This window comes from Brevibacillus centrosporus, from assembly GCF_003710815.1.
GTDB lineage: Bacteria > Bacillota > Bacilli > Brevibacillales > Brevibacillaceae > Brevibacillus > Brevibacillus centrosporus.
The window spans coordinates 1-57290 of sequence record NZ_RHHP01000011.1 but is presented as its reverse complement, the minus strand read 5'-3'; the positions used below and the strand labels follow the sequence as shown (position 1 = coordinate 57290).

Annotated in this window: 54 protein-coding genes, 24 tRNA genes and 1 pseudogene (1 of these 79 running past the window's edge); 38 read left to right on the top strand and 41 right to left on the bottom strand. The window is 48.4% G+C overall.

Features of this window, described 5'->3' with window-relative positions:
- Positions 1–610: the 3' portion of a DUF5677 domain-containing protein gene (locus EDM55_RS12060; RefSeq protein WP_122960447.1), read on the top strand. Its footprint begins 359 nt before the window's first position; 610 of the gene's 969 nt are visible here — the last part of the coding sequence; its start codon lies off the left edge, out of view; its stop codon occupies positions 608–610.
- Between the two features lie 373 nt (positions 611–983).
- Here EDM55_RS12060 and EDM55_RS12055 read toward each other — a convergent pair whose 3' ends face one another.
- A complete protein-coding gene (locus EDM55_RS12055) occupies positions 984–1943 on the bottom strand; it encodes a Fic family protein (RefSeq protein ID WP_218033716.1) in 960 nt (319 codons plus the stop codon).
- Positions 1944–2147: 204 nt separating this feature from the next.
- Here EDM55_RS12055 and EDM55_RS12050 point away from each other — a divergent pair, with 204 nt between their 5' ends.
- Positions 2148–3512, top strand: a complete 1365-nt coding sequence (locus tag EDM55_RS12050) for an SEC-C metal-binding domain-containing protein (RefSeq protein WP_122960446.1) — start codon at positions 2148–2150, stop codon at positions 3510–3512.
- Between the two features lie 148 nt (positions 3513–3660).
- On the opposite strand, the gene rlmH is transcribed toward EDM55_RS12050, so the two are convergent.
- The 3 genes from rlmH to EDM55_RS12035 all read right to left on the bottom strand — a co-directional run bounded on the left by rlmH (position 3661) and on the right by EDM55_RS12035 (position 5918).
- Positions 3661–4140 carry a 23S rRNA (pseudouridine(1915)-N(3))-methyltransferase RlmH gene (gene rlmH, locus EDM55_RS12045; RefSeq protein ID WP_122960445.1) on the bottom strand — a complete coding sequence of 160 codons (480 nt, stop codon included), beginning with the start codon at positions 4138–4140 and terminating at the stop codon, positions 3661–3663.
- A gap of 4 nt (positions 4141–4144) precedes the next feature.
- Positions 4145–4387 carry a CxxH/CxxC protein gene (locus EDM55_RS12040; RefSeq protein ID WP_122926408.1) on the bottom strand — a complete coding sequence of 81 codons (243 nt, stop codon included), beginning with the start codon at positions 4385–4387 and terminating at the stop codon, positions 4145–4147.
- A 304-nt stretch (positions 4388–4691) separates the two neighbouring features.
- On the bottom strand, positions 4692–5918 hold the full coding sequence (locus tag EDM55_RS12035) for a S1C family serine protease (protein ID WP_092271213.1): 1227 nt from the start codon (positions 5916–5918) through the stop codon (positions 4692–4694).
- A 256-nt stretch (positions 5919–6174) separates the two neighbouring features.
- On the opposite strand from EDM55_RS12035, the gene EDM55_RS12030 reads away from it, so the two are divergent.
- Positions 6175–6411: a hypothetical protein gene (locus tag EDM55_RS12030; protein ID WP_092271210.1), complete on the top strand. Its 237-nt coding sequence runs from the start codon at positions 6175–6177 to the stop codon at positions 6409–6411.
- Here EDM55_RS12030 and EDM55_RS12025 read toward each other — a convergent pair.
- From EDM55_RS12025 to EDM55_RS12000, 6 genes are all read right to left on the bottom strand, one after another.
- Entirely contained in the window at positions 6406–7194 is a 789-nt protein-coding gene (locus EDM55_RS12025) for an MBL fold metallo-hydrolase (RefSeq protein WP_122960444.1), read from the bottom strand. The two genes, EDM55_RS12030 and EDM55_RS12025, sit on opposite strands and share 6 nt — an antisense overlap.
- Before the next feature lie 62 nt (positions 7195–7256).
- Positions 7257–8033, bottom strand: a complete 777-nt coding sequence (locus tag EDM55_RS12020) for a two-component system regulatory protein YycI (RefSeq protein WP_092271204.1) — start codon at positions 8031–8033, stop codon at positions 7257–7259.
- Entirely contained in the window at positions 8020–9411 is a 1392-nt protein-coding gene (locus EDM55_RS12015) for a YycH family regulatory protein (RefSeq protein WP_246071108.1), read from the bottom strand. Before EDM55_RS12015 ends, EDM55_RS12020 begins: the two co-directional genes overlap by 14 nt.
- Complete coding sequence (walK, locus tag EDM55_RS12010) at positions 9408–11231, bottom strand: cell wall metabolism sensor histidine kinase WalK (protein ID WP_092271201.1); 1824 nt, start codon at positions 11229–11231, stop codon at positions 9408–9410. The genes EDM55_RS12015 and walK overlap by 4 nt, the downstream gene beginning before the upstream one ends.
- Complete coding sequence (gene yycF, locus EDM55_RS12005) at positions 11228–11938, bottom strand: response regulator YycF (protein WP_092271198.1); 711 nt, start codon at positions 11936–11938, stop codon at positions 11228–11230. Before yycF ends, walK begins: the two co-directional genes overlap by 4 nt.
- A gap of 187 nt (positions 11939–12125) precedes the next feature.
- Positions 12126–13625: a LysM peptidoglycan-binding domain-containing M23 family metallopeptidase gene (locus EDM55_RS12000; RefSeq protein WP_122960443.1), complete on the bottom strand. Its 1500-nt coding sequence runs from the start codon at positions 13623–13625 to the stop codon at positions 12126–12128.
- 262 nt (positions 13626–13887) lie between these two features.
- Here EDM55_RS12000 and EDM55_RS11995 point away from each other — a divergent pair, with 262 nt between their 5' ends.
- The gene (locus tag EDM55_RS11995) at positions 13888–14259 is read left to right on the top strand and encodes a hypothetical protein (RefSeq protein WP_122960442.1); all 372 of its coding nucleotides are present in this window, start codon (positions 13888–13890) and stop codon (positions 14257–14259) included.
- 81 nt (positions 14260–14340) lie between these two features.
- Here the strand turns inward: EDM55_RS11995 and EDM55_RS11990 are convergent, their stop codons facing one another.
- The 10 genes from EDM55_RS11990 to ychF form a co-directional block, all read right to left on the bottom strand.
- Complete coding sequence (locus EDM55_RS11990; protein ID WP_174769322.1) at positions 14341–14544, bottom strand: hypothetical protein; 204 nt, start codon at positions 14542–14544, stop codon at positions 14341–14343.
- Positions 14545–14800: 256 nt separating this feature from the next.
- Positions 14801–16087: an adenylosuccinate synthase gene (locus EDM55_RS11985; RefSeq protein WP_122960441.1), complete on the bottom strand. Its 1287-nt coding sequence runs from the start codon at positions 16085–16087 to the stop codon at positions 14801–14803.
- 235 nt (positions 16088–16322) lie between these two features.
- Entirely contained in the window at positions 16323–17672 is a 1350-nt protein-coding gene (gene dnaB, locus EDM55_RS11980; RefSeq protein ID WP_092271186.1) for a replicative DNA helicase, read from the bottom strand.
- 24 nt (positions 17673–17696) lie between these two features.
- Positions 17697–18140 carry a 50S ribosomal protein L9 gene (gene rplI, locus EDM55_RS11975; RefSeq protein ID WP_122960440.1) on the bottom strand — a complete coding sequence of 148 codons (444 nt, stop codon included), beginning with the start codon at positions 18138–18140 and terminating at the stop codon, positions 17697–17699.
- A 26-nt stretch (positions 18141–18166) separates the two neighbouring features.
- Entirely contained in the window at positions 18167–20104 is a 1938-nt protein-coding gene (locus EDM55_RS11970; protein ID WP_092271180.1) for a DHH family phosphoesterase, read from the bottom strand.
- 4 nt (positions 20105–20108) lie between these two features.
- The gene (locus EDM55_RS11965; RefSeq protein WP_092271177.1) at positions 20109–21017 is read right to left on the bottom strand and encodes a DUF2232 domain-containing protein; all 909 of its coding nucleotides are present in this window, start codon (positions 21015–21017) and stop codon (positions 20109–20111) included.
- A gap of 84 nt (positions 21018–21101) precedes the next feature.
- Positions 21102–21332: a 30S ribosomal protein S18 gene (gene rpsR, locus EDM55_RS11960; protein WP_005831740.1), complete on the bottom strand. Its 231-nt coding sequence runs from the start codon at positions 21330–21332 to the stop codon at positions 21102–21104.
- Positions 21333–21376: 44 nt separating this feature from the next.
- Positions 21377–21856, bottom strand: coding sequence for a single-stranded DNA-binding protein (locus EDM55_RS11955; protein WP_092271174.1), 480 nt, complete (start codon positions 21854–21856; stop codon positions 21377–21379).
- A 29-nt stretch (positions 21857–21885) separates the two neighbouring features.
- Positions 21886–22173, bottom strand: a complete 288-nt coding sequence (gene rpsF / locus EDM55_RS11950) for a 30S ribosomal protein S6 (RefSeq protein WP_092271171.1) — start codon at positions 22171–22173, stop codon at positions 21886–21888.
- A gap of 142 nt (positions 22174–22315) precedes the next feature.
- Positions 22316–23416, bottom strand: coding sequence for a redox-regulated ATPase YchF (gene ychF, locus EDM55_RS11945; protein ID WP_092271168.1), 1101 nt, complete (start codon positions 23414–23416; stop codon positions 22316–22318).
- Positions 23417–23604: 188 nt separating this feature from the next.
- On the opposite strand from ychF, the gene EDM55_RS11940 reads away from it, so the two are divergent.
- Positions 23605–24234, top strand: a complete 630-nt coding sequence (locus EDM55_RS11940; RefSeq protein WP_122960439.1) for an NAD(P)-dependent oxidoreductase — start codon at positions 23605–23607, stop codon at positions 24232–24234.
- Between the two features lie 68 nt (positions 24235–24302).
- Here EDM55_RS11940 and pepF read toward each other — a convergent pair whose 3' ends face one another.
- Complete coding sequence (gene pepF / locus EDM55_RS11935; RefSeq protein ID WP_122960438.1) at positions 24303–26216, bottom strand: oligoendopeptidase F; 1914 nt, start codon at positions 26214–26216, stop codon at positions 24303–24305.
- Positions 26217–26575: 359 nt separating this feature from the next.
- On the opposite strand from pepF, the gene EDM55_RS31305 reads away from it, so the two are divergent.
- The gene (locus tag EDM55_RS31305) at positions 26576–26662 is read left to right on the top strand and encodes a YjcZ family sporulation protein (protein WP_092271160.1); all 87 of its coding nucleotides are present in this window, start codon (positions 26576–26578) and stop codon (positions 26660–26662) included.
- A gap of 214 nt (positions 26663–26876) precedes the next feature.
- Here EDM55_RS31305 and EDM55_RS11925 read toward each other — a convergent pair whose 3' ends face one another.
- From EDM55_RS11925 to EDM55_RS11910, 4 genes are all read right to left on the bottom strand, one after another.
- Entirely contained in the window at positions 26877–27656 is a 780-nt protein-coding gene (locus EDM55_RS11925) for an Ig-like domain-containing domain (protein ID WP_122960437.1), read from the bottom strand.
- 121 nt (positions 27657–27777) lie between these two features.
- The gene (locus tag EDM55_RS11920; protein WP_092271153.1) at positions 27778–27987 is read right to left on the bottom strand and encodes a DUF951 domain-containing protein; all 210 of its coding nucleotides are present in this window, start codon (positions 27985–27987) and stop codon (positions 27778–27780) included.
- 24 nt (positions 27988–28011) lie between these two features.
- The gene (locus tag EDM55_RS11915; RefSeq protein ID WP_122960436.1) at positions 28012–28899 is read right to left on the bottom strand and encodes a mechanosensitive ion channel family protein; all 888 of its coding nucleotides are present in this window, start codon (positions 28897–28899) and stop codon (positions 28012–28014) included.
- The gene (locus EDM55_RS11910) at positions 28899–29177 is read right to left on the bottom strand and encodes a putative Se/S carrier protein (RefSeq protein ID WP_092271148.1); all 279 of its coding nucleotides are present in this window, start codon (positions 29175–29177) and stop codon (positions 28899–28901) included. Before EDM55_RS11910 ends, EDM55_RS11915 begins: the two co-directional genes overlap by 1 nt.
- 219 nt (positions 29178–29396) lie before the next feature.
- Between EDM55_RS11910 and yyaC the strand changes: the two genes are divergently transcribed.
- Together yyaC and EDM55_RS11900 are read left to right on the top strand one after the other, a co-directional pair.
- Complete coding sequence (yyaC, locus tag EDM55_RS11905; protein ID WP_092271145.1) at positions 29397–30002, top strand: spore protease YyaC; 606 nt, start codon at positions 29397–29399, stop codon at positions 30000–30002.
- 197 nt (positions 30003–30199) lie between these two features.
- A pseudogene (locus EDM55_RS11900) lies at positions 30200–31159 on the top strand (IS30 family transposase).
- A 131-nt stretch (positions 31160–31290) separates the two neighbouring features.
- On the opposite strand, the gene EDM55_RS11895 reads toward EDM55_RS11900, so the two are convergent.
- The 15 genes from EDM55_RS11895 to rpmH form a co-directional block, all read right to left on the bottom strand.
- Positions 31291–32190, bottom strand: a complete 900-nt coding sequence (locus EDM55_RS11895) for a diacylglycerol/lipid kinase family protein (RefSeq protein WP_092271142.1) — start codon at positions 32188–32190, stop codon at positions 31291–31293.
- Between the two features lie 401 nt (positions 32191–32591).
- A complete protein-coding gene (locus EDM55_RS11890; RefSeq protein ID WP_092271139.1) occupies positions 32592–33305 on the bottom strand; it encodes a DUF554 domain-containing protein in 714 nt (237 codons plus the stop codon).
- A 24-nt stretch (positions 33306–33329) separates the two neighbouring features.
- On the bottom strand, positions 33330–34484 hold the full coding sequence (locus EDM55_RS11885; protein ID WP_092271136.1) for an aminotransferase class V-fold PLP-dependent enzyme: 1155 nt from the start codon (positions 34482–34484) through the stop codon (positions 33330–33332).
- A gap of 15 nt (positions 34485–34499) precedes the next feature.
- Complete coding sequence (locus EDM55_RS11880) at positions 34500–35345, bottom strand: ParB/RepB/Spo0J family partition protein (protein WP_092271133.1); 846 nt, start codon at positions 35343–35345, stop codon at positions 34500–34502.
- Complete coding sequence (locus EDM55_RS11875) at positions 35342–36100, bottom strand: ParA family protein (RefSeq protein WP_092271130.1); 759 nt, start codon at positions 36098–36100, stop codon at positions 35342–35344. The genes EDM55_RS11880 and EDM55_RS11875 overlap by 4 nt, the downstream gene beginning before the upstream one ends.
- Positions 36101–37164: 1064 nt before the next feature.
- Positions 37165–38019 (bottom strand): nucleoid occlusion protein, encoded by an 855-nt coding sequence (gene noc / locus EDM55_RS11865; protein ID WP_092271124.1) that lies wholly within the window; start codon positions 38017–38019, stop codon positions 37165–37167.
- 604 nt (positions 38020–38623) lie between these two features.
- Positions 38624–39184 carry an MgtC/SapB family protein gene (locus EDM55_RS11860; RefSeq protein WP_092271121.1) on the bottom strand — a complete coding sequence of 187 codons (561 nt, stop codon included), beginning with the start codon at positions 39182–39184 and terminating at the stop codon, positions 38624–38626.
- 177 nt (positions 39185–39361) lie between these two features.
- Positions 39362–40078, bottom strand: a complete 717-nt coding sequence (rsmG, locus tag EDM55_RS11855; protein WP_092271118.1) for a 16S rRNA (guanine(527)-N(7))-methyltransferase RsmG — start codon at positions 40076–40078, stop codon at positions 39362–39364.
- Between the two features lie 13 nt (positions 40079–40091).
- The gene (gene mnmG / locus EDM55_RS11850; protein WP_092271115.1) at positions 40092–41993 is read right to left on the bottom strand and encodes a tRNA uridine-5-carboxymethylaminomethyl(34) synthesis enzyme MnmG; all 1902 of its coding nucleotides are present in this window, start codon (positions 41991–41993) and stop codon (positions 40092–40094) included.
- Positions 41994–42018: 25 nt separating this feature from the next.
- A complete protein-coding gene (gene mnmE / locus EDM55_RS11845; protein ID WP_092271112.1) occupies positions 42019–43395 on the bottom strand; it encodes a tRNA uridine-5-carboxymethylaminomethyl(34) synthesis GTPase MnmE in 1377 nt (458 codons plus the stop codon).
- A gap of 312 nt (positions 43396–43707) precedes the next feature.
- A complete protein-coding gene (gene jag, locus EDM55_RS11840) occupies positions 43708–44337 on the bottom strand; it encodes an RNA-binding cell elongation regulator Jag/EloR (protein ID WP_092271109.1) in 630 nt (209 codons plus the stop codon).
- Positions 44334–45092 (bottom strand): membrane protein insertase YidC, encoded by a 759-nt coding sequence (gene yidC / locus EDM55_RS11835; protein ID WP_092271106.1) that lies wholly within the window; start codon positions 45090–45092, stop codon positions 44334–44336. Before yidC ends, jag begins: the two co-directional genes overlap by 4 nt.
- A 41-nt stretch (positions 45093–45133) precedes the next feature.
- Entirely contained in the window at positions 45134–45358 is a 225-nt protein-coding gene (gene yidD / locus EDM55_RS11830; protein ID WP_092271940.1) for a membrane protein insertion efficiency factor YidD, read from the bottom strand.
- Positions 45359–45362: 4 nt separating this feature from the next.
- Complete coding sequence (rnpA, locus tag EDM55_RS11825; RefSeq protein ID WP_092271103.1) at positions 45363–45731, bottom strand: ribonuclease P protein component; 369 nt, start codon at positions 45729–45731, stop codon at positions 45363–45365.
- 385 nt (positions 45732–46116) lie between these two features.
- Positions 46117–46251, bottom strand: a complete 135-nt coding sequence (gene rpmH, locus EDM55_RS11820) for a 50S ribosomal protein L34 (protein ID WP_092271100.1) — start codon at positions 46249–46251, stop codon at positions 46117–46119.
- 592 nt (positions 46252–46843) lie between these two features.
- On the opposite strand from rpmH, the gene dnaA reads away from it, so the two are divergent.
- From dnaA to gyrB, 6 genes are all read left to right on the top strand, one after another.
- Positions 46844–48205: a chromosomal replication initiator protein DnaA gene (gene dnaA / locus EDM55_RS11815; RefSeq protein WP_122960434.1), complete on the top strand. Its 1362-nt coding sequence runs from the start codon at positions 46844–46846 to the stop codon at positions 48203–48205.
- Between the two features lie 203 nt (positions 48206–48408).
- Complete coding sequence (gene dnaN, locus EDM55_RS11810; RefSeq protein ID WP_092271094.1) at positions 48409–49548, top strand: DNA polymerase III subunit beta; 1140 nt, start codon at positions 48409–48411, stop codon at positions 49546–49548.
- Between the two features lie 49 nt (positions 49549–49597).
- Complete coding sequence (rlbA, locus tag EDM55_RS11805) at positions 49598–49813, top strand: ribosome maturation protein RlbA (protein ID WP_092271091.1); 216 nt, start codon at positions 49598–49600, stop codon at positions 49811–49813.
- Between the two features lie 16 nt (positions 49814–49829).
- The gene (gene recF, locus EDM55_RS11800; RefSeq protein ID WP_092271088.1) at positions 49830–50948 is read left to right on the top strand and encodes a DNA replication/repair protein RecF; all 1119 of its coding nucleotides are present in this window, start codon (positions 49830–49832) and stop codon (positions 50946–50948) included.
- A gap of 10 nt (positions 50949–50958) precedes the next feature.
- A complete protein-coding gene (gene remB, locus EDM55_RS11795; protein WP_092271085.1) occupies positions 50959–51243 on the top strand; it encodes an extracellular matrix regulator RemB in 285 nt (94 codons plus the stop codon).
- A 3-nt stretch (positions 51244–51246) separates the two neighbouring features.
- Positions 51247–53169 (top strand): DNA topoisomerase (ATP-hydrolyzing) subunit B, encoded by a 1923-nt coding sequence (gene gyrB / locus EDM55_RS11790; RefSeq protein WP_092271082.1) that lies wholly within the window; start codon positions 51247–51249, stop codon positions 53167–53169.
- Positions 53170–53221: 52 nt separating this feature from the next.
- On the opposite strand, the gene EDM55_RS11785 is transcribed toward gyrB, so the two are convergent.
- Positions 53222–54100 (bottom strand): hypothetical protein, encoded by an 879-nt coding sequence (locus EDM55_RS11785; protein ID WP_122960433.1) that lies wholly within the window; start codon positions 54098–54100, stop codon positions 53222–53224.
- 610 nt (positions 54101–54710) lie between these two features.
- On the opposite strand from EDM55_RS11785, the gene EDM55_RS11780 reads away from it, so the two are divergent.
- The 24 genes from EDM55_RS11780 to EDM55_RS11665 all read left to right on the top strand — a co-directional run bounded on the left by EDM55_RS11780 (position 54711) and on the right by EDM55_RS11665 (position 57094).
- Positions 54711–54787 (top strand) — tRNA-Ile (locus tag EDM55_RS11780).
- A 14-nt stretch (positions 54788–54801) separates the two neighbouring features.
- Positions 54802–54877 (top strand) — tRNA-Ala (locus EDM55_RS11775).
- A 37-nt stretch (positions 54878–54914) separates the two neighbouring features.
- Positions 54915–54990, top strand: a tRNA-Asn gene (locus EDM55_RS11770).
- A gap of 5 nt (positions 54991–54995) precedes the next feature.
- Positions 54996–55071: transfer RNA gene (locus EDM55_RS11765), tRNA-Thr, on the top strand.
- 14 nt (positions 55072–55085) lie between these two features.
- Positions 55086–55159 (top strand) — tRNA-Glu (locus EDM55_RS11760).
- A 77-nt stretch (positions 55160–55236) separates the two neighbouring features.
- Positions 55237–55312, top strand: a tRNA-Val gene (locus EDM55_RS11755).
- Positions 55313–55339: 27 nt separating this feature from the next.
- Positions 55340–55416, top strand: a tRNA-Asp gene (locus EDM55_RS11750).
- A 51-nt stretch (positions 55417–55467) separates the two neighbouring features.
- Positions 55468–55543, top strand: a tRNA-Phe gene (locus tag EDM55_RS11745).
- A gap of 17 nt (positions 55544–55560) precedes the next feature.
- Positions 55561–55636 (top strand) — tRNA-Thr (locus EDM55_RS11740).
- Positions 55637–55704: 68 nt separating this feature from the next.
- Positions 55705–55789: transfer RNA gene (locus EDM55_RS11735), tRNA-Tyr, on the top strand.
- A 17-nt stretch (positions 55790–55806) separates the two neighbouring features.
- Positions 55807–55881: transfer RNA gene (locus EDM55_RS11730), tRNA-Gln, on the top strand.
- Positions 55882–55888: 7 nt separating this feature from the next.
- Positions 55889–55964: transfer RNA gene (locus EDM55_RS11725), tRNA-Lys, on the top strand.
- Positions 55965–55982: 18 nt separating this feature from the next.
- A tRNA-Leu gene (locus EDM55_RS11720) sits at positions 55983–56069 on the top strand.
- 27 nt (positions 56070–56096) lie between these two features.
- Positions 56097–56172, top strand: a tRNA-Gly gene (locus EDM55_RS11715).
- A gap of 3 nt (positions 56173–56175) precedes the next feature.
- Positions 56176–56252, top strand: a tRNA-Arg gene (locus EDM55_RS11710).
- A gap of 29 nt (positions 56253–56281) precedes the next feature.
- Positions 56282–56358: transfer RNA gene (locus tag EDM55_RS11705), tRNA-Pro, on the top strand.
- Positions 56359–56376: 18 nt separating this feature from the next.
- A tRNA-Leu gene (locus EDM55_RS11700) sits at positions 56377–56458 on the top strand.
- 7 nt (positions 56459–56465) lie between these two features.
- Positions 56466–56539, top strand: a tRNA-Gly gene (locus EDM55_RS11695).
- An 11-nt stretch (positions 56540–56550) separates the two neighbouring features.
- A tRNA-Ser gene (locus tag EDM55_RS11690) sits at positions 56551–56639 on the top strand.
- 18 nt (positions 56640–56657) lie between these two features.
- Positions 56658–56734, top strand: a tRNA-Met gene (locus EDM55_RS11685).
- Position 56735: 1 nt separating this feature from the next.
- Positions 56736–56809: transfer RNA gene (locus EDM55_RS11680), tRNA-Trp, on the top strand.
- A 22-nt stretch (positions 56810–56831) separates the two neighbouring features.
- Positions 56832–56907 (top strand) — tRNA-His (locus EDM55_RS11675).
- Positions 56908–56926: 19 nt separating this feature from the next.
- Positions 56927–57000, top strand: a tRNA-Arg gene (locus EDM55_RS11670).
- A gap of 9 nt (positions 57001–57009) precedes the next feature.
- Positions 57010–57094, top strand: a tRNA-Leu gene (locus EDM55_RS11665).
- Positions 57095–57290 lie beyond the last annotated feature (196 nt).

Genomic DNA, 57290 nt, shown 5'->3' with positions numbered 1-57290 from the left:
TTCAGTTATTACTTTAGTTGAAAATGGATTAGATTCTGCCGCTAGGTTAATTCTAAGGCCTCTTTTTGAACTAATTTCAATAGCATTAATTATTTCAGAAAGTAACGAGCAAATGATTAAGTATAGAGAAGGAATCAATGAAAAAACATCTACTTCAGTTTGGCGTGACAACTTTCGAATTAAACATCTCAATGAACGATTATGCCAATTGGAATCTAAACTTGGCCTTCCAAGTCATCTCGTTCAATATTTTTGTAAATTTAGATCTGAATCTTATCGTTTCTATTCTAGTATTTCACATGGTGCATACTATAGTTGCCAATTAGGCTCTTATGCATTTCCGTTTGAGAAAGATAAGGACTATAAACTAGGTTTATTCGGTATGGGTTCTTTTGCTTCATATGGTACACTAAATCATCTCAATGAGCTCAACTATTATTTTTTACTTATGATTGTTTCTGTATTTAATAAAATACACAACTTTAAAGCAAAGACAGATAATGAATTATGGAGAATGGTAATTTCTTTAAGAGAATGTGTAATAAAGACAAATATCCTTATTAAGGAGATACAAGAGAACGGAAACGACTTCACAAGAAACATCACATAGGCACCTGTACTATTTCAATTTAATCAGCTACTACTAATTCTAGTCTTATTAGGTGTTGTAATGTTGTTTTGCTTGCTCTGTTGCTAGGAATCATTTATGAAACAGCTATCCTTCATAGTACTTCAATTTTGAAGGAAGATATGTATTATGAGGAATTGACCGTTTAAGACATTCATTGATGGTATTTTTCTCCGTAACGTGTCTGACGGTCAATTTTTCATGAAAAAAAGTGGCCGAAGGATTCTCTAACCACTTTTCCATTTATTAGTTCTTTATTCGTTCACTATGTTTTCGTTATTGGCTCCTTATTCATTCGCTATTCATTCCTTATTCATTCGCTATTTACTCGTCATCTGTTCGCTATTGTAAGCTTTTATTGATGATCTGTATCTGCATAACCTAGATCGCTCAATGTGAGATCACTGAACTGTCTACCTAGCTTGTATGCTCGTATCCGTTCGGTTCCACTAGCTGGCTCGATAATACCTTTTTCCATCCATTCTTTAGCCCATTCAGTAACTGTTCTTGGTACAACTTTAAATTCCTCCGCAATTTCTTTAGGAGTGATATCTCCACCTTTTCCAAACAAAAGTTTAATTACGACAAGCTCTCGGGGCTCTAACCTCTTTACCCTCGGATCAATTTGCTGTTTGTACTTACTCTCAGCAATTCGTGCTACTTTACGGAAAGCCCTCTCCATCGTCAAGATAAAGTACTCAAGCCAAGGTGCCAAGTCAGAAGGATTATTCCTGCCATCATAATAAAGTACCGGCAGATCCATTTGTAATTTAGAATAATATCCCTGCAAGTCTGACACATAATACTCTTCCATCGAGTTAAAACCTTTCAGATCATAACCATCGATGCTAAGAATATAGGTTGCAAGGGCCCGAGCCGTTCTTCCATTTCCATCATAAAATGGATGTATGGTTAACAGTTGATATGCAGCAATACCTGCTCTTACTGGTGTGGGTAATTCTCTTGCGTATTCACTATTGATCCAATTAACAAACTCTTTCATCAACTGAGGTACATCTTTTGCTTCTGGTGGAATATACTCAGGCCGACCTGTAATACTGTCATACACAGCAAATAATACTCCAGGTCTCGTTGCTTCTCTATATTCACTTTCTTCATTTCTTCTCCCAGAGCCCCTAACCTCAATAATGGAATGTAGCCTCTTGATAAAGTTTTCGCTGATTTGAATCTTTAATCTTTTGGATGTGCTTAAAAAGGAAAGAGCGTTCCAATAATTTCTCACCTCTTGTTCCGCCTTCAGACCATGCCTATCTCGATGCTTGATTATCGCCTGGGAAACCTCTTCCAAATCCAAAGGGTTCCCTTCTATTCTGATCCCGTGTAGTTGTCGATAAAGTGAACAGTTTCATCGATGTCAGGATATTTTGAGAGCTGCTTCTCCATTTGCTACTTATCTTTTTTCATGACCTTACTCCATGGAGATGGAAACACGGAGGAATATCATCGGACTATGATATACTATTAGCAACTAATATGTAGCACGAGGGAAGTGGCCATCTTGAATATTGGTAGAAACGCTCCCTGCCCATGCGGAAGTGGGAAAAAGTACAAAAAATGTTGTCTATCCCAAAACGAACTCAGAGGTTTTTCACCATCAGCTCCACAAGATACCAAAGCCCTTCTTTTTTCTTATATCGAACAGGAATTGGATTGGGATCATCATTTATATGAGTTGTTAGCTAGAAACATTGTCAATTCCATGTACTCCCATTATGAACCTAACACTATTGCTTCTGCCATTCGATTATGGAACCTGTACGCAAATGCGGTTCAGCCAATCGTTAGAAAAGCTGGAGTAATGGAGGCAGTTATTGAATACTGTGTTGCCAAAATGCTGGATCTTCCTGTGAAGCAATCCGAGTTAGCGGTAAAATACGGTATCTCTGTAGGAAGCATCTCCAAGCGTGCTCAGGAAATCCTCAGTGAGGAATGGTTGTTTGATACCATTATTCAAGAAAATAACGGCCATCCGACACATACCGATACATCTCGACTGAATGTCGAAAGAGCTCTGTACGAGATGACAAGCCAGGTAAAGGGAAAAGAGTTTGAATCAATGGAACAACTCAATGAGTTTATTAACTCGCACCTCTCGAACCAAACTCGTTTGACTAAAAACGCTTCCCTCGATCCAAAAGAGATGGCACAGGAGATCCTGTATAATGCTTGGGAAGAGCCTTCTGTTACAAAACGAATTCAATTGGCTAAACAAGCTCTTCAATTGTATCCGGATAGTCCGGATGCCTATAACATCCTGGCTGATTCAAGTGATGATCTGGAGGAGTTAATACGACTTTACAAACAAGGAAAGGAAGCAGGAGAGCGCGATCTTGGCTTGAGATGTTTTCATGAAGATCGAGGTCATTTTTGGGGATTAATCCATACCCGACCGTATATGCGATCAAAGGAGGGCTATGCCAACTGCCTTTTGATGGAAGGGCAAATTGAACAAGCTGAAAAAGAATTTGTAGAAATGCTCGATCTTAATCCTAACGATAACCAAGGGGTTCGCTACTCTTTGCTGTCGATCTACTTGGAGTCGAGCCAGTTTGAAAAAGCATCGCGACTGTTGAAAACCTACGACGAAGATTGTGCCTACATGAATTACAGTCGTGTGCTGCTGGAGTATAGGAAAAGTGGACTTTCTTCAAAACTGGATCGCTTACTTGATAAGGCAATTCAGCAAAATCCTCACGTCATTGATTTTCTCTTAGGTCGAAAGAAACTGCCTCGCCAGGCGCCAAATTATTACGGTTACGGCGATACAAACGAGGCCATCATGTATGTAAATGCTAACTATCATATTTGGCAGCGCGAGGGTAAATTAATTCAATGGTTAATGAAATATAAAACTGTCAGTTAGTAGATTTTTACCTACCTATTCAGTTCCCAATCACCCGACTTTGGAAAATGAATTTATTAGCATCACAAGTTACCAAAACAAGGGCAGCCTTGAGACCTGCCCTTGTTTTACATTTTATTGGGTTTTTAGAACTATGACCGTTGCAATATCATTTATGGTATTTTTCCCCCCGACTAATCCGAAACGCCCGATAAACCTGCTCCAGCAGCACCAATCGCACCAGCTGATGCGGAAACGTCATCTTGGAAAACGACAGATGCGCATCGGCCCGCTTCAGCACCGCATCCGCCAGCCCCAAAGAACCGCCAATCACAAACGCCACCTGACTGCGGCCGTGCAGCGCCAGCTTGTCCAGCTCCGCCGACAGCTTTTCGGACGACCACATTTGGCCTTCGATCGCCAAAGCGATGACGTACTGGTCCTGCTTGATTTGCCCGAGGATGCGCTCGCCTTCCTTGCGTTTGACCTGCTCCATCTCCGCTGCGCTCATCTCTTCCGGCGCTTTTTCGTCGCTGACCTCGACGACCTGCAGCTTGCAGTAAGCGGAGAGGCGCTTGCTGTACTCGTCGATGCCCTCTCTCAAATATTTTTCCTTCAGCTTCCCTACAGTAATGATCGAAATCTGCACGTGTCTACAATCCTTTCTCTTTCAAAAGCGCGATCTGCGCGGGTGCTCCGCATACCCGGCAGCGCTTGTCCATCGTTTCGTCCTCGATCAGCTCTGCCCGATGTGTATCTGGCGCTGCCTCGAAATCGTTGACGTAGTCATCCAGCTCCTCGTCAAAATGCTCCATGCAGGCAAACCGCACAGGAAAATCGGCAAGCAGCGCGACCTCTTTTCCCTCTATCTTTACGCTTTCCAGCTTTCTCTCCATCTTCTTTCCCCTTTTCCGTCCAGTAAATGCTATCGTCCTATATTCTACCCCAGTTCGGGGAGAAAACAAATTGCCACTCTCCCCTCGATCAAACGAATGGACAGGAGCCACGGGTACAAACGCGGTCGGCAAACGCAAAAAAAAGAGCACCGACATTCATCGGCGCTTTCAATGAAGGGATCTATTGTAAAAATAGATAGAGGGGAACTAGGAACTACCTATATGCAAACGGGACAAACTGCATCCCGGAATTGCCTGTTAGAAGGTTCAAGTGTTGCTTTTCAAAGGTTGCCAGAGTGCATGTTTACTCTGGCGTTTTCGTCAGTTTCACAGTCGCTGTTTTCTTGAAGCCATCACGGTAGTACGTCACTTGTACCGAATCGCCTGGCTTTTTGTTCAAAGTCAGGAATTTGCGCAGCTGGGCACCCGTATTGATGTCCTTATCGTCCAGTTTGACGATGACGTCGTATTGCTTCAAACCTGCCTCACCGGCTGGCGAGAATTTGCCCACCTCGTTCTGGATCACAACACCCGCCTGGACTTCATTCGGCAGATTCAGCGTTTCTTTCCAGTTGTAACGAGGCACATTCGTCAAGTCGAACGGTTGAACACCTAGATAGGCGCGCTCCAAATTACCTTTTTCCATCAACTCGCTGACGATGGCTTTGACATCGTTAATGGGGAGGGCAAAGCCCAGTCCTTCGACACCTTCTTTAGAGATTTTGAGCGTATTGATCCCGATGACCTGACCTTGGATATTGACCAGTGCGCCACCGCTGTTACCAGGGTTGATGGCTGCGTCTGTCTGCAGAACATCCAGCTCCCAGTCATCTTGACCGTCTTCGTTAAAGTCCATTGGCATCGAGCGTTCCAACGAACTGATAATCCCTTGTGTCACGGTACGGGAGAATTTCATACCCAGTGGGTTCCCGATCGCGATCGCCGGCTCACCGACTTGCAGGGTAGAAGAGTCACCCAGTTCAGCAACAGCCGTTACCTTGGAGCCGTCAATCTCGAGAACGGCCAGGTCCGCATACATATCGGCACCGAGGATCTTCGCTTCTACTTTCTCCCCTGTCGGCAGCGCGATCTCAAGCTTTTGCGCCTGGTCGATTACGTGGTAGTTGGTGATGATATGGGCTTTTCCACCCTTTTTCTCAAAGATGACGCCGGAACCTTCGCCCTGTTCGACATCCTGCGTGCTGCTATTCATCCAGTTTGTTCTGGTGCGACCGATGTTGATGACACCGACGACTGCGTTTTCCACTTTCTTCACGGCGTCTACGGTTCCGGTTTCTACCTTTACAGAAACAGGGGTCGCAAACAGATTGGCTGTCGGGTTGCTCATTACATTCGATGCACCTGGCTTTACCATGTTGATGTAACCTGCATTGGAGAGAGTCGGCAACGCGAGCAGAACGACCATTCCCCCAATCACCGCAGAGGTTACCGACGTCATGATCAGACGTCCCACACCCGGCCCACGTCGATTTTTCCGCTCCACGTGAGTCAAATCATCATAAAATCCCATGATTCACACTCTCCTTCACTCTATTGTTACTAGGGTGGCAGATTTTTTGCACTCCTATACTTGGTTGGACAATTTGGAATGTTTACTGTCACTCATTCTTGCTTGGTTTCCTTTTGACATCCTCAGTATACGTTTCGTTTTCGGCAAAATCGCGTGAGAAATAAGGAAAGGTTGTGGAAACTGCAAAGGCCTTCGGAATATTTCACCGAAGGCCCGGATATGATAGATTAAAAGCTTTTGAAAGGGTTGATAGAACGTGAAAGAAGTGAATCTCATCGCGAAACTGGCTGATTTGCAAGAAGTAGACTACCACAACACGCTTGTCCTGCACGCCGTCATCGAGGTATTAGTCGCCAAGGGTCTGCTGACCAAAGACGAAATCGCCCACAAAATGAGCGAGCTGGACACGCAGCTCACCTTTCACGTCGATACGTACGCCAAGCTGACAGATGCGGTAAATAGTCGACAAATGCAAATCAAACCGCTCCTATAGGACCTCGAGCTTCGTCGGGCGATCCGGATAGGTGTCGCGCAGCTGGACATCGTCTCCTACCACCAAGCCCTTTTCTTCTAATATGTTCTTCACAGTCAGTCTCGCCAGATCGATCATGTTGTTCTCTTTGCTCAAATGCGCCAGGTACACGCGTTCTGCATTCCCGCCCAGACAATCAAGCAGGGCGTCTCCAGCAGATTCGTTGGACAAGTGTCCCACGTCGCTCAAAATACGCCGCTTGATACTCCACGGGTACTGCGACATCCGCAGCAGCTCCACGTCGTGATTCGATTCAAACACATACGCGTCTGCCCCACGAATCGTCTCCTTGATCTTGTCGCTGACATAGCCCAAATCGGTAGCGACACTGAGCTTTTTCGCCCCGTGGTAAAAGCAAAAGCCCATCGGCTCTGCTGCGTCATGCGAAATGCCAAAGGATTCAATCCCTAAATCTTCCAATTCCTGCTTTTCCCCAACAGCAAACAAACGCCGCTGCTCTTCCTTGATGGTTCCGATCTGTCCGTCCAGCTCGCCCCAAGTCTTGGCGTTGGCGTAGATCGGCAGGCCATAGCGCCGTGCCATGACGCCGACCCCTTTAATATGGTCGACGTGTTCATGAGTCACGAGTATCGCACTTAGATCAGCCGGATTGACCCCGATGGTCTGCAGCGCCGCTTCGGCTTGTTTGCCTGTAATCCCTACATCGATTAGCACGGAGACACGGTCAGTCGCCACATAGATGGCGTTGCCCGTGCTTCCGCTTGCCAGTACACTGAATCTCACCCAACATCCCTCTTCCCGTAGCTTCCCTCGCTGTCTGTCTCTCGCTTTCCATTCCGTTCATTCTACCGTTGTGTAACCATGGGTCTTTCCAAAGCTCCTGTAAACGCATTGACGAAATGCTGCTTGCCATCGTGAATGACCCGCCAAACAGGTGCCAATGCCTGAATATCCGCGTCATAGGATCCGTAATAGCCCAAACTCACACTCTCGATCCGCTCTCCTGGCAAAATGATCTGCTTGTCCACCAGCGAACGCAATGCCGTGTAGCCTGAGATGACTTGCCGGCCGCCGCCTTCCTGTTTTCGTATGTGGAAAAACGTCTGTCTATAGCCCAGGATCGAGCCGTTCTCCAAATACACCTCCAAAGGCGCAACGAAAACCGGCATCTTCTGATAGACCTGCCAGTAAAGCAGTCGTCCCTGATTGGACTGATACATATCAGCCGTATATTGCTCGCTGTACATCAAGCGAGGACCAATTTGCCGCAGCAGCTCGGTTGGCGTGATTTGTCCGCGTATTTGCAGCGGTGGGTTCAGCTTGGCAGCGAGCGACATTTTCTCCATCGTCGCTGTCAGACCAGGCATGTCTTGCAGGGACAGCGGATTGATCCCGATGTACTCCGCATTCAAATAGGACATCTCCGGCGTATCCTGAGGCACTTCTGTCATGAGAGCGATGTTCTGCTGCTTCAGGTACAGCTCCATATCCCATTTGTCCCCTTGCGCTACATCCTGGTTATTCCAAAAACTGATTCTCGTCACATACACTTGATAGCCAAGAAACAAATCGAGGAGAAGAAAGGCCCAGATCAGAATGGTCTTGGTTCTACTCCAATCCATGCACCTTTCCTCCTCCCTGATTGGCTTCTGCGGAAATGTACAGGTTTGCCTGATTCGCCATCTCCACGACCCAAACCGGCATCAGGTCTACATACCCTTCTCCAAATATGGTCTGGTAGGCCAGATACGCATTCGAAATCTGGTCGGTATCCGCGAGCTTCCTGTCACGAATCATTTGATAGAGCTCTGGACCCGACATCACTTTCCACTCTTTGTTGGAAATGTACTTATCCAGGTTGATTAGAGAACGACTGAGTGTCACCACTTGCCCCGCCTCTGAGGTAATCTGGATCGTATCAATCGGTTTTTCATTGTTGCTAATCAGCGGATAGGATCCTACGTATTGGCGGAACGTGATCAGATCCTTCTCGTTGTAGCTCTTTTTCATCCGTTCAAAATGGTATTCATCCAGCCACCCAAGATGCTTGTTGATGAAGGTCACGGCACCCTGTACCTTCTCTTCGTCAGACAGCTCTTGGGCTCTCTGCTGATAGGCAGGGTCGGTAAAGGTAAACGCCTGCTGCTCGGAACGCAGCTGTACCGATCGGCTCCCGTCGGTAAAAATGACGGTCTTGTCCCGCTCCATGATCTGTCTCACCAGCGAAGGATCGAGGAAATACGCTTCGATCAATCTTTCGTCGCTGATCGTCTCATAGCTGTAGCGGAATTGCTGCATGCGCACCTGATTTTTCGGGAGATAGTACATGTTCCATACCGGAAGCGCCCCTTCCAGTGAAGAATAGGTTCTCTCCGGCTTTACAATCTTCATGATCTGCTCGGGCATCTGATTGCCTGTCGCCAAATAAGAATCACGCAAATCCTTCGGGCTGATCGAAGTCCGCGCACGCATCATTTTTCCCTCTTCAGAAGACAGGAACAAAGCGTAGACGAGATCCTCGTCCTTCTCGTAGTACAGCCACAAACGATCGACGCCTTTAATCTGGCTATCGTACTCGTCCCGGAAAGTAACCAGGCGACCGACAATCGATAAAGGGATCGTACTTCTAAACCGTACCTCAATCCCAATCTTTTCCCGGGCAATTTCCCCCCATTTGTCATTGGAAAACATATACGGCGTGAAATCGAGGAATATCCACTTGGACATTTCCCTTACGATCATGCTGTACGGCCCATCCGTGGCGACCGCTTTGGTATGTCTGTCTTCCCCATAGTGAAATACGACGGACTCCGGTGTCACGAGCTGCATCAGCTGCTTTTCCTGTACTGGCTTTGATTCCGTGTATTGGGCAGGCTCGATAAACTGAAATTTTGGCTGGTTGCTCCACAACAACCCGGTCAGGCAAAAGCTCAACAGCACCAGCACATTGAGTAATACGGTCTTGGTAGGCTCCAGCCACCGTCTCAGCCACCTTTTCATACCGCCTTACCCCCTTGGGCAAATGGAACCCAGAACGTTACCGTCGTCCCCACATTCCATTCACTGGTGATCTCGATGTCCGCTCCATGCGCTTGCACCAATTCACGCGCAATAGCCAGTCCCAGACCCGTGCCGCCCTGTCCGCGTGAGCGCGCTTTATCAACCCGGTAAAACCTTTCGAAAATGCGTTTCAAATCGCGGCTCGGGATCCCGATCCCCGTATCTTCAATGGAGATAAGCACCCGCTTCTGATGATTGTTTACTTTTGCATGCAAGACCACTTTGCCCCCTTGGGGAGTGTACTTGATCGCATTGGATAGCAAATTGTCCAGTACCTGGTTGATCGCATCGGTATCAATGTATACCGCAGGCAGCTTGTCTGGCACGTCCAGATGAAGCTCTACCTCCTGCTGCTCGCCAAACATGGAAAAGCGATCCGCTGCATAGTGAAGCAACCGGTTGAGATCGGCTTCCTTGCAATGCAAACGCACCCCTTGGGAGTCAAAACGGGACAGCTGCAGCAAATCGTTGACCAGACGGATCATTCGCTCCGTTTCCGACATGGTCACTCGTAAAAAGCGATTGGACAAATCAGGCTCGTCCATCGCGCCATCCAGCAAGGCCTCCACATAGCTTTTGATCGTCGTTAGCGGCGTTCGCAGCTCATGGGATACATTCGCAACGAATTCCCTGCGCTGATGCTCCAAGCGTTGCTGCTCCGTCACGTCAGCGACCACGGCAATGATGCCGCCCTTTTTCCCACTGTCATGCTGCAGCGGTGTAAACGTCACACGCAAGATGACCTCATCCCGATTGGGCAGCATCATCTCGATAAACAAAGGCTCTTCCTGCTCATGAAGCGGCATTTCGTCCTCAGGAGGCAGCCCCAACAAGTCGTACAGGGTCCTTCCTTTGATCAACACCTCAGTCATGGTCACCTGCAGCATCTCTTCGGCAGCACGGTTGAACAAAATGATTCTGCCCTTCCGATCGGCAGCGATCACTCCGTCTGTCATGTTGCTCAAAATACCGGCGAGCTTTTCCCGCTCTTCCTCCTGCTGCAGGATCGCCTCCTGAAGACGTATGGTCATATGGTTAAAGGCCATACCTAGCTGACCGATCTCATCTCCACTATATACCCTCACATTGCGGTTGAAGTCTCCGTCCGCGACAGCTCGCGCCTGGCGAGTCATTTCCTTCACCGGTTTGGTAATGGTCCGCGCCAGCACGACTCCCAGACCAGCCGTGATGATCAGGGCAAACATCGTACCCGTCGCCAAAATCCCGTTCATTTTACGAATCGTGGTATACGTGCCTTCCATCGAAGCGACCATATAAACCGCCCCGTACACGATCTGATCGCCTTTGACAGGGAGAACCAGCACTTTTACGCGCGCACCTGTACGCGGATCGATCCGCATAGACTCACTGCGAGTCCCCAGCAGTGCGACGGTGACTTCCGGCTGTGACGTCCGTTGGCCAATCGTGCTCTTGTCCTCTGTCGTACTGACGACGGTACCCGTTTGGTCGATCACCTGTACGTTGGCACCGTTGATCTTTACCAGGTTGTTAATCAGGTTGTCGATATCCTGTCGATATTGCTCCGGATTTTGTTCCTTTCCTTCTGTCGGCCGCAGATCCGCTTCCAACAGGCTCGCCAGCAGACTTGCCTGGCCGTTTAGCGACTCGGAAAACGTGTTGATGTAGTAGCTCTCGACTTCCCTGGCAAAGTAAGCTCCAATGAATTGCATCGCCAACAAAATGAGCAGCATGTAAATGACGACCATTTTCCATTGAACCGTTTTAAACAGCCGCCTCATCCAGGCGTTCCTCCCATGCCAGGGTTACGCAGTGTATAGCCCAAGCCCCGACGGGTGATGATGTATTTCGGCTGACTCGGATCATCCTCGATTTTTTCCCGTAAACGACGAATGGTCACATCGACAGTCCGCACATCGCCAAAATAATCAAATCCCCATACAGACTGAAGCAAATGCTCTCGTGTCAGTACCTGCCCCTGATGCTTTGCCAAATAGACCAGAAGCTCGAACTCCCGATGGGTCAAATCCAACTGCTCACCCGTTTTATCAACGGTGTATGAATGCAGGTCGATCTCCAGCTCGTGCACACGCAGCAGGTGCTGCTGGTCCTTTTCCTCATTCTTGGGCTGATGTCTGCGCAAATGAGCTTTGACCCGTGCCACCAGCTCGCGCGTGCTAAATGGCTTCGTGACGTAATCGTCCGCTCCCAATTCCAGGCCTAGCACTTTATCCAGCTCCGAGTCCTTTGCTGTCAGCATGATGATCGGTACATCATGAGACTGACGAACAGCTCGGCAGACGTCCATACCATCCCTGCCTGGCAGCATCACATCCAGCAAAATCAGATCGGGCCTTTCATTTTGAACGACAACCAGTGCTTCATCACCATCATAGGCGCAAACCACCTGATAGCCTTCCTTTTCAAACGTAAACTTCAAAATATCTGCAATCGGTTTTTCATCGTCTACAACCAGGAGTTTTGCCATCTTGCTCCCTCCTTTTCTTCATAAAAAGATTCCACTCGAGGAGCATCTATTCCTCTACAATACACCATGTCCCGCGCGTAAAGAAGTCCTCTGGAAAGCACTCCCTGCCTATAGCTGTTTCACGTGCACAAAAAAAGGGTAATCTCGCGTGGAGACCCCCTTTTCTCTATTTCCATATATTACTTGTCTATTTCAAGTAACGCATAGGGTTCTGGATTCGTCCATTCTGATGAACCTCAAAATGCAAGTGAACACCCGTAGAATCCCCAGTCGATCCTTTTACTCCGATTTTTTTGCCTTGCGCAACCACGTCGCCTACCTTGACGCTGATTGTGCTCATGTGGCCATAAAGAGTTTCCATGCCATTGCCGTGATCGATGATGACCGCTTTACCGTAGTCGCCATCCCATCCAGCAAATTTGACACGACCATTATCGGCAGCCAAAACAGAACCAGATCCAGCGATGTCGATCCCTTTATGCATACGGCCCCAGCGCGTACCAAATCCGCTGCTGATATAACCGCTCGCTGGCCAGCTCAGACGGCCTGTCCCACGAGATGGAATCACCTTTGTTCCCCGCTCCACGATTTTCGCAACAGGCTGTGCGATCACGTCCTGCTTGACGATATTTTTCGCAACTACTTGCCCATTTTCTTTCACGATCTCATACTGAACCATCTTGCTGCCGTCCCGACCTTCCTGGACGACTTTTGTTTCTCCCTTTGGCAGCTTATCGTTGTTGTTGATTTGCGTGGAGAACGCAATCGTTTCTTTTTGGGAGAGATCCTCTTTCACCTGTACCGTCACAAACGGACGAATAGCGGTCACGTTGATTTGCTGCCCCAGCTGGAGCAACGTATTTTCCGTGATGCCAGGGTTGTTTGCATAGATATCATTTGACGTAATGCCGTACTTTTTAGCGATACAACCGATGCAATCTCCTTCAACGACTGTATGCGTCATCTGCTTGAAGGTACCTTTAACGAGCAGCTCCTCCAGCTTGTCCGCCGGCAAAACCTGCGCGGCCGTGACTGAGTCGCTCTCTGTCTCTACCTGCTCCTTAAACGTAACTTCCTTGATGGGACTGCTCTTTGCAGGTGCGCTTAACGATGCAGCCGCTACGGCCACTTTCTTGTCTGCCTGTGCTGGGATGCCCGAAAACTTCTCTTTCACATGAGCAAGCACTTGATCAGCTGTATTCTGATCCGCCGCATAACCGACAACCTTCCCGTCTACAATCAGCTTAACCGCCTCAACTTTGATGTCGGCGATGTCGGATAGTGCGCGTACAGTCGACTCGTTATCAAACGGCGCCTTGTACTTACGCTCTTCCTGGAACGTGATGTAATCAGCAAGCGTCATAGAGAGGCCGTTCTTTGCCTGCTCTTCCTCCAGCTTGGCTGCCGTCCAGTTCTTTACCACTGCGGGGTTGTCCACCACGCCAATCTCTTGACCATTTACGAGAACGTGATACACCGAAATGATGTTGCTGGTGTAGTAGTACTGTGCGGAAGCTCCCGCTGCCACGGTCAGTACCAGCCCTGCCGCGACAGAAATGGTTTGTTTCTTATGTGTTTGAATGTATGAGCTTGTTTGATCTATCGTGCGCTTCGCCAATTGTCTGCAATTCTGAACGATTTGCTCTGACCGTTCCTGCAGCTTGGCCTTCCATTCCGACCATTGCATAACTTGTCCCTCCTGAAAACATTAGCAGCTCGCCTTGCATTCGGTATTCCCTGAATTATTTAAATATACCGACTAGGACATATAGCCCAAAATTTTGTTTCCAGTAATCTGCCAAATTGCCTAAAGAAACCAACTATGTCGACTTTACCACATATTTAACGACAACATCAAGTGTAAATTGCTGTCGAATAAAAAACTTGACCAAGAGTCATGATATGTACATGAAACTGGAATATTTTAGACAGTCAGGAGAGTGATTTACGTGAAAGAAAGAAACATTCTGGCAGGTTTTCATACGGAGGAGGATGCAGGAAAAGCGGCCGATGCTCTTCGACAAGCTGGTTTTTCCACCATGCAAATCGACAGAGTCGGACAATTTCCAGGCGATGGGAACGAATCGATCATGAATCCGATCTCTGGCGAAATACCGAGCCTGGGCAACATGACACTGGCTGGTGATTTTCCCAGCGGCCGGGATGCCAGCGTACTTGCCGCAGTAGATCCAGATGCTAGCGGGATGGCTGAACGGGGAGATGACGATCTAAATCGAAGTGTCCTCCTGACCGCAGTCGTTCCAGAAGAAAGAGGCGACGAAGCTACCCAAATCATTACTTCCTGCGGCGGCATGATATGACTTTGTAACCAGCCTAGGTCAATAGAAAGCCACCTGCTCCGCTATGAGTAGGTGGCTCAGTGCTTTTTGCTCATTCGATTATCACACCTCGAGCATGGAAGTTACTTCTTTGATTGCCAGCCTGCGAATCGTCGTTTTTTCGGTATCCTGCTGCTTGTAAGTGGTGATGAAGCACAGGTATCCGTTATCGAAATGAGTCATGGTTCCCTTGATGACGACGCCATTGAACATCTTCACCTGTACGTTCTTCCCCAGCAGCTTCATGGCTTTTTGATCAAAACCCATCATCACGATCACCTCTCCATTTCCTTGCTATGCTCTACTTTATGCCCAGAAGGTGTCGTTTCGTGTCTGTCCTCTCGAAATAAATTTTCTCGTAACATAAAAACCCGTATCGGGACTTTTGTCCAACTCGAAAACTGCCCCCGGCAAGAGGGCACAGGTCTCTCCTCTGCTGCCCGCATACGGGATCCATTCTTGGTTGTACAAAAAAAAGCTGTCGAATAATCGACAGCTTTCGCTATGTCTATGGGACTAAGGCTTATCCGTAAATGCCGCGAACGACTACGGTTTGCTCACGGTCTGGTCCTACAGAGAAGATCGACATCGGAATGCCAGTAAGCTGCGTGATACGCTCAATGTAGTGACGTGCGTTTTCTGGCAAATCGTTGAGGTTGCGAACACCTGTGATGTCCTCTGTCCAGCCTGGCAGCTCCTCGTAAACTGGTTCGCATTTTGCGAGCAGGTTCAGGTTCGCCGGGAACGATTCGATAATCTCACCGTTGTATTTGTACGCGGTGCAAATACGCAGGGTCTCGATGCCAGTCAAAGTATCCAGCTTCGTGATAGCCAGACCGGTGATGCCACTGACACGACGAGCGTGACGAACAACTACACTGTCAAACCAGCCTACACGGCGTGCGCGGCCAGTTGTCGTACCGTACTCGGCACCCACTTCACGGATTTGATCACCAATCGCATCAGTCAACTCAGTCAGGAACGGACCGTCCCCTACACGAGTCGTGTACGCTTTCGCTACCCCGATGACTTGATTGATTTTGGTTGGTCCCACACCGGAACCGATCGTCACTCCACCCGCGATTGGATTGGAAGACGTTACGTACGGATAAGTACCTTGGTCAATATCGAGCAGCACGCCTTGGGCACCCTCAAACAGCACGCGGTTGCCGCGGTCGATTGCATCGTTCAAAACTACAGATGTATCGGTTACATAAGGACGGATAACCTCAGCTACAGCCAGGTATTCGTCCAGAATTTCATTCAATTCAAACCCTGTGGTGTTGTAGACTTTCTCCAACAGGTTGTTCTTTTCAGCCAGGTTGCGCTCCAGCTTGCGTTTGAACTCTTCTGGATCCAGCAGGTCTGCAATACGGATACCGATACGAGCCGCTTTATCCATGTAGGCAGGACCGATCCCTTTACGAGTCGTACCAATTTTGTTTGCACCACGGCTATCTTCTTCTACCCCATCCAGTTTGATGTGGTAAGGCAAGATTACGTGGGCACGATCACTGATTTTCAAATTGTTTGTAGTAAAACCAAAGCTGTGGATGTACTCCAGCTCTTTAATCAGCGCTCTTGGGTCTACTACCATACCATTACCGATCACGCAGGTCTTATCTGTATAAAAAATTCCAGATGGAATCAAGTGCAGTTTGTATTTGTTGCCATCAAAAATAATGGTATGGCCTGCATTGTTACCGCCTTGGTAACGAGCCACTACTTCTGCGCTTTCAGCCAAATAGTCAGTAATTTTACCTTTACCTTCATCGCCCCACTGGGTTCCGACGACAACGACAGTTGACATCGAAAAACACCTCCTGATATAATCATGTCCTTTTGGGCCTGAAACAATCTAAGTGTACTAAACCATTTCCCGCATGTCAACGAAAATACGAACATTTGAATAGTAAGAACATTATACGTTCGGTAATTATGATACGCTATGCAAACCCTTGTTGTCCTTCTCTTTTTTGAAATCGGGCAGTACGGAATTCCCAAAGAAAAAAGCCGGAATTCCCTCCGGCTTTTCTGTTTCTATTTTATCCTGCCTGATTTCGGAACCGATTATCCAGACTGACGAATTTGTTGTATTCCTTTAAAAACGCCAGCTCCACTGTTCCGGTAGGGCCGTTACGTTGCTTTGCGATGATGACCTCGATAACGTTCTTGTTCTCGGTCTCTTTGTCGTAGTAGTCGTCGCGGTACAGGAACGCAACGATATCGGCGTCCTGCTCGATCGAACCGGACTCACGAATATCCGACATCATCGGACGCTTGTCCTGACGCTGCTCTACACCACGGCTCAGCTGCGACAGGGCGATTACAGGGACGTTCAGCTCACGGGCAATCCCTTTTAAGGTACGGGAAATTTCGGATACTTCCTGCTGACGGTTATCTCCTTTTCCACGTCCATGAATCAATTGCAAATAGTCGATCAGAATCAATCCGAGACCTTTCTCCGCCTGCAGCCTACGACATTTGGCACGGATATCCATGACGGTCACCCCAGGACTATCGTCAATGTAAATGGGCGCCTTCGCCAGAGTCCCGATCGCCATCGTCAGCTTCTGCCAATCGTCTTCCTCCAATGCCCCCGAACGCATCCGGGAAGCATCCAGATTCCCCTCGGCACAGATCATACGTTGAACGAGCTGGGTCGCACCCATCTCCAGAGAAAAAATGGCGACGGTCTCACCAGCTCGTGCGGCTACATTCTGTGCCAAATTCAACGCAAACGCCGTTTTCCCTACGGAAGGACGGGCAGCGAGGATGATCAAGTCGCTTCGCTGCAAGCCAGCCGTCATCTTGTCCAGGTCGGTGTATCCCGTCGATATCCCGGTGATATCTCCCTTGCGCTGGCTCAAGAACTCGATGCGCTCGTACGTCTCCATCAAGGCATCACGGATCGGTGTAAAACCACCGCTATTGCGATTCTGCCCGATCTCCATGATGTACTTCTCCGCGTCGGCAATGATTGCCGTGACCTCATCCTCGCGTGAGTATCCATCATTGGCGATCTTTGTTGCTGTATGAATCAATCGCCGTAGAAGCGACTTTTCTTCCACAATCTTTGCGTAATACTCGATGTTTGCTGCTGTCGGAACAGAGCTTGCGATTTCCGTCAGATAGGTAACGCCACCTATCTCATCCAGCAGCTTATGGTCCTGCAGGTCTGCTGTCACTGTGACCAGATCGACAGGTTCGCCTTTTTCGTACAGGTCCACCATCGTTTGAAAGATGCGCTGATGCGCTGTCTTGTAGAAATCCTCCGGGCGAAGAATCTCAATGGCCGTGATAAGAGCTTCCTTGGACAAGAACACGGCACCTAGTACCGACTGTTCTGCTTCCTTGTTCTGCGGCGGCACACGATCCAAAAACAGGTCGCTCACGTCACACCCTCCACATGTCTGTCATTATTCTTCGACCACGTGTACTTTGAGAGATGTGGTCACTTCGTTGTGCAGTTTTACTTTAATTTGCGTTACACCCAGTGCGCGGATCGCATCCATTTCGAGTTTGCGCTTGTCCACTTTGATCTTGAACTGCTCTTCCAGCGCTTGTGCTACCTGCTTGCTGGAAATCGCGCCAAACAGACGACCACCTTCGCCTGCTTTGCCTTTTACTTTCACAGTCAGCTCGCTGAGTTTTTCACCCAATTCGATGGCTTCCTGTTTCTCTTGCTCTTTGCGCTTCTCTTCGCTGCGCTTTTGAGCGTCGAGCGTTTTCACGTTGCTATCTGTCGCTTCCTTAGCCAGCCCGCGCGGCAGCAGGAAGTTGCGTACATAACCTTCGGAGAGATCTTTTACTTCGCCTTTTTTGCCTTGGCCTTTAACATCTTGAAGAAAAATGACTTTCATCATCGTTTCCCCCTTCTCATATTGGCCTACATGACCGAATCGATCGCTTCTTTCAAGCGTTTCACTGCTTCTTTTATGGTAATGCCTTCGATTTGGGTCGCTGCTCCTGTCAAGTGACCGCCGCCGCCCAAAAGCTCCATGACGGACTGTACATTGATGTCACCGAGAGAGCGCCCACTGATCAGAATCACACCGTCAGCACGCTGTGCCACGACAAACGATGCCTGAATGCCAGATAAGGTCAGCAGCTGTTCCGCCGCCTGAGCCACCTGGACTTGCGTATATTCTTCTGCAGGATCACCTGTAGCGATCGCCATATTGTCACGGTACGTTTCAGTGTTCATGATGATTCGAGCACGCTTGACGTACTGATTGACATCTTCCTTCAGCAAACGCTGGACAGCTGCTGTATCTGCACCGTTACGTCGCAGGAACGACGCAGCCTCGAAGGTACGCGAGCCTGTACGGAAGGCAAAGCTCTTGGTGTCGACGACGATTCCCGCAAGCAATGCAGTTGCAATCAGACTGTCGATGTTCAAGCGCTCGCTTTGGTACTGCAAAAGCTCTGTGACCAGCTCTGATGTAGAGGAAGCATACGGCTCCAAGTACAACAGAACGGGCTCAATAAATTCCTCTGAGCGGCGATGATGGTCGATCACGACAACCCGGCTGGTTTCACCCAACAGCTTAGGCTCAATAACCAGCGAAGGACGGTGCGTATCGACAACCACGAGCAGCGTCCGACCAGTCACCAGTCGAATGGCTTGTTCTGGTGTTACGAACGTCTCAGCCAGCTCTTCGTTTGCGTAGATCTCCCGCATCAGGCGCTCGACGGAATTGTTTCCTTCGTCCATGACGATGTAAGCAGCCTTTTTGTGCACCTGTACAGCTTTTAAAACACCGAGCGATGCGCCGATGGAGTCCATGTCCGGCTGCTTGTGTCCCATGACGATGACGTGCTCTGCCTCATGGATCAGGTCGCGCAAAGCATGGGCGATGACACGTGCCCGTACGCGTGTCCGCTTCTCAACGGCATTGGATTTCCCGCCGTAGAAAGTAAGCTTGTTCCCGACCTTGACGGCACTCTGGTCACCACCACGGCCCAAAGCGATATCCAGGCTGGACTGCGCCATTTGCCCTAATTCGATGTACGTACTCGCAGCTGCCCCAACCCCGATACTCAGTGTGATCGGAATTTTGTTGTCAGCCGTCATTTCCCGTACGACATCCAAAATGTCAAAACGCGTTTCTTCTAATTTATCAAGTGCTTCCCGTTCCATCAGCGCCAAAAATTTGTCAGCCGTGATTCGGCGAAGATATATGCCATGTTTGGTAGCCCACTCCGTGATGACACCAGCGACACTGGTCGAAAGCAGCGTCCGGCTCTGGTCATCCATCACTTGTCCAATCTCATCCAAATTGTCGAGATGGATAATCGCGAGTGCAGCCTTTTCACGGTGATAGCGAGCTGTCAGTTCCTTGAAATCCGTAATGTCTGTAAAATACAGCAGACGTTCTTCGGATCGGACCAGCACCTCGTAGACCCGTTCGTTGTAGGTAAATTCCAGCCGCTTTTGCTCCAGCTTTCCATTCAGACCAGGAAAAACCTCCTGCAGGTTTTTGCCAATCAGAAGCTCATCCCCGGACATATGTGTCATGAACGGGTTTACCCACTCAATTGCCTTTTCCTCGTTGTATAAAAGGATCCCGATCGGCATCTCTTGGATGACACCTTCTCCTGCCTTCTTCACACGATGTGTGACCGTAGCCAGATAAAGGCGCAAATCGCGCTGGAACCCTTTCTCAGCCTGGAGGGCATAAAGAACCAGGCCAATCAAGCAGACCATGCCGATCGCCCCGTACATCCAATGGTGCAGGGTCAAAATTCCCAACAACAACAAGCTAAAGCTGAGTGCCAGGACCATATGCATCCCGTACCAACGCTTTAACAGGAACTTGGGCATTTCCTCAGCCCCTCTTCACTCTTGTTTCCAGTTTTTCACGCAACCGAATTCCCAAATCAAAGATCCCTACTAGACTCAGTATAGTGGTTAGAAAGGGAAAAATAAATAGACAGACAATAAGCACTGGAGTCAAACGCTTCCAGCCATACAAATAGGCTGCGAATACACAAAAGCTTAGCCCCTGCAAAGTGAAAATGGTGTCGAGCATGACTTTTACGTTCAGGATCGCACTTTCCCAGAACGTCCCCTGAATGCTTGACCCAAACACCAGCATGGCAATCATAGCGATGAAGTAGTAGTAAAGCAACGACCTCGGAAAGGTCCATTCCCGGATAGGCTTTAGGGCCGGTACCGGTCTGCGCAGACGTTTCCCAACCAAACGAGCCAGCCAGTGCACAATCGCGCTGGAACCAAAGCTGAACATGACCAGACTCACAGGAAGAAGCATCTTCGCCAGCTCCATGTACTGATCGTACTGCTCCTTTGGTACGAATGCCGGTCGAAGGAGTGCAGCCTGCTGCATCATCGAATCAAAGCTCGTATTCATGCCAAACACCATGAAGGCCAGCATGAACACAAAACCGAAGAAAACTGCGACTGCTCCCGCTGTAATTCCGGAGAGTGCCGTCCCTCTTCTCTTGTAAAAAATCCCCATCACCGCTCCCCAAGCTGCAAACTCAAGAGCCGCAAAGGCAGTGATTGGTCCCGTCATGATCCACCCTAGAAAGGTAAACGCGAGGGAAATCCATACCATGTTCGGCACGGTTCTGCTCATACCCAGGAGTAGAAAAGGCAGTGGGATCAAAATACCGATTAATGCACCTAGCACTGTGTATGTACTGAGGAATAACAGCACCAGTGCGATACCCAGCATCAGGGCATTTTCGGCCAATTGCTTGGTTTTTGAAGGCATGTCAGCACCTCGTTTGGGAGTACAAGAAGATATGGAAAAAAGAGGGCCACGCAATTGTGTCCCCCTTTTTATAACTTGTGAAAATTATTCAGCCGTGTAAGGCAGAAGTGCTACTTGACGTGCGCGTTTGATTGCGATCGTCAGTGCACGTTGGTACTTAGCGGAAGTACCAGTTACACGACGAGGCAGGATTTTACCGCGCTCGCTGATGAACTTTTTGAGCAGATCAACATCTTTATAGTCGATGTGCTTGATTTTGTTCACTTTGAAGAAGCAAACTTTACGACGCTTATTAGGACGTCCTTTGCGTGCCATGTGAGTTCCTCCTTTTTAAGGAAATGTGAAAGTTATACGATTCTTTAGAACGGCAAGTCATCATCCGAAATGTTGATAGGCTTGCCAGCACTCGCGAAGGGATCACCAAACGGATCAAAGTCGTTTCTCTGGCCTCCACCGGATGGTTTGTTGCCACCGCCGAAGCCTGGACCCGGATCGTAGCCTGAATTATCTCCGTTTTCGTTGCCTCGACCGCCCAAAAATTGAACGTTCTCTGCAACTACCTCTGTTACGTATACGCGTTTTCCTTCTTTATTGTCGTAGGAGCGCGTTTGAAGGCGTCCTTCGATGGCGGCTTGTCTGCCCTTGCGCAAATAGCTTGCACACAGGTCAGCCAGCTTCTGCCAAGCAACAATATTAATGAAATCGGCTTCTCTCTCGCCCGCTTGGTTGGTGCGGGGACGATTGATCGCCACAGTAAACGTAGCAACGGCAACGCCATTTGGCGTGTAGCGAAGTTCAGGATCTTTTGTCAGGTTGCCGATGAGAATGACTTTATTCATCTTGGTTCCCCCTCTGACCGCGACAGTGATTACTTCTCATCACGAACGAACATGAAGCGAATTACGTCGTCGTTGATTTTCATCAGACGCTCTGCTTCCGCAACCGCATCAGCATTCGATTTGAAGTTCATCAAAACGTAGTAACCTTCACGGAACTTATTGATTTCATAAGCAAGACGACGCTTGCCCATTTCTTGAAGTTTGGAAATTTCACCGCCGTAGTTGGTTACGATCTCGCTGTAACGAGCTACATTGGATTTCACTTTCTCTTCTTCAAGGTCTGGACGCAATACATACATAACTTCGTATTGACGCATACCTTTTCACCTCCTTATGGACTTTAGCGGCCCTGATCGGGCAAGGAGCGAGTGCTGAAACGAAACGCATAAGACATGCACTCCATAAATACTCGCATTATGGTATTATAGCAAAGCAAATCTCTCGAAGCAAGATTCAGTTCTAAACGTTGAAACGGAAATGCATAACATCTCCATCTGCAACCACGTACTCTTTCCCTTCAAGACGGTACTTCCCGCGCTCTCTGGCAGCAGCCACAGAACCAGCATCTACCAGATCGTTGTACGCGATTACCTCTGCGCGGATAAAGCCGCGCTCGAAGTCCGTATGAATCACACCCGCTGCTCCTGGCGCTTTCGTGCCGCGGCGAATGGTCCATGCACGAACTTCCTGCACACCCGCAGTAAAGTAAGTCACCAGCCCCAGCAGTTCATAGGCAGCGCGAATCAGACGGTCCAGACCAGACTCGGACAAACCCAGCTCCTCGAGGAACATGTCTTTATCTTCGCCTTCCAGCTCCGCGATTTCCGCTTCCACTTTTGCGCTGATCACTACCACTTGCGCACCCTCGTCGGCAGCATGCTTACGCACCGTTTGCACATGCGGGTTGTTGTCTGCATCCAGAATGCCATCCTCAGCCACGTTGCACACGTACAGCATCGGTTTGATGGTGAGCAAATGCAGGTCACGAATCCATTTGCGCTCCTCGTCATCCAGCTCTACGCTGCGTGCAGAGTTGCCCTCTTCAAAAGCAGCCTTCAATTTTTCCAGTACATCCAGCTCTTGCTTCGCTTCCTTATCGCCCGCTTTTACCTTGCGGCCGATCCGGTCAATGCGTCGCTCTACGGAGTCGAGGTCCGCAAAGATCAGCTCCAGATTGATCGTCTCAATATCGGAGAGTGGATCTACACGGCCAGATACGTGCGTAATGTTTTCATCCTCGAAGCAGCGAACCACATGTGCGATTGCGTCCACTTCACGAATGTGCCCCAGGAATTGGTTCCCCAAGCCCTCGCCTTTGCTCGCCCCTTTTACCAGACCAGCAATGTCTACGAATTCAAAAGCAGTTGGAACCACTTTGTTTGGAACAACGATCTCTGTCAATTTAGCCAAGCGTGGATCTGGAACCTCCACAATTCCCACATTGGGATCAATCGTACAGAACGGGTAGTTAGCCGATTCTGCACCTGCTTGGGTAATGGCGTTAAACAGGGTGGACTTCCCTACGTTAGGAAGACCTACAATCCCGCAAGATGCACCCATCTATATACACTCCTTATCATCATCCTGACATCCTTTTAAGTATATAGATTTGCCTATGAGAATACAATTGCATCCTTGTGGAACTTCCTGCCCCTATCCTACTGCAAACTGGTGGGACAAAAAAAGAAATGCTAGACTGGAAGGCAGAAACGAATGTACTGTGTTCGCCAGAAAAGAGGTGTGTAGTTTTGAATCTAGTGCTATTCGGTGCTACTGGCCGCGTGGGAGGTCACATCCTTGCCACTGCGTTGCAGGACGGTCATCATGTCACGGCTTTGGTACGCACTTTGGAAAAGCTTGTTCACCATCAAAATCAATGGGGCAATCTGCGGGTTCTTCCCGGCAATGTCCTGGACCTTGCGGATGTGCAGCGCGCGGTCAAAGGCGCAGATGCTGTCATCAGCACGCTTGGTACGGATGGAGGCACTACCTTGTCCGATGGAATTCCTCACCTGGTTCGTGCTATGGAGCAGGAAGGCGTGAAACGAATCATCACAGTCGGAACAGCCGGTATTTTGCAAAGCCGAACGTCCCCGGAACTGCTGCGCTACCAGTCCAGTGAGTCCAAACGCAAGCTGACTCGCGCTGCCGAGGAGCATCACAAAGCCTATACGCTACTCGCGCAGACCGAGCTCGACTGGACCATCGTATGTCCTACCTATTTGCCTGATGGTACGCTGCTTGGCTCCTACCGAGTAGAACGCGACTTTTTGCCAGTGGATGGAGCCGAGATTTCCGTTCCGGACACTGCTGCGTTTACGTACAGCTTGCTCTCTTCAGGTGAATACATCCGCTCGCGGGTCGGCATCGCTTATTGACCGTTCGATTCATATGCACGGCAGAGGCTCCCTCTCTGGTGAAAGGGAGCCTCTTTCTTTTCCTTAGCTTATTTCTCGTTTACCAGCTTTTCCAATTCGTTCAGCGTCTCTTCGAAAATCTCCATCGACTGCTCGATTGGCTTGGATGTAGACATATCGACACCTGCCGCCTTCAGCACTTCGATTGGCGGCGCAGAGCTGCCAGCTTCGAGGAAGTTCTTTTTGATCCGGTCTACAGCCGGTTTGCCTTCATCCAGGATTTGTTTAGCCAGAGCCTGAGATGCTGCAAAGCTGGTCGAGTATTGGTACACGTAGTAGTTGTAGTTGAAGAAGTGGGAAACGCGCGCCCACTCCATCGCGATTTCATCGTCGGATACCATGTCTTTGCCGTAGTATTTCTTGTTGAGATCGAGGTAGATCTTTTTCACTGCCTCCGCGTTCAAAGACTCGCCTGCCTGCTCCTTGTCGTGGATCGCCTTTTCAAACTCGGCAAACTGAGTCTGGCGGAACAACGTCGAACGGAAGTTTTCCAGGTAGTGATTGAGCAGATACATTTTTTCAGCCCTGGTCTTCGCCTGGGCGTACATGCTCTTGAACAGCAGGGTCTCGTTCATCGTAGACGCTACTTCCGCTGTAAAGGTAGGGTAATTGGACGAGACGTACGGCTGCGTTTTATTGGTGTAGTACGACTGCATAGCATGACCCATCTCATGAGCGATGGTAAACACATCGTCCAGCGTCCCCTGATGGTTCAGCAATACATACGGATGCGTGTCGTATGCGCCCCATTGATACGCGCCCGTACGTTTGTCATCCGTCGAGTAAACATCTACCCAACCGCCCTCAAGCCCTTCGGAGAGTACCTTCACATAGTCGTCTCCCATGGCTTGCAGACCATTTAGCACCATCTTTTTCCCTTCTTCGATGAGGATGTACTTATCTTCAGATGGCACGATCGGTACGTAAATATCGTACATGTGCAGCTCATTTACACCGAGCATTTTCTTTTTCAAAGCGATGTAGCGATGCAGCAATGGTAGGTTTTCATTTACGGTGTCAATCAGCTCGTCGTACACCTTGGTTGGGATGTTGTTTGGTGTCAGACTTGCTTCCAGAGCAGACTTGTAATTGCGTGCGCTTGCGTAAAAGTTGTCCCCTTTTACTTTCGCCGCCAAAGTCGATGCAAATGTATCCTGGAAGTCAATCAGCGAGCTGTAATACGCTTTGAATGCATCCTTGCGCACCCGTTGATCTTTGCTTTCCAAATAGGAAACGAAATTGGAACGGTTCAGCTGTACCTCTTTTCCGCTTTCGTCTTTGATTTTCGGGAATTTCACATCTTTGGACAACATGCTGTAAATATTCGTCGGCGAGCTGCTGAGCGGCGATGATTTTGCCAACAGCTCCTCCATTTCTTTGGAGAGCGAATGTGCTTTGTTGCGGAGCATGTCCTCCAGGAACAGCTTGTATGGAGCCAGCGCTGGATTTGCCAGCAGCTGCTTCATTTTATTATCAGGAATCGCCACGATTTCCGGCTGCACCCACGCTGTTTTTTCAGAAACCAGTGTGTACATCTTTTCCGCTCTGTCTGCCAAGACTTGCAGCTCGGAATTGGCGGAGTTTACATCCAGTGACATATTGGCGTACACGTAAGCTTTGTCGTTTAGACGCATCATACTCATATAGTCGTCAAACGCCTTCAGCATGGTAGCAGAAGAGGTACTTAGCTTCCCCTGATATTTGGTGAAGGCCTTCGCCAACTCCTCAACTTTAGCTACATCCTTTTCCCAATCCTGCACAGACGGATAAATATGATCCAGCTTCCATTTGTACTGGTCAGGAATTTCCGCGCGTGTTTGATAGACAGGTGCTTTTTCCGCAGCAAACGCAACAGCTGGTGTGCTGTACGGAATAAAAGGCACTGCTACGGTGGTCAAAGCAATGGCCAGAGCCGTGACTGATGCAAGCGTACGCTTCTTCAAATCTCAATCGCCCCTTTTCTACGTCTTTCTATTATTGCCAAACACTAGTTACTGTAATTATCTTTTTTTCCCTCTTATCCCTTCTTTTGAATAAAAAATATTTTAAATATTTATTAACAACAGTCAATTTATCCAGAGAAATGACGATATTGTGGATAGTTCTGTGGATAACCACTTGTCCACACCTGCTTGTCCCCAAAATTGTAATTCTCACCTCGTCCAAGCTGCAAAGTTGTCCACATTTTCTGTGGATAGAATGTGCATAACTTATTTTCTGTGAACCCGTGACATTCGCCCATACCTCTCCTCCGCTTTTGTCATAGCATGTGTATTGAAACTAGGGTAGGAGGTGTTAGCAAGTGGGTATCTTTAATGGTTTCGACGACTTCGCGCTGATCTTGGTGCTCTTCATCCTTCTCGTGATCATTGGTTGCGACTGCAACTAATACTCCCGCTGCGATCCGACCTATCTGAAGAAAAGCTGTCGCTGGCGTCAGCCTTGTCTTCTACACTATAGTCTGTCATATTAGGCGATCGCACCATCGATACGCCATGAACTGTCATAGTGGATGTACTATCCTTCCTGGGAGTTAAAATCACGATAGTACACATGCAAAAAGGGATGCTGCCTCACTCGGCACACCCCTTTTTGCTTTTTTGCTATTTAGCCCCTGTCGTAAAAAGCGACCGTTGCAGCGGATTGCTATTCCCCGCTGTATCCCGCAGCAATCCGGGTACCAGCTCGATCAGATAGGTCTGATGCGGCTGCCATTTTCCTTTTGGCTTCACTGTGAGCATTCGCTTGCTTTTATTCCAGGTAATCGTATGGGCGACGCTCGTTCCCATCTCATCCGTTACTCGCACCAGTGGTCCTGCCGTTTTGCTCGCGAGAATTTCTCCGCTTACCAGCGTCACTTCTTCCGCAAATTGCAGCGTCACCTTTTCCTGCAGCTTCACCTGCTTGGCACCATGACCTGGCAAAATGGTCGCCCGCGGAGCGATTGTATCCACAGGCTTTTTGATGGAAAACGTGCTGCTAACCTCTGGATTACTTTGTCCCTGATCATTTTTTAGCTTCTTCACTGGCAAAGTCACTTTAAACGTCTGTCCTGCTTCCAAGTTACCCACAGGGTCGATCGTGACCGTACGCAAATTTTTGTTCCAGCTTACAGTATAGGGTACTTTCCTTTTCTTGCTGTCCGTCAGCTGAATGATCGACATCCACGATTGGTTGGTCAGCTCTTTATTGTTCAGCAAGCGAACTCTTTCGGGAAACGTCAGCTCCACTCGTATATTCGGCGAAAGATCCACCGATTGATCAGCTGGAGTAACCTTGATCCCCCAAGCGTTCCGCTCTGCTCCCAAAGCTGGCTGTGCCACCAACATCATCAGCACCAGCATGCCCACTACATACAACCACCTGCTCGTCCCCTTTTTCATCATATCCCCCCGTTTATAACGGCAGAGAGCCCTTTCCTGGACTTCGCCATCCGGACTCCCCTCTCACCGTTTACGGGCATTGTAGAAAAAGACAACAGCGTGGTTCAAACATATTTCGCGTCTAGGACTGCGGATCTTCCCCCGCGCGACTCAAAATCTTTTTCAGCTTCCGTTCAAACTCCAAGCGAGGAATCATCACACTATGGTCACATCCCGTGCACTTGATGCGGATATCCATGCCCATACGGATCACCTTCCAGGCGTTTGTACCGCACGGGTGCGGCTTTTTCATTTGAACGACATCCCCCAGTTCAAATTGCTTCCTTTCCATCTTTTTTCTCTGTCTCCTTTCTATCTACGCTTGCCCCTGACTCTGTCCTTTTCCTTGCATCGCTACAATCTTCGGATAAGGAATCTGAATGCCCCGCTTCGTAAATTCTGTCCGGATCATCGCACGCAGATTGCGGTTTACTCCGTGATGGGTGTTTGGCTTACACTCGGCCGTTACCCGCATCGTTACTTCCGAAGGGCCAAGTGCATGCACTCCAAGTATCTGAGGCTCTGCGACGATATCCGTCAGCTCGGTTTTAGCAATCTGCAGAACTTCCTTCAGCACTTCCTCCACCTGTTTCAGATCTTCCTCATACGCCACCGAGACATCTACGACTGCCAATGTATTTTGCAAAGAAAAATTGGTCACCTGTGTGATCGTCCCGTTGGGGAAAATATGCACTTCCCCGGTCCAGCTGCGGACACGCGTGATGCGCAGCCCAATTTCCTGCACAGTTCCCGTCAAATTGTTGATCGTGACGACGTCTCCTACCGCAAACTGATCCTCAAAAATAATAAAGAATCCAGTAATGATATCACGCACCAGACTCTGTGCCCCAAAGCCGACTGCGAGCCCCAACACTCCCGCGCTCACCAAGACCGGCTTCAAATCGATCCCCAGCAGCTGCAAGACCATGAGAATCGCTAAAAAATACAACGTGTATCGCACAACATTGTTAACCAAGACCCGCATCGTATCTACACGGCGTTGATCCATTTGAATCTTGCTGCCGGCTCGATGCTGAAATACCTTGTTGACCGCTGCCTGCACAACGGACACCACAATCCGTGAAATCACGATAATCGCTACAATTTTTAAAGCAACCATGCCAACATTCATCCACATGTCGGCATTCGTTACCGATTCATACATTTGATTGTACAGGGTCTGAAAAAATTTTCCGTCACCCATTATTCCTGCTCCCTTCTGTTCCCTTTCTCGTCAATTTCTTGATAGCGATTGGCAAACTGACGAAAATAGCCGCGAATGATCACTTGTTGTTCCTCCATGATGGTTTTAGCCTGTGAGTAATCTGGCAGTGGAAACTCTATGGAGAGGGCACAGCCGGCCGTTATCTCTTTTGGGGTCGGTCTTGTGTCTATCTCGATATCCGCATACTCCAGCAGCATCTCTGCACGCAAAGCCTGCTGCGTTGAGTCAAATGCGATGAGTACTGTCTCTCCTCCCACTTTTCTCCCTCCCTACGTCCTGACAGCCAACCTTGTTTTCCTGCTGGCATCAGGCAAGCATCTCCTATTGTACCTGTTCGACCAATCTCTTTCCACTTTCCTTGATTTTTCAAAACCTACGTAACCTTCTCATTAGCTGGTATAAAAAATCCACTTCGGTACTATACTGTGAATACTCTTCAAATCTTTCCATTGACGAACGCAAGAGTGGGGGTAGCCATGAATACTTTTGATAATCGCAAGGATAGTCTCTTACCACCTTTTAAAGTGGAATATCGAAGTGAAAATGCCGATGAACATCTGGCTCTACACCTTGCTCAACGCATTCGCTTGAAGCCCTTTGAAGAAGAAATTGTTCTGGTTTGTATTGGGACAGACCGTTCTACAGGCGATGCGCTGGGGCCGCTGGTAGGCAGCAAGCTGGAACCGCTCGCCCACCGCCATCTTCGGGTCTACGGTACCTTGGACGATCCTGTCCACGCTATGAACCTGAAGGAAAAGCTCGAACTCATCCAAACCAAGCATCCCAAATCGACAGTCATTGCAGTCGACGCCTGTCTCGGTCAATTTAGCCATGTCGGCAATATCAACGTGATTAACGGGCCGCTCAAGCCTGGTGCCGGTGTCAAAAAAGAGCTTCCGACAGTAGGAACCTTTCATATCACTGGGATTGTGAATGTAGGAGGCTTCATGGAATATTTTGTCCTCCAAAACACTCGTTTGGCAGTTGTAATGAGCATGGCAGAAATTATTGCTTCCGGATTGTCCAAAGCTGTTGTGTTAGCCTCTGAGGAAAGCCGATTGGGCAGCATTGAAAGTCATTGATTGATTTGCCCATCCGCGTTTGACTCATTTCTATAGGTGAAAGACTTGTTCTCCTCCCCCCTCTGGGAAACAAGTCTCTTTTTTTGTGTGACGGATTGTAATATGAAGTGCGACACCCCTGCATAAATAAAAATGGCCCATGATTGATTCGTGTAAAATGAAGTCACCACAACACCATTTACACAGGAGAATCAATCATGAGTTATTCACATCTTAGCATAACAGAACGTAGTCAGCTAGCGCTCCTTCATCGCTTGGGTTGGTCTACACGTGCGATTGCCACAATACTCAAACGGCATCATTCTACCATTGCTCGTGAGTTAAAACGAGGATATGGGAGTGAAAAATATCAGGCAGAGGCAGCTCATGAGGCTTACGAGAAACGGAGGGAACACTCTGTTTCTCGTGGTAAATGGACAGCCGAACGCGAGCAATATATCGCTGGAAAGTTGGCCCAAACCTGATCTCCCGAGCAGATTTCCGGACGGATGAGTCAGGAATGCCCAGATCAGAAGGTTTCCTTTAAAACGATATATCGCTGGCTATACCACGGTCTGTTGGTGAAAGGAAATACTGCTTTCCTGCGCCACAAAGGCAAACGCCAAGGCCCTGCCGAAACGCGTGGCCGATTCAACGTAGGGAAGTCCATTCAGCAGCGCCCCAAAGAAGTGAGAAAGCGTAACAGTTTTGGCCACTGGGAACTGGATACGGTCGTTTCCAGTCGGGGGAAAAGTAAAGCATGCGTCGCTACATTCGCGGAGCGTAAAACCCGCCTTTACCTTGCCGTGAAGATGCCTGATCGTACCTCTGCCTCCCTAGAGAAGGCATTTGGAATAGTCGCTGATTCATTTCCAAAGGGTACATTTCAAACAGCCACTGTTGATCGTGGGAAAGAATTTGCCTGTTATGAACGATTGGAGTCAGCACATAAGCTAGCCATTTACTTTGCAGATCCTTACTCATCCTGGCAAAGACGTACCAACGAGAACGCGAATGGTCTTCTACGAGAATTCTTCCCTAAAGGTAAGGATTTCGCAGAGGTCTCTGAGGAAGAGTTAGTTCATGCCTTGCACCTCATTAACAGTCGGCCGAGAAAATGTTTGGGCTGGAAAACGGCTCACGAATCATTTATGGAAGCTCTGTCGCACTTGGCTTGACAATTCGTCGTGTAAAAAAATGACCACTTCTGCTGCATTTGGAGAAGTGCCTGAGTGGCCAATCCTGGAACTTCCTCGATAAGCTCCCTATGAAACACTTCCTCCATTCTTAAAGCCTTGATATAGGCTTCTTACCCGCAAATGCGTAGTTTACCTGCTTCGATTTCTACATATATTGGCGTCTGCGCTGCCATCTCACCATCTGCATGCACCAGCAAAGGCTGCTCAGACTCTATTGTAATCTGCCGGCCACGCAAAAAAACAACGTTTGGATGATCCACATGGGCTCCTGTAAAAATCCTAGGAAATGCAAACAAAAGCCCTAGTCGAGTGACGTTCTGGACGACACAGATTTCGGCAACCCCGTCATCGGGCAACGCCTGTGGGCAGATCAGCATGCCCCCGCCATAGTTGGGAATATTGGCAATCGCTATGAGCCAAATTCTCTTCATTTGATGAACCTGTCCGTCTATAAGCAAGGTAACATCGCATGGACAATAGGTACATAATACGCGGATGACCGACCATATATACGCCAGCTTGCCAAGACGTAACCGGTTTAGCCACTTCTTGTATCCTGCCTCGTTCGTAGTTTTTGCCACCTGCCCGTCAAACCCTGCTCCAACTGAATTGACCGCCACTCGCCCATTGATTTTCAGCAAATCGATGCATTTTTCCCGCGTTTTCGACAGGATTCGTTCAATCGCCTGTGCGGGATCTTTGGGCAACCCATGACCTCGTGCAAAATCGTTACCTGATCCCGCTGGCACATGCCCCAATGTACACTCTTTTCCCGCTTCATAGATTCCGTTAACCACTTCACTGACCGTTCCATCCCCGCCAACAGCAACGATCATTTTTACTTCCTCTTTTTCAATCAGCTCGATTGCTAATGTTTCTGCCTCCCCCTCACTGGATGTCCTCCTTACTCGATAAACGACTCCCTGCTGTCTTAGAATTGATTCTAAGCTGTTCCATACTTTTTCCCCTTTGCCATTGCCCGCTGCCGGATTTACCACAAACCCAATCATCCTGATTCTCTCCCTCTGCGTCTGTTTTCTACGCAGCCAGTCTTTCTTGACTTTGCTTCCTGTTCGTACTCTATCTCACATTTTTTCGTTTCCAAGTTTCTTTGTGCTATTCTACCATTCCTTTTGCGCGATTGGGTTAGGATAATGCTGCACTCATTCGTCAGCCAAATCTCCGCTCCTTCACACATACCAACCCTTTTTCACTCAACAAAAAAGACTCAACCATGATTGGAAGAGTCTCATTTCTCACCTGTTCAGAAACCTCTATCGAGGCCTGGTCGAGGAGGAGCGACCGCGTTTTAGCGGAAAGTTTTACCGAAGTAATGCCAGAAGCGGACGCTGAGGCACTTTGCCATGCGCTCCGGAATTCATAAACGTATACGCTTATAAATTCCTATTCGTTAAAAAAACTTCGACAGCCATTCTACAATCGGAACACCCAAAGCCGCAATTACCAATGCGGGAAGCATGTTTGCCACGTTGATCTTTGTTATCTCTAAAATATTGATACCGATGGCGATAATCATCAGCCCTCCGACAGCCGTGATTTCTGCCAGCATGGCATCAAGCATGGTCCGACTTACCACATTATAGATTTGGGTCGATAAAAGCGCGATCAAACCTTGATAAATAAACACCGGCACCGCTGAAAAAAGGACGCCAATTCCTAATGCAGATGTAAAAATAATAGCTGAGAATCCGTCCAATAACGCCTTTGTGTACAAAATATCGTGGTTATTGCGCAGACCGCTGTCCATTGCTCCCAAAACAGCCATTGCTCCGATGCAATAGACAAGTGTTGCGGTAACAAACCCTGTTGCTATGCCGCCTTCTTTGCCACCGCCGACCTTCTTCTCCAACCATTTTCCCAGCCGATTCAACGTTTTTTCAATACCGATCAGTTCACCAAAAATCGATCCTACTACAATGCTCACAATCATGAGCAAAAAGTTGTCGGTCCCAAGACTCATCTGAATCCCAAGCAGGACTACTGCCAATCCAATCCCTTGCATGACCGTTTTTCGAATCGAATCCGGAATTCGTGTCAAAAGCCTTCCCAACAATGCCCCAACCACGATCGCCAGGGCATTTACCAGGGTCCCTAATAAAATCACGTTTTTCTCCTCCAACGGAAGGCATTACACAAAAGCAGCCGCGATTTCCCTGACCGCTTGAATAAGCGCTTCTACGTCTTTCTGCGTGTTGAAAATGCCATAGCTGGCCCGTACAGCGCCCTTTTGCTCTGTTCCCGCAGTTTGATGCCCTAGCGGAGTGCAATGATACCCTGACCTCGTCGCAATCCCGTACTGTTGATCGAGAATAAAAGAAACTTCAGAGGCATCTACTCCATCAATATTAAAGGACACAACACCGACACGCTCGACTTCCACGCCGGGTCCATATACTTCAACGCCCTGAATTTGCTTCAGGCCCACAAGCGTCTGCTTCGTCAGCTCCCACTCTTGCTCGCGTATGTTTTCCACGCCTTTTTCCATGACGTAGGATACCCCAGCCAGCAATCCAGCTAATCCAACGGTATTAACCGTTCCGCTCTCATAGCGATCCGGTCTGGTTGTAGGCTGATCGATCGCTTCCGATTGGCTTCCTGTTCCACCGTGAATCAACGGTTCAAGATCAATGTCATTATGAACGTACAAAGCTCCCGTCCCCTGCGGACCATACAATCCTTTATGGCCAGGGAATGCAAGCATATCGATGTTCATCTCTTCTACATGTATGGGCAGTACACCAGCTGACTGCGATGCATCAACCAAAAATGCCACACCATGCTGTTTTGACAGTGCACCTAGCTCTGCGATCGGCAGGATAACACCAGTCAAATTGGAAGCGTGACTGACAGCCAAAAGACGGGTATTCGGTTGGAGTGCTTTTTCAAAGTCCTCCGGGTAAAACTGATGGTCATCTCTTGGTTCCACATACGTAATCTCAACTCCGATTGTTTTACGCATGTATTCCAGAGGTCGTCGTACAGAATTATGCTCCACAGACGACGACACCACATGATCTCCCGGCTTTAGAAACCCCTTTATAGCCTGATTGAGCGCTTGCGTCGCGTTCAGATAAAAAAAGAGGTTATTTGGGTTTTGGATCCCAAACAACCGCGATAATTGCACGCGTGTGCGAAACACGGATTTGCTAGCTTTCATCCCTAAAGTATGTCCGCCTCTGCCTGGGTTTGCAGCAAAATCGTCGATGACTTCAGCCATCATTTCCTTTACAGCCGGCGGTTTCGGCCAGGTAGAAGCTGCGTTATCCAAATAGATGATCGCCATGACTACCTCCTGCACTTATTTTTCCGATTGCAATAGATCGATGATTCGTTGCAAATCTTCCTGCGAGTAAAAATCGATTTCAATTTTGCCGCGCTTCGTCCCCTTCTTGATCTTAACCGAGGTCCCAAAGAGGCTTCTCAGACGCTGCTCGATCTCCACCAACACAGGCTCGTTCTTCGCGGTTTTTTTCTTCTTTGTTTCACGTGAAACATTCAGTTGTTTCACCAGCTCTTCCAGCTGCCGTACGCTTAATCCTTTTTCAACAACATCCTTGGCTAGTTGCTGCTGTGCTTGCTCTTTCGTTACTGCCAGCAGCGCACGTGCATGTCCCATAGAAAGCTCTGCCGTCGATACCATCTTGCGGATCGTCTCAGGCAGCTGCAGCAATCGCAGCATGTTTGCCACATGCGGTCTGCTCTTTCCGATCCTCTGCGCCAATTGATCCTGTGTATAGTCATGATGGGCAATCAGCTTTTCGTAAGCTTCTGCTTCTTCCAACGGATTTAGGTTCTCCCGTTGCAGATTTTCAATCAAAGCAATTTCCATCAGCTGTTGATCGGTATAAGCTTTCACTACAACAGGCACTTGCTTCAGACCGCAGAGCTTGGCAGCGCGCAGTCTTCGCTCTCCCGCTACCAGCTCAAATCCTTTGATGCTTTTCCGTACGATCAATGGCTGAATGATCCCGTGTTCTTTAATAGACTGAGCCAGTTCCTCGATAGCGGCCGGTTCAAACTCTTTACGGGGCTGATATGGATTGGGACGAATCTCACTGACGGAAACCTCTTTGACCTGTTCCCCTTCCTCGATGAGATTGGACGTAATAAGTGCATTCAGCCCTTTTCCCAAACCTCTACTCATACCCCAACCACTTCCTTCGCCAGATCAGTATAAACTTCCGCACCCCTGGAGCGTGGATCATACGTAATGATGGCTTGTCCGTGCGATGGAGCTTCACTCAAGCGCACATTACGGGGAATAATCGTTTTGTACACTTTTTCTTGAAAGTACTTTTTCACTTCTTCAATCACTTGAATTCCCAGGTTCGTACGCGCATCCAGCATCGTCAAAACGACACCTTCGATAGCAAGCTGGGAATTAAGATGCTTTTGAACCAGACGAATCGTATTTAACAGTTGGCTCAAACCCTCTAGCGCATAGTATTCACATTGGATCGGAATGAGCACAGAATCAGCTGCAGTCAAGGAATTCACAGTCAAAATCCCCAAGGAAGGCGGACAATCAATGATCACAAAATCGTATTTGTCTTTTACTACTTCCAGAGCCTTTTTCAAACGAACTTCACGTGAGATCGTTGGGACTAGCTCAATTTCTGCACCCGCCAGCTGAATGGTGGCCGGAATAATCATCAAACCTTCAATGTCCGTTGGCAAAGTGGCATCTACCGGGCTAATGTCGTTGATCAATACATCATAGATACAGTATCGCACATCGGCCTTGTTGACTCCGATCCCGCTGGTCGCGTTCCCCTGTGGGTCAATGTCCACCAGTAGCACCTTTTTCCCCAATGCGGCCAGACAAGCGCTTAGATTGACGGACGTAGTCGTTTTCCCGACGCCGCCTTTCTGGTTCGCAACCGCAATGATTTTACCCAACTTCTCCACCTCATTCTTTTCGTGTAGGAAAGTCTCCTGTTACTCACAGGTTCTTAGCTGCCTATCTCAACTTTCCGGGACGCTTAAACGAGTGTACGCGCATTCCAATCGCCGTCACCCGAGCAAATTATTTCCAAGAGAAGATGCTAATTTTATTCGAGAAAACCTGATTTGTGTAGTACATACCATGTTACCAGATTTGGCCCGTCACCGTACTCTGTTTTTTTCATATTGAGGCATTTTGCCCTTATTTTTATCCAAACAAAGGCGGATGTTCCTGTTTTTCTAAGGGATTCGATGACACATGACTCATTGTTTGATGAAAACCTTAGAAATCCTTGCTCTACCAAAGATTTTCCACTCTTTTTTTCAACCGCGACAAATGATAATGGCTCTGTCTTCAGCCGTTAATTTTACACTGGCATAATGGTTTTCAAGACGTTCCTTTGGGTAATTTTACCGCGACTCAATTCGCTTTTAAAATCAGTGTCTAGAGTGGAATTGTGATACACAGATAATCGAAAAAACGGCGAACGCTTTTCCACTCCTACGTTTCGGCTGGAGGCTTCCTGCTTTCGCGAATATAACGATAGTCAAACTCCTTTCTCAGCCAAAGTAGTGAACCTACCTCAACTCAAGAAACATTGTAAACGAGAAAGCAGTAAATTCCCGTCCTTGCACGCTGTACATCGTTAACGTTTCAGGGCAAAAGGACCCCTAGCGAAGCCTGATCCAGGAGAATTTTACTGCGCACTATCAATAGTGTTAACGAACGAGTTGCAAAAGCCGATGCCGAGTCAATGCCTCGTGCCGCCCTCTGATGAGTTCTTATACGATAAGAAAACCTCTATCGAGGCCTTCTTATGGAGGAGCGACCGCGTTTTAGCGGGAAGTTTTACCGAAGGAATGCCAGAAGCGGACGCTGAGGCACTTCGCCATGCGCTCCGGAATTCATAAGCGTTTACGATTATGAATTCCTACACGTTCAAAAAGAACGGCGGCTTGTTTGCCACCGTTCACTCCCCTCTTTGCTCGGGGTAAAAACCGTTCTATTCGGGTTCGACTTACTTGTTTGTATCTTTATTTTTAGGAATCCGAATCGTAAACTGATAAAACTCGTCGTGATCTTCCTCGTCTGTCTCAAGGGAAAGTCCTGTTTGCAAAACCATATCAATGGATTGGCGAACGGTATTGATCGCAATTCGCGCATCTCTGGAGAACGCCTTCCATTTTGGCTTCGCTTCTTTTTCCTTTTTCGGATTTTCCTCTGCCTCCAGAAGCTGTTTGACCCTCACTTCTGTTTGCTTCACGTTCCATTCCCGCTCAAGAATTTCCTGTAGAACCTTCACTTGCAGTTCTGTTTGTTTTAATGGAATCAACGCACGTGCGTGACGCTCTGTTACCTGCCTGGCCAACAATGCGTCCTGGATTTCTTGTGGCAAATGAAGCAAACGGAGCTTATTGGCAATCGTAGACTGTCCTTTTCCCAACCGCTGCGCCAGACTCTCCTGCGTCAGACTGTGCAGATCGATCAGCTTTTGATAGGCAACCGCTTCTTCAATAGCAGTCAATCCTTCTCGCTGCAAGTTTTCAATTAAAGCAATCGATGCAGTTTGCGCGTCATTGAACTCTTTTACGATCGCTGGAATTCGTTCCATGCCCAACTTTTTCGTTGCACGCAAACGACGTTCTCCCGCAATCAATTCATATTGACCGTCTCTTACCCGCACAACGATCGGCTGAATCAATCCATGAGTTCGAATGGTTTGACACAACTCATCAATTCTCTCATCATCAAAAACCGTGCGAGGCTGATAAGGATTCGGCACGATCTCCTCAACCGGTATTTGTCTGATTTCCTCGTTGTCTGTTTTGTCGGTCAACCCGAAAATTCGAGAAAATGAATCCTTCACTGCCATAGAAAATCCCCCACTTCTACCCGTTCCATCCTTGCTATTTCATTCCAATCATTGGTTTTTGCCGGAAACCTTGGGTGTATTCTTGTTTGTTTGAAACAAAGAAACCAAAGCCATTTCAGTGAGCTTTCCCCTCTTTTCGATATCACCCTGTAGCATGGGGAACACGAGCCAGGTTGTCATCGTAACGACTGCTTGTCCAGCTCATGAAAGACAACTCCCTTTGCAGCAACCACATTCCATCCAAAAGGCACGATATCTTTACTCTCCCTTTCTCGAAAAACGATCCTTCCTTCGATACATCGGGTAGACAGATTCGTGCTTGCATAAAAAAATAATGCGATCATAGACCTCCCTGCCTTTTCCAAGGCTGGTAATGGGATAACTGTGACCTTGTAACTTGGTGAATGCTGCCTGCCCTTCCTTTTCCATATGAAAAGGTTCCTCGGCCCTAGACGAAAAGACGCTTAAAGCTCTTTTCTGCAATGGCAAAAAAACTATTGTCCTACATACGTTCTGCGACCATTCCTACATACGTTTCTTTTCTAATTGTAATTCTGCAAGTTTCGCCCAATTCCTGCTAATGAAAAACGTTTCACGTGAAACATCAGTCGTGGTCATCGTCATAGCAAACACGCTTTCCGCGCCTGCTCTGCACTTCTTCCTCCTCTAAATGGTCTTCGGTAAAATGTGAAACTTTAGTGGCGTGAAAAAGCTTTGGAAATAATCTGTGGAAATCTAGTGTTAAGTAAGCAAAAAACGCAGCCACGATGGCTGTAATATACATCCCCGCACTGAACATCAGACCAATGGCCGACGCTACCCACATTCCTGCAGCTGTAGTAAGCCCTTTGACAGACCCATTGTATTTGATGATCGCACCCGCTCCTAAAAAGCCCATTCCCGTGACAACCTGTGCGGCCACCCTCCCCGGATCCTGATTAACCCCACTTGACGAAAACCCGTAGATCGAAGCAAGCCCAAACAGACAGGAGCCAAAGCAAACTAGGCTATAGGTACGAAATCCAGCTCCTCTTGTCCGGCTCACGTCTTTAATAAACCGTTCTCTCTCCCATCCCATGATTGCTCCGGCCAAAAACGCCAAGAATAATCGCAACAGGATCGTCGGCAGCTCCTGTGGAAAAAGGAGAGCTTGGACATTTTCCATATATGTTCACCCTCTCAAAAGGCATCGCTCAGTGAAAAAGTTACTTGTATGTATATGCGATAAGAGCAAAAGACATGCCCTTGTGGAGGGAGTAGCTCACCACTTCCTCTGCTTCAACCTGAATGGAAAAATCCGAATAAAAAAAGGCCGCAGCACCTAGGCTACGACCTAATTTTGTTACACGATTGGTTTCTTCGCAGGGATTCCTGCTTTGCGTGGGTAAGACTTTGGCGTAGCCTCCACCTTTTCCACAACGACGATGTTCCGCTCGCCAGCTTCCTCCATCAGTTGGAAGGTTTCTACCTTACGCGTCTTGCCACCCAGAGTTTTGATCGCCTTCTTCGCTTCATTTAGCTCGAGCGTCATCTCAGCGCCTTTGAGAGCGACAAAATGCCCTCCAACCTTTGCAAATGGCAGACAAAACTCAGACAACAAATTCATTCGCGCTACTGCTCTCGCGACGACGAGATCGTATTTCTCCCGATGTGCTGGCTCCTGTCCGCGCTCTTCTGCCCGACCATGGACAGGATTCACATTCTCCAGCCCCAGCTCGCTCGCCACATGCTGCAAAAAGTTCATTCGCTTGTTCAAGGAGTCGATGATCGTCATTTTCAGATGCGGGAAGCAAATCTTGAGAGGGATGCTAGGAAAGCCCGCTCCCCCTCCGATATCCACCACAGTCACTGCCTTATCAAAAGGGAAATAGAACGCCGGTGTAATGGAATCATAGAAATGCTTGTTATACACCTGTCCCTCTTCCGTAATACCTGTCAGGTTCATTTTTTCATTCCATTCGACCAGCAGGTGAAAAAACTGATCAAACTGAGTCATTTGACGCTCCGTCAATACAATGCCTTTAGCGGCCAGCGCCTCAGCGAACTGCTCTTTCGTCATTTGCTTATTCTCCTTACTCCGCCGCGCCTACGCGATTGTACTGCTCCAAATATACCATCAGCACAGAAATATCTGCTGGCGTTACTCCCGCGATCCGCGCACCTTGACCGATATTTAATGGACGGATTCGCGACATGTTTTCACGCGCTTCTTTTGACATACCTGAAATTTGATGGTAGTCCAGATTTTCCGGAATCCGGCGCTCCTCCATCTTTTTCATCCGCTCTACTTGCTGGAGCGACTTTTTGATGTAGCCATCGTATTTGATCTGAATTTCTACCTGCTCGGCTACATCCTCTGGCAACGGCTCAGCAGGAGGCATCATTTGAGCGATGTGGCTGTAGGTCAATTCCGGACGGCGCAGCAGCTGTGCGAGCTCGATTACCTCGGTCAGTTCAGGTGAACCAGCTGCACGCAGTATTTCTTGAACATGCTCCATATCCGGACGAACACGCGTATTGTTCACGCGCTCTTTTTCCTGTTCAATCAGCTGCCGCTTCGCATTGAAACGGTTATAGCGATCTTCGTTGATCAGACCGATCTCGTACCCAATGTCTGTCAAACGCAGATCCGCATTGTCGTGGCGCAAAAGCAAACGATATTCGGCACGGGATGTGAGCAAACGATATGGCTCATGGGTTCCCTTTGTGACCAAATCATCGATCAGTACCCCGATGTAAGCTTCTTCACGCCCCAAAACGACAGGTGGTTTGTCCTGCACACGGCGAGCTGCATTGATTCCCGCCATCAAGCCTTGACCAGCCGCTTCCTCATAGCCGGATGTCCCGTTGATTTGTCCTGCGGTAAAGAGGCCCGGCAAAACTTTTGTTTCTAAAGATGGCCACAGCTGTGTAGGCACCACCGAATCGTACTCAATGGCATAGCCTGGCCGCATCATTTTAACTTCTTCCATCCCCGTCATCGAGCGAAGCATCGAGAGCTGCACGTCTTCAGGCAAGCTGGTAGACAAGCCTTGCACGTACATTTCCTCTGTATTGCGACCTTCTGGCTCCAGGAAGATCTGGTGGCGCGGCTTGTCGTTGAAACGAACGACCTTATCCTCGATAGACGGGCAATAACGCGGTCCTGTTCCTTCGATCATCCCCGAGTACATAGGGGCACGATGCAGGTTGCCATTGATCAGCTCATGCGTTTGCTCGTTAGTATAAGTCAGCCAGCAAGGCAATTGATCCGTGATAAACTCCGTCGTTTCATAGGAAAACGCACGCGGAATCTCGTCGCCAGGCTGGATTTCCATTTTCGTAAAATCGATACTGTTTTTATGCACACGTGGTGGTGTCCCAGTTTTGAAACGTGTCATCTCAAAGCCGAGCTCTTTTAAATGATGCGCCAAACGGATGGAAGGACGCATGTTGTTCGGACCGCTCTCATACTGGAGGTCACCCAGAATGATTTTTCCGCGCAGATACGTACCCGTCGTCAAAACGACTGACTTGGCTTTATAACGCGCCCCTGTTTGGGTCACGACCCCTTCGCAGACTCCATCGTTGACGATCAGCTCTTCAACCATGGCCTGACGCAGCAGCAGATTCGGTGTATTTTCGATCGTATGCTTCATTTCGTGCTGGTAGGCAAATTTATCTGCCTGCGCGCGCAATGCGTGTACAGCAGGTCCTTTCCCCGTATTCAGCATCCGCATTTGAATGTGCGTTTTATCCGTATTGCGCCCCATTTCTCCGCCCAGCGCATCGATTTCACGCACGACATGCCCTTTCGCAGGACCGCCAACGGATGGGTTACATGGCATAAAAGCGACAGCATCCAAATTGATGGTTAACAGCAAAGTACTACAACCCATTCGGGCCGCTGCCAATGCCGCTTCACACCCCGCATGACCAGCCCCAATCACGATGACGTCAAACGAGCCAGCTTCATACATAGGTACAGCGTTCACTTTATTTTCCTCCTCCTCGGATTTCCTATTTGCCGAGACAAAACTGTGAGAAGATCTGGTCGATCAAGTCTTCACCGACACTCTCCCCGATGACTTCTCCCAGCAGCTCCCACGCTTTTTTGATATCGATTTGAATCATATCAACAGGCATCAGCCCATCTATGCCACTCAATGCTTCGTCCATCGCCTGTTCTGCCTGTCTTAAAAGATGGATATGGCGCGCATTGCTCACATACGTCAAATCATCCTGCTGGACGCGGCCACTGAAGAAGATATCGCTGATCGCCTGCTCCAAAAGCTCGATTCCCGTCTCCTGCCTTGCCGATGTCATAATCAACGGCTGCTGCGGGAAATGACGTTTAATTTCTTCTAAATCAATCTTTTGCGGCAAGTCAAACTTGTTGACGATTACGATGACAGAAAAGCCTTTCGCCGCCTCAAAGATGGCGTAATCATCTGCACTCAATGGTTCATTATAATTGAGAACAAGCAGCACGAGGTCTGCTTTTTGCAATAACTGTCTGGATTTCTCCACACCAATTTTTTCTACAATATCCTCGGTATCACGAATCCCGGCTGTATCGATCAAACGCAAAGGCACGCCGCGTACATTGACATACTCTTCAATCACATCACGCGTCGTTCCAGCGACATCCGTTACAATCGCTTTTTCCTCTTGCACCAGACTATTCAAAAGCGAGGATTTCCCTACATTCGGACGCCCGATAATAGCCGTAGAGAGTCCCTCACGCAAGATTTTCCCTTGTTTCGCCGTCTGCAAAAGCCGTTTGATCTCTGCTTTGACCTCTTCGCACTTGCCACGCAAGAAATTTTGCGTAAATTCCTCAACATCGTGCTCCGGATAGTCCAAAGTCACCTCGATATGCGCCATAGCTTCGATCAGATTTTGACGCAGCTGGCGAATCAGACGCGAGAGCTTCCCCTCTACCTGATTTAATGCAACCTTCATCGCGCGGTCTGTCTTTGCCCGAATCAAGTCGATCACGGCTTCCGCCTGGGATAAGTCCACCCGTCCGTTGAGAAACGCCCGCTTCGTAAACTCTCCAGGCTCCGCCAATCTGGCGCCGTTCTCCAATATCAAATCCAACACACGCTCAACAGAAACGATTCCTCCGTGGCAATTGACTTCCACGACATCCTCTCGCGTAAACGTGCGCGGTGCCTTCATTACGGAAACGAGCACTTCCTCTACGAGTCCCCCCGTCTGTGGATCATGCAAATGTCCATAGTGAATCGTATGTGTGTCCACAGTGGACAACTCGTTTTTTCCTTTGTATATCTTATCCACAACTTCGATCGCTTCCGGTCCGCTTACCCGGATCACGGCAATTCCGCCCTCACCCATCGGTGTCGCGACCGCCGCTATTGTATCGAATTTCATGCTGTTCACCTCAAGCTTTCCAATCAAAACAAGTCAGCCACTAACTTACTAGCTTACCAGATCGCCTCGAAAAATACCAAAAGAAAGTGCATCCGAACGCGTAGCCTCTCCTCCAACAGGAAAAAGCAACCCTGCCATCCAGGTTGCTTGCCGAAGTTCTTATCCACAGTATGGTCTTTTTCCATGAACTCCAACCATCTCGCAGCTTTTGGGGTTATCCACTGTGGACAAGTTTACTACACGTCCGCAAAAAACGACAGAGAAAAGCACCAGTTGACCTAAAATCCTCGAAACGTGACAAAAAAAGGAAGCCTACTTAGAGGCTTCCTTCGGTGCGATGACAATATATCGATTGGGTTCGTCCCCTTCACTGAACGTCACGACATCGGAGCGTTTTTGCAAAAAGGCGTGTATGACTTTGCGCTCTGCCGCTGACATCGGCTCCAGACGGACATCTCTTCTGGTAGAAAGGGCTTTTTTGGCTACTCGATCCGCGAGCTGCTCCAGGGTTTCCCTGCGGCGCAGCCGGTAGTTTTCTGCATCCAACGTGATGCGAACGTGCTTGTCCGCATGACGGTTTGCTACGACGTTTACGAGATACTGCAGTGAATCAAGAGTTTGTCCCCTACGGCCAATAATGATTCCTAGATTGGATCCCTGGATGTCAAACAGTACGCCTTCTTCATTCGATTGTTGTTCCACTTTGGCATCCACCTTCATGTTGGACAACACATCCTGAAGAAATTCACGTCCCTGGGCAACGGGGTCAAAATGAAATTCAACTTCCACTTTGGCGTCCTTGGTTCCGATCAGTCCAAAAAGGCCGCGACTCGGTTCTTCCAATACACGGACACTCGCTTTTTCACGAGGTACACCCAACTCCAGTAAAGCTTTCTGCACAGCATCGTCTATCGTTTTTGCCGTAGCTACCACCTTTTTCACTTGGAGGCTCCCTCCTTAGGAGTAAGCTTACTACCTTTATCACGGTACAGGAAATAGGTTTGCACAATGGTAAACAGGTTACCGTATACCCAATACAGAGACAGTGCGGATGGCAATGTGACGGCGATCGCCAGGATCATCAGCGGCATCATTACGAGCATCATTTGCATTTGCGGATTTCCTTGGTTCGCCTGTCCCATCATTTTGGACTGCAAATACGTCGTAATCGCTGCCACAATCGGCAAAATATAGTACGGGTCTTTTGCGCCCAGAGTCAGCCACAGGAAGGTTTGAGACTTGATTTCCGACGTCCGGATGATAGCGTGGTAGAACGCGATCAGGATTGGCATTTGAACCAGCATCGGCAAGCATCCTGCAAGAGGATTGACACCGTTCTTCTGGAAGATCGCCATCGTTTCTTGCTGTGCCTTTTGCGGATCATTTTTGTGCTTCTCACGGATTTTTTGCATTTCCGGTTGAAGCTCCTGCATTTTCTTGGAGCTCTTGATCTGCTTGACCATCAAAGGAAGAACAATCAGGCGGATAATGATCGTCGCTACCAGAATACCCAGACCGTAGTTGTTGCCGAGTATCAAAGCACTTTCTTTAATCAACCAGGACAAGGGGTAAACCAAATACTTGTCCCAGATGCCGGTTGCGTCAGGGCCGATTGGTGCAGCTGTCTGAGGGTTACAGCCCGACAAAACGAGAACCAGCAAGGTCAGCATAACGATGCTGAGGGTACGTCTACTCAAGGAAAGATCCTCCTTTTCCCCGCTTCGAATGAGGTTATGGATTATTTGTGGTTTTCCGGGACTGGATCAAACCCGCCCGGGTGAAACGGATGGCATTTCAGGATGCGACGAAGAGCCAGCCATCCTCCCCTCCACGGTCCAAATCTCCGAATCGATTCGATCGCGTAGTGAGAGCATGTAGGCGCGAATCTGCATGTAGGAGGCTTCAGCGGGGATATGAACAGCTGGTACCCACGAATCAACCAAACCATGACCTTCGCAATCATCGAATCACCCTTTTCTTCCATTATGTACGGGTGCCTGCTTGATCACCTTCGCTCTCTTCATCACGTGCAGGAGCGACTGTTCAATAGCTTCAAGCGACATGGCCTCCACACCTGGACGCGCAATGATAACGAGATCCAGTCCTTGTGGAATCCTTTTTTCCAAACGCGCGACTGCTTCGCGAATAAGGCGCTTGACCCTGTTACGAATAACGGCGTTGCCAATCTTTTTACTGACGGAAATTCCGGCACGAAAAGCAGCTGGTCCCTCCTGCTTGGCTGTGTACAGGACAAATTGCTTATTGGCAGCAGAACTTCCTCTTTGAAACACTTCTTGAAACTGCTCATTTTTTTTGAGCCGGTGTGAACGATGCAAGGTAAACAACCCCTAACATCATAATTATAGTAGAAAACACAAACAGCATCTACCAGTATATCCTTGTTTCGTTCACTTTTTTCCCGATTCTACAGATCGAATACAAGAAATTTCTAAAAAGAGAGAAACACGTTCCGTCCCCTACATGAAAAAAAGCCAGTAAACTCTTTGTCCTCTTCGCAAAAAGGCCTTCCTGCCCTCTTGAATGTTTCACCCTTTCGGTAGCTAGGTAATCATTTTCCTTCCAAAAGGTTCAACATAATAGCAGGACTTCCTCTTTCATCGAAACAAAGAATTTTCCGACTTTAGCAAGTGAATTAAGGTTCCCTAGAGCGTTTTCCTCTATGGCACCTAAGAAAGCAAAAAAGGCCACGGAAAGTGTGGCCTATGCGGAAAGAACTTTTCTTCCTCTTTGACGACGAGCAGCCAAAACTTTACGGCCATTCTTCGTGCTCATGCGCTTACGGAATCCGTGATCCTTTTTGCGCTTACGGTTGTTAGGATTGAAAGATGGTTTCATTGCGTATACACCTCCGCCTTTACAGACATTCCTTCGCATTATAAAAAGATATGCCTAAAAAGTCAAGTGACAGTGGAATTTCCTTACCAAGTTAAATATCCCCACAAGACTATTTCCCAACATACTTTCTACCTGTGGATATCATTTTATCCACAAAAACAAAATTCGACAAGAATATCTACAGCTTGTACACAAAATATTGAGATGTGAATATGTGATTAGCACCAGTGGTTGTGTTTGTGGATAAGTATGAAAAAACCATTGATGCCAAGCCTTATATCTGTTATCATATTTTTGTTTTGAAGCGTGAATAACTCCGATAGGTCAATCGGCTTTTCCACAGCATGTGGATAAATTTGTGGACAGATTCCCCCCTGTGTGTATGTTGTTACCCACAAGAGTGCGGATAAGCGTCTGCTTTTTTTCTCTTCTCCGAGTGGAATCCCTTTTTTTCGACTTTTTTTATCCACAGTCGACTACCTATGACCGTGTTGACAACCGAGTCAAACATACGCGGATAATTGCAATTTTTCATGTTCATTTCCTAGAATCGTATTTTATTATTCGGATTGCCCAAAAGGAGGGATTCTGGTTGGATGCAGCGATTAGCGAGCTATGGCGCAAGGTCCTGGCTAAGATAGAAAAATCGCTAAGCAAACCCAGTTTTGATACCTGGCTGAAGGCGACCAAGGCTACTACATTAGAAGAAGATGCATTGATCGTAGTGGCCCCGAACGACTTCGCCAGAGATTGGCTCGAAACCAGGTACTCTCAATTGATCACCGATACACTATATGAAGTGACTGGTATCAATATGAAGGTAAAATTCGTCGTCCTGCAAAATCCGGATGCCGCATTTGCCGATGAACAGCCTGTCCCACGGGCGAAGGCACCAGCCGCGCCCACAGCAGCAGACGATCAACCGCCCAGTATATTGAATCCAAAGTATACGTTTGACACATTCGTGATTGGGTCAGGAAACCGTTTTGCGCATGCAGCGTCCCTTGCTGTTGCAGAAGCTCCTGCCAAAGCGTACAATCCCCTCTTTATTTACGGGGGCGTTGGACTTGGTAAGACTCACTTGATGCACGCGATTGGCCATTATGTCATCCAGCACAATCCATCCGCTAAAGTTGTCTATTTGTCGTCTGAAAAATTTACGAACGAGTTCATCAACTCCATCCGGGACAACAAGGCCGTAGAGTTCCGCAACAAGTACCGGAGCGTAGATGTTCTATTGATTGACGACATTCAGTTTCTGGCAGGCAAAGAATCGACGCAGGAAGAGTTCTTTCATACATTTAACGCGCTTCATGAAGAAAGCAAGCAGATCATCATTTCCTCTGACCGGCCTCCCAAGGAGATCCCGACACTGGAGGACCGACTGCGTTCCCGCTTCGAATGGGGCTTGATTACCGATATTCAGCCGCCTGATTTGGAAACGCGGATTGCTATTTTGCGCAAAAAGGCAAAAGCGGAGAACTTAGACATTCCCAATGAGGTCATGGCTTATATCGCCAACCAGATCGATAGCAACATTCGCGAACTGGAAGGCGCCCTGATCCGTGTAGTTGCTTACTCGTCCTTGATCAATCGCGATATTGATACGCAGCTGGCAGCAGAAGCACTGAAAGATATTATTCCGTCTTCTCGCCCTCGCGTGATCACCATCATCGATATTCAACGCGCCGTTGGAGAAGCATTCAGCCTCAAGCTGGAGGATTTCAAAGCGAAAAAGCGGACGAAAACAGTAGCTTTCCCGCGCCAAATCGCGATGTACCTCTCCAGAGAGCTGACAGATGCGTCGTTGCCGAAAATCGGTGACGAATTCGGTGGACGTGACCATACAACCGTGATCCACGCCCATGAGAAAATCTCTCGTGCACTGGCGAATGATCCGCAAATGCAGACGACCATTCAATCGCTCATTGAAAAGCTAAAAGCAAATCATTAAACCTGTGCATAACGTAAAAAGCCTATACACAACTTACCCACATGTGTATAGGCTCTCTTTTACGTGTTGGATCCACATATCCACAAATCCACAGGCCCTATTACTACTTCTGTTAAAAAGATATATCCTAATAAGATATGATAATAGCGTAGCCATTATGCACAGCTTTAAAAAAATGGCTAGAGAGAGGGAGGCTTACGTTGATGCATATCACCGTTCAACGAGACAAGCTGTCTAACGCGGTTTCACATGTCAGCAAAGCAGTATCCAGTCGCACAACAATTCCGATTTTGACCGGGATCAAGATAAAAACAGATGACGAAGGATTGACCCTGACTGCCAGTGACTCTGATATTTCCATCGAGGTTCAGATTCCTTTGGAAGAAGCAGGCGAATGGGGAGTTACGATCCATCAGCCAGGAAGTATCGTTTTGACTGCTCGTATTTTCAGCGAAATCGTACGCAAGCTGCCTAGCAACGAAATTGACATCAACGTAGACGATCGCTTGGTGACGCAAATTCGTTCCGGTCAGGCTGAATTCACGATCAACGGCATGGATGCAAATGAATATCCGCAATTGCCGCATCTGGAAGAGGATAAAGTATTCAGCGTTCCCTGTGATCTGCTGAAATCCATGATTCGACAAACCGTTTTCGGTGTATCTACTTCGGAAATGCGTCCGATTTTGACAGGTCTGATGTGGTCTTTGGAAAAAGGCCAGCTGCGTTTTGTCGCAACAGACAGCCATCGCTTGGCCAGTCGCACTGCTATGGTGGAATGCCGTGAAGATCTTTCCTTCCACAACGTTGTCGTACCGGGTAAAAGTTGCAACGAACTGGTAAAAATATTGGATGACGAGCAAAATCCGGCTGACATCGTCGTAGCCGACAACCAAATTCTGGTGAAATCCAAGCACATCCTGTTCTACTCCCGCTTGCTGGAGGGAACTTACCCGGACACGACCCGGATCATTCCTCAAGGCAGCAAAACCGAGATTACGGTAAGCACGAAGGAATTTTTGCAGTCCATCGAACGCGCTTCCTTGCTCTCCCGCGAAGGAAAATCCAACGTGGTGAAGCTGGTTACACTCCCTGATGGCACTGTTGAAATTACCTCCAACGCTCCAGAGATCGGAAAAGTAACGGACATTTTGGCACCAAAAGCGATGAACGGAGAAGAACTGAAGATCTCCTTCAACGCCAAGTACATGATCGATGCGTTGCGCGCTATCGACAGCAGCGAAATCAAAGCGAGCTTTACCGGCCCGATGAGCCCATTTGTCATTCGTCCAACTGACCATGACTGGATGCTCCATTTGATCTTGCCAGTCCGTACCTACTAGACATTTTCTCGTAAAAGGACGTTTTTACGTAAAAGAAAGGGGCCCTACTATGCGTGAGGTTTCCATCAAGACCGAATATATTACCCTGGGGCAATTTTTAAAGCTGGCTGACGTCATTGACACGGGAGGCATGGCTAAAGCGTTTCTCGCTGAAGTTCCCATTCATATCAACGATGAGTTGGACAATCGACGCGGACGCAAGCTGTACCCGGGAGATGAAGTGGCGATCGAAGGATTTGGCCGCTATCAGGTGGTCAGCCGCTGAGAGGAGAGCGTGATTCTTGTTTCTCAAGAACCTTTCGCTGACCAACTATCGTAATTACAAGTCGCTTTCCTTATCGTTTGACGGCCCGATCCAGCTTTTCATTGGCAACAATGCGCAGGGGAAAACCAACGTACTGGAGTCCATATACGTACTCGCCCTGGCCAAATCCCATCGCACGCCCCGGGACAAGGAGCTTATTGCATGGGAGGCCGACTATGCAGCCATCCGTAGTGATGTTCTTCGTCGCTACGGATCTGTTCGTTTGGAGCTGCAGTTGACAGCCAAGGGAAAGCGGGCCAAAATCAACGGAATGGAGCAGCAAAAGCTGAGTGCTTATGTTGGGGCACTGAATGTCGTTATGTTTGCTCCGGAGGATTTGTCTATCGTCAAAGGAGCGCCTGCCCAAAGAAGACGTTTCATCGACATGGAAATTGGCCAGGTATCCCCGACGTATCTGTATTATTTGAGCAATTACAACAAGGTATTGCAGCAGCGAAACCAGCTTTTAAAGGATTTGGCGATGAAAAAAAGCCACTCTCTGGAAATGCTGGCAATTTGGAATACCCAATTAGCCGATTTAGCGGTAAAATTGTTAAAGAAGCGTTTTGAGTTCATTCGGAAGCTGGAGACGTGGGCACGCGAAATCCACACCGGCATTACCGACGGCAGGGAAACGCTCTCTTTGCATTATGAAAATTCTTCGCCAGTCACAGAAGAACTGGCAGCTGAACAGGCAGTAGATGTCATGCTGGCTGCTTATGAAGAAGTGCGCGACCGGGAAATCATGCGCGGGAGCACACTGATCGGGCCACATCGTGACGACTTTTCACTTAAAGTGAACGGCATGGATGTGCAAACGTATGGTTCGCAGGGGCAGCAACGCACCAGTGCGCTGTCCATCAAATTGGCAGAAATTGAGCTGATTAAAGAAGAAGTGGGCGAGTACCCCGTTCTTTTGTTGGATGATGTCTTATCAGAGCTGGATGAACATCGGCAAACCTTATTGCTCGAGACCATCCAGGATCGCGTACAGACGTTTGTAAGCACCACGGGTGTGGAAGGCTTAAAGCATCAGGTTCTCCAGCAAGCCTCGCGTTTCTACGTGAAGGAAGGGAGCATATCGGGGGAAAGGTAGGGAAACAGGAATGTTTATACACATTGGTGGAGATACTGTGGTGAGCACGAAGGAAGTCATTTCCATTCTTGATCATCAGACAATGAAATCCTCGAAAATCAACAAGGCTTTCTTGAATGAGAAACGCAAAACGGTAGTCGATCATAGCGAGGAAGAAACAAAATCCTATGTGATCACCCAGGACGCCATATACTGTTCACCTATTTCTTCTCTGACGCTGAAGCGACGCGCTCAGTTCGTGGACAGCTTGGATCAGGTTCCCTTTGCACAAGCTGAAGTGGAGGAGTTGACTTAACTAGTGGATCAAGCGACAAAAGATACAAACTACGATGCCAGTCAGATTCAAGTACTGGAAGGGCTGGAGGCTGTTCGTAAACGTCCCGGGATGTATATCGGGTCGACCAGTAGCCGCGGTTTGCATCACCTGGTATGGGAGATTGTCGACAATGCAATCGACGAAGCACTCGCCGGTTATTGTGACAATATTTTGGTAGTCATTCAGCCGGACAACTCCATCGCGGTAACCGATAATGGCCGGGGGATTCCTACGGGTATTCATGAAAAGACCGGAAAATCGACGGTTGAGACGGTTCTGACTGTCTTGCATGCCGGCGGTAAGTTTGGCGGTGGCGGATACAAGGTATCTGGTGGTTTGCATGGGGTTGGTAGTTCGGTAGTAAACGCGCTGTCCGAATGGATGGAAGTTGAAGTCAAGCAAAACGGCAACGTGTACCACATGCGTTTTCTCATGGGTGCGCCGGAAGCGGATTTGGCTATCGTAGGCGCAACAGAAGAGACGGGTACCAAGGTCACCTTCAAGCCTGACCCGACTATCTTTACCGAAACGACCGTGTTTGAGTACGATATTTTACAAAAACGCATTCGTGAGCTGGCGTTCCTCAACAAAGGTCTGCGAATCACGCTCAGAGATGCGCGTCCTGGGCAGGAGCGGGAAGAATCGTTCCACTACGAGGGCGGTATCGTACAGTTCGTACAGTACCTGAACAAAAACAGGGGAGCTCTGCACGAAGAGGTCATTTATTGCGAAGGGGAAAAAGAAGGTTTGCTGGTAGAAGTGGCTTTGCAGTACAACGACAGCTACCTCAGCAATATTTACTCCTTTGCGAACAATATCAATACACACGAAGGCGGTACGCACGAGACTGGCTTTAAAACAGCGCTGACTCGTGTGATTAACGACTACAGCCGCAAGTTCAACTTCCTGAAGGAAAAGGATCCAAACCTGTCCGGCGATGACGTGCGTGAAGGAATTACGGCGATCATCTCGGTAAAAATTCAGGAGCCGCAGTTTGAAGGACAAACCAAAACCAAGCTGGGTAACTCCGAAGCCCGGAGCATTACCGAGTCAGTGTTTGGGGATCGCTTCAACAGCTTCATGGAAGAAAATCCTGGCGTTGCCAAAAAAGTCGTTGAGAAAGCCTTGATGGCTTCTCGCGCTCGTGAAGCAGCTCGTAAAGCACGTGAGATGACGAGACGGAAGAGCGCATTGGAAGTCAGTGCTCTGCCGGGTAAATTGGCGGATTGCTCCTCCAAGGATGCATCTGAATCCGAACTGTTCATCGTAGAGGGTGACTCTGCGGGCGGATCTGCGAAAATGGGGCGTGATCGTCACTTCCAAGCCATTCTGCCATTGCGCGGAAAAGTATTGAACGTAGAAAAATCTCGACTGGACAAAATTTTGGCCAATAACGAGATCCGTGCGATCATTACGGCACTCGGTACGGGTGTAGGCGAGGACTTTGACATTTCCAAAGCGCGCTACCACAAAGTCGTCATCATGACGGATGCCGACGTGGACGGTTCTCACATTCGCACGCTCCTACTGACGTTCTTCTATCGCTACATGAGACAACTGATCGAAGCGGGCTATATTTATATTGCACAGCCACCGCTTTATAGCATCAAACAAGGCAAAACGCTCCACTACGCCTACACGGACCAGCAGCGCGACGAAGTTCTCGCCACTCTCAAAACGGTTCCAAAGCCAAGTATTCAGCGCTACAAAGGGCTGGGTGAGATGAATGCAGACCAGCTGTGGGAGACAACGATGGACCCATCCATGCGTACCCTTCTGCAGGTAAATCTGGAAGACATCATGGAATCGGACAGTGTGTTTGAAACTTTGATGGGCGATGAAGTAGAGCCTCGCAGAGAGTTCATTGAGCAATTTGCGGCTAGTGTGCGTGACCTCGATATTTAATGTGCCTCAAGTTACAAAAAGCTTGCCCAGTAGAGGGCAAGCTTTTTCACATTTATTGTCTGTGCGATATTGCTTCCGCTTGCTTTTTGACCCACAACACTGCATTGATTTGCGTTAAAAGGAGTAAGCCAGCTGCAAACGTGATGAGAAAACAGAGTAACGCCAGGATAGATGCTACGGACCACTCTAAAACGGGGAGCCCGAGGTAGGTTTGCCACCCAATGGCGATCAAACCAAGCAGGAATGCGATGCTGGAGCCATGGATCAGTCCTTTTCGTACGGAAGGTGGAAGCAGAGTATACTCCGACATCCAAGCAAGAAACGGGATGACTTGGAGAGCATGAAAACCGAGGCCATGCAGCCAAATGATGTTCCCATGCAAACCGAAGTAACGACCTGCGTTAAAGGAGATCCAGACTCCTGCTGCAAAGGAAAAGAGAACGGCAATCATGGCATAGCGAATCCCCACTATAAGTTCAGGACGTAAACGATAAGCCTTTTTGCCGAAAAACGGAATGGCTGCGAACAGATAAAACAGCACCAGCAGTAAAGCAACAAAAGTAAAAATGGAACCTACCCAGACATCAAAATCTATGCCGCCCTTTACGAACCTCGGGTCTACACCTCGAAAATTTTGTACGGTTTCCGCAAAGTATGCATACAGCGCGAGGAGAATATACGACCAGCGAAAGACTGCTCTACTCGTGTTACTCAGAGCGGCAAATGGCATAATGGCTGCAGTGGACAACAGGAAAGTACCTAGAGCTGCATCGAACGAAAATGCTTTCAGCACATCTCCTTTTGGAAGCACGACAGCCCCGTAAATCATCACCCAAATCCCGCACACGGCCGCCAATAGGAAACCGAGTAATCCGGTGAGGACCAGCCATTTCTCCCCCTGAAAAAATGTAACGGCCACTTTCTTATCCATTCGAGCCACTTTTATCACGTAAATTCCCCATTCCCTTAGTTATAGTCTTAAAGGTACTGGATGATTGGGAGAGTTTGGAAATGTCTTGGGGTTGAAATCGATCTTTACCTAGAGAATGATTTCTGCTTCGGACTAAAGTCTGAATGTGAAAGGGAAAGAATGTAAGAAATTGCGTAGAGACTATCAGTTCGCAATCGTTCTGTGCTCGTCATGCAAGCGTTCAAACGGCGGAAGGGCGCGCAGAGCTGCAAACGGCATCCGTTTGAACTAGGCGGTGCCTTCTCCTCAGACGTTGCCAAGGCATATCGAGTGGTAGGAAAGCAGCGTGCCGGTATCATATGAATTAACATCGATCACTGAACGTTCAGTTCTATAAGGCCCCGTGGCATGGTTACAAAACATGAACGAAACGTCCAACCAAGTGGATGGTTTAAAAGCGCAAATATGTGACACTATATACGAATGCACTGCTTGCCTAGGTAGGGGCAGTGCCTTTATAATTCTGCTTGGTAAGCTTAATAGAAAGATTTACAATTCAGGAAAAAAAGTTTTAGAAATTCTATTGCAATGAACAAAATTATATGCTAGATTATAGTTCCAAGGGGAACACGGGCCTATAGCTCAGTTGGTTAGAGCGCACGCCTGATAAGCGTGAGGTCGGCTGTTCGAGTCAGCCTAGGCCCACCACTTATACCCGTTATGGGGCTGTAGCTCAGTTGGGAGAGCGCCTGCCTTGCAAGCAGGAGGTCATCGGTTCGATCCCGTTCAGCTCCACCATTTCTGTACATAGACTTCGATCTGGAAATCGAATTATTCCTCGGTAGCTCAGTTGGTAGAGCAATCGGCTGTTAACCGATCGGTCGGCGGTTCGAGTCCGTCCCGAGGAGCCATCTTCGCTCCTGTAGCTCAGTCGGTAGAGCGTTTCCATGGTAAGGAAGAGGTCGCAGGTTCGATTCCTGTCGGGAGCACCATTGTACATACATTTGGCCCGTTGGTGAAGCGGTTTAACACAGCAGCCTTTCACGCTGTCATACAGGGGTTCGAATCCCCTACGGGTCACCTATTACCCACACTAGATGTTGGGGCACCCGCAAAGTAATTGCTGCAGAGCATACCGTTACTTTGTAGGGAATTGTGGAGGCTTAGCTCAGCTGGGAGAGCATCTGCCTTACAAGCAGAGGGTCGGCGGTTCGATCCCGTCAGCCTCCACCACTTTTGATAATGAAATCATCCAAACATGGAGCTGTGGTGAAGTTGGAGTTCACGCCGGTCTGTCACACCGGAGGTCGCGGGTTCGAGTCCCGTCAGCTCCGCCATTTCTAAAATGGCTGGTTTACTCGAGCGGCAAGTGTTTGCCAAATGCTTGAGGCTCGGTAGCTCAGTCGGTAGAGCAGAGGACTGAAAATCCTCGTGTCGGCGGTTCGATTCCGTCCCGAGCCACCATTTAGACTTTCATAAATGCCGGTATAGCTCAATTGGTAGAGCACCTGACTTGTAATCAGGGGGTTGTGGGTTCAAGTCCTATTGCCGGCACCACCTTACACAAGCTGAAAATGTCCGAATGGCATTGACAGCGTATGGGTAACCTTTTACAAGGACAAGCTGGGGAGATAGCGAAGTGGCTAAACGCGGCAGACTGTAAATCTGCTCCCTCTGGGTTCGGCGGTTCGAATCCGTCTCTCCCCACCAGTTTTATACTTGGCTGTTGGGGTATAGCCAAGCGGTAAGGCAACGGACTTTGACTCCGTCATTCCTAGGTTCAAATCCTAGTACCCCAGCCATTTGCATGAGCCATTAGCTCAGTTGGTAGAGCATCTGACTTTTAATCAGAGGGTCGAAGGTTCGAGTCCTTCATGGCTCACCAGTTTTCACAACTTTACATGCGGTCGTGGCGGAATTGGCAGACGCGCTAGATTCAGGTTCTAGTGGTGGCAACACCGTGGAGGTTCAAGTCCTCTCGACCGCACCAAACAACCCCAACAACTACAAATCACATGCGGACGTAGCTCAATTGGTAGAGCGTCGCCTTGCCAAGGCGAAGGTCGAGGGTTCGAGACCCTTCGTCCGCTCCACATGTGCCCTTAGCTCAGCTGGATAGAGCGTTTGACTACGAATCAAAAGGTCGGGAGTTCGAATCTCTCAGGGCACGCCACTTTTCATCTAAAGTGAAAAGGATATAGTCGGGAAGTAGCTCAGCTTGGTAGAGTACTTGGCTTGGGACCAAGGGGTCGCAGGTTCGAATCCTGTCTTCCCGACCATGTTTTACAACTTGATAAGCCGGTGTGGCGGAATGGCAGACGCGCGCGACTCAAAATCGTGAGGGAAACCGTGGGGGTTCAAGTCCCTTCACCGGCACCATATTTTTGCGGGTGTAGTTCAATGGTAGAACTCCAGCCTTCCAAGCTGGTCGCGTGGGTTCGATTCCCATCACCCGCTCCATTTTTTTTTGCGGAGGGATACCGAAGTGGTCATAACGGGGCGGTCTTGAAAACCGTTAGAGTGAAAGCTCACGCGGGTTCGAATCCTGCTCCCTCCGCCATTTAGCCTATAATATTGTGGCGGCGTAGCTCAGCTGGTTAGAGCGTTCGGTTCATACCCGAAAGGTCGGGGGTTCGATTCCCTCCACCGCTACCATAGGGGCATAGTTTAAAGGTAGAACGAAGGTCTCCAAAACCTTTGGTGTGGGTTCAATTCCTACTGCCCCTGCCAAAGAATTCTTATACTCATTATGGCGGTCGTGGCGAAGGGGTTAACGCACCGGATTGTGGCTCCGGCACTCGTGGGTTCAAGTCCCATCGATCGCCCCATTTTCAAATAACAATATATGTCTCAGTAGCTCAGCTGGATAGAGCATCCGCCTTCTAAGCGGACGGTCGGGAGTTCGAACCTCTCCTGAGACGTTTTTTCATGCGGTCGTGGTGGAATTGGCAGACACACCATCTTGAGGGGGTGGCGGGGCGACCCGTGCGAGTTCGAGTCTCGCCGACCGCACCATGTATATCTGGTTGATTGAGAAATAACTCTTGATTTACTGGTTACTACATGCTATAGTAAGTTTCTGCCCACAAATGAAGTAAAGTGTGGCAGAAAAAATCAAATGAGATTAAAAAAGTTGTTGACTTGTTTTTCTCGATTTGATATTATGAAATTCCGCGGTTGAGACCGCTGGACAAAATGCTCTTTGAAAACT

Bases quoted from the DNA above. Each gene is read 5' to 3' on its own strand.
- EDM55_RS12040 (WP_122926408.1), bottom strand. From the start codon at position 4,387: ATGGAGAGAAAGCTGGAAAGCGTAAAGATAGAGGGAAAAGAGGTCGCG.
- EDM55_RS12035 (WP_092271213.1), bottom strand. From the start codon at position 5,918: ATGGGATTTTATGATGATTTGACTCACGTGGAGCGGAAAAATCGACGT.
- EDM55_RS12020 (WP_092271204.1), bottom strand. From the start codon at position 8,033: ATGGATTGGAGTAGAACCAAGACCATTCTGATCTGGGCCTTTCTTCTC.
- EDM55_RS12015 (WP_246071108.1), bottom strand. From the start codon at position 9,411: ATGAAAAGGTGGCTGAGACGGTGGCTGGAGCCTACCAAGACCGTATTA.
- walK (WP_092271201.1), bottom strand. From the start codon at position 11,231: ATGAGGCGGCTGTTTAAAACGGTTCAATGGAAAATGGTCGTCATTTAC.
- yycF (WP_092271198.1), bottom strand. From the start codon at position 11,938: ATGGCAAAACTCCTGGTTGTAGACGATGAAAAACCGATTGCAGATATT.
- EDM55_RS12000 (WP_122960443.1), bottom strand. From the start codon at position 13,625: ATGCAATGGTCGGAATGGAAGGCCAAGCTGCAGGAACGGTCAGAGCAA.
- EDM55_RS11990 (WP_174769322.1), bottom strand. From the start codon at position 14,544: ATGGGTTTTGATCAAAAAGCCATGAAGCTGCTGGGGAAGAACGTACAG.
- EDM55_RS11985 (WP_122960441.1), bottom strand. From the start codon at position 16,087: ATGTCAACTGTCGTTGTCGTCGGAACCCAGTGGGGCGATGAAGGTAAA.
- rplI (WP_122960440.1), bottom strand. From the start codon at position 18,140: ATGAAAGTCATTTTTCTTCAAGATGTTAAAGGCCAAGGCAAAAAAGGC.
- EDM55_RS11970 (WP_092271180.1), bottom strand. From the start codon at position 20,104: ATGCCCAAGTTCCTGTTAAAGCGTTGGTACGGGATGCATATGGTCCTG.
- EDM55_RS11965 (WP_092271177.1), bottom strand. From the start codon at position 21,017: ATGCCTTCAAAAACCAAGCAATTGGCCGAAAATGCCCTGATGCTGGGT.
- rpsR (WP_005831740.1), bottom strand. From the start codon at position 21,332: ATGGCACGCAAAGGACGTCCTAATAAGCGTCGTAAAGTTTGCTTCTTC.
- EDM55_RS11955 (WP_092271174.1), bottom strand. From the start codon at position 21,856: ATGAATAAAGTCATTCTCATCGGCAACCTGACAAAAGATCCTGAACTT.
- rpsF (WP_092271171.1), bottom strand. From the start codon at position 22,173: ATGCGTCAATACGAAGTTATGTATGTATTGCGTCCAGACCTTGAAGAA.
- ychF (WP_092271168.1), bottom strand. From the start codon at position 23,416: ATGGGTGCATCTTGCGGGATTGTAGGTCTTCCTAACGTAGGGAAGTCC.
- EDM55_RS11925 (WP_122960437.1), bottom strand. From the start codon at position 27,656: ATGAAAAAGGGGACGAGCAGGTGGTTGTATGTAGTGGGCATGCTGGTG.
- EDM55_RS11920 (WP_092271153.1), bottom strand. From the start codon at position 27,987: ATGGAAAGGAAGCAATTTGAACTGGGGGATGTCGTTCAAATGAAAAAG.
- EDM55_RS11915 (WP_122960436.1), bottom strand. From the start codon at position 28,899: ATGGGTGACGGAAAATTTTTTCAGACCCTGTACAATCAAATGTATGAA.
- yyaC (WP_092271145.1), top strand. From the start codon at position 29,397: ATGAATACTTTTGATAATCGCAAGGATAGTCTCTTACCACCTTTTAAA.
- EDM55_RS11895 (WP_092271142.1), bottom strand. From the start codon at position 32,190: ATGATTGGGTTTGTGGTAAATCCGGCAGCGGGCAATGGCAAAGGGGAA.
- EDM55_RS11885 (WP_092271136.1), bottom strand. From the start codon at position 34,484: ATGGCGATCATCTATTTGGATAACGCAGCTTCTACCTGGCCGAAACCG.
- EDM55_RS11880 (WP_092271133.1), bottom strand. From the start codon at position 35,345: ATGAGTAGAGGTTTGGGAAAAGGGCTGAATGCACTTATTACGTCCAAT.
- noc (WP_092271124.1), bottom strand. From the start codon at position 38,019: ATGGCAGTGAAGGATTCATTTTCTCGAATTTTCGGGTTGACCGACAAA.
- EDM55_RS11860 (WP_092271121.1), bottom strand. From the start codon at position 39,184: ATGGAAAATGTCCAAGCTCTCCTTTTTCCACAGGAGCTGCCGACGATC.
- rsmG (WP_092271118.1), bottom strand. From the start codon at position 40,078: ATGACGAAAGAGCAGTTCGCTGAGGCGCTGGCCGCTAAAGGCATTGTA.
- mnmE (WP_092271112.1), bottom strand. From the start codon at position 43,395: ATGAAATTCGATACAATAGCGGCGGTCGCGACACCGATGGGTGAGGGC.
- yidD (WP_092271940.1), bottom strand. From the start codon at position 45,358: ATGATTGCGAAGGTCATGGTTTGGTTGATTCGTGGGTACCAGCTGTTC.
- rpmH (WP_092271100.1), bottom strand. From the start codon at position 46,251: ATGAAACCATCTTTCAATCCTAACAACCGTAAGCGCAAAAAGGATCAC.
- dnaN (WP_092271094.1), top strand. From the start codon at position 48,409: ATGCATATCACCGTTCAACGAGACAAGCTGTCTAACGCGGTTTCACAT.
- rlbA (WP_092271091.1), top strand. From the start codon at position 49,598: ATGCGTGAGGTTTCCATCAAGACCGAATATATTACCCTGGGGCAATTT.
- remB (WP_092271085.1), top strand. From the start codon at position 50,959: ATGTTTATACACATTGGTGGAGATACTGTGGTGAGCACGAAGGAAGTC.
- EDM55_RS11785 (WP_122960433.1), bottom strand. From the start codon at position 54,100: ATGGATAAGAAAGTGGCCGTTACATTTTTTCAGGGGGAGAAATGGCTG.